This window comes from Acidaminococcus sp. (assembly GCA_022482815.1).
Lineage (GTDB): Bacteria > Bacillota > Negativicutes > Acidaminococcales > Acidaminococcaceae > Acidaminococcus.
Genome location: JAKVOM010000001.1, coordinates 1,268,774 through 1,326,444 on the forward strand (window position 1 = coordinate 1,268,774; position 57,671 = coordinate 1,326,444).

Annotated in this window: 46 protein-coding genes and 3 other annotated features (2 of these 49 running past the window's edge); of the genes, 32 read left to right on the forward strand and 14 right to left on the reverse strand. The window is 47.4% G+C overall.

The annotated features are described in order from the left end of the window. Positions 1-891, forward strand: the 3' portion of a protein-coding gene (locus LKE33_05595) for an IS3 family transposase (protein ID MCH3950391.1). 30 nt of this gene lie to the left of the window's left edge; only the last 891 of its 921 coding nucleotides appear in the window; the start codon falls outside the window, past its left edge; it ends in the stop codon at positions 889-891. A 151-nt stretch (positions 892-1,042) separates the two neighbouring features. Here the strand turns inward: LKE33_05595 and LKE33_05600 are convergent, their stop codons facing one another. Further along, positions 1,043-1,396 (reverse strand): hypothetical protein, encoded by a 354-nt coding sequence (locus LKE33_05600; GenBank protein ID MCH3950392.1) that lies wholly within the window; start codon positions 1,394-1,396, stop codon positions 1,043-1,045. 241 nt (positions 1,397-1,637) lie between these two features. Here LKE33_05600 and LKE33_05605 point away from each other — a divergent pair, with 241 nt between their 5' ends. From LKE33_05605 to LKE33_05635, 7 genes are all read left to right on the forward strand, one after another. Continuing rightward, the gene (locus tag LKE33_05605) at positions 1,638-2,555 is read left to right on the forward strand and encodes a MoxR family ATPase (protein MCH3950393.1); all 918 of its coding nucleotides are present in this window, start codon (positions 1,638-1,640) and stop codon (positions 2,553-2,555) included. A 5-nt stretch (positions 2,556-2,560) separates the two neighbouring features. Beyond that, complete coding sequence (locus LKE33_05610) at positions 2,561-4,291, forward strand: hypothetical protein (GenBank protein ID MCH3950394.1); 1,731 nt, start codon at positions 2,561-2,563, stop codon at positions 4,289-4,291. A gap of 21 nt (positions 4,292-4,312) precedes the next feature. Next, complete coding sequence (thpR, locus tag LKE33_05615; GenBank protein MCH3950395.1) at positions 4,313-4,807, forward strand: RNA 2',3'-cyclic phosphodiesterase; 495 nt, start codon at positions 4,313-4,315, stop codon at positions 4,805-4,807. Between the two features lie 158 nt (positions 4,808-4,965). Then, positions 4,966-5,661 carry an FAD-dependent oxidoreductase gene (locus tag LKE33_05620; GenBank protein ID MCH3950396.1) on the forward strand — a complete coding sequence of 232 codons (696 nt, stop codon included), beginning with the start codon at positions 4,966-4,968 and terminating at the stop codon, positions 5,659-5,661. A 105-nt stretch (positions 5,662-5,766) separates the two neighbouring features. Next, positions 5,767-5,970: a binding site (T-box leader), on the forward strand. Positions 5,971-6,013: 43 nt separating this feature from the next. Further along, positions 6,014-8,668 carry a valine--tRNA ligase gene (locus LKE33_05625; GenBank protein ID MCH3950397.1) on the forward strand — a complete coding sequence of 885 codons (2,655 nt, stop codon included), beginning with the start codon at positions 6,014-6,016 and terminating at the stop codon, positions 8,666-8,668. Positions 8,669-8,687: 19 nt separating this feature from the next. Next, complete coding sequence (locus LKE33_05630) at positions 8,688-9,983, forward strand: bifunctional folylpolyglutamate synthase/dihydrofolate synthase (GenBank protein ID MCH3950398.1); 1,296 nt, start codon at positions 8,688-8,690, stop codon at positions 9,981-9,983. Then, the gene (locus LKE33_05635; protein ID MCH3950399.1) at positions 9,980-11,236 is read left to right on the forward strand and encodes an O-antigen ligase family protein; all 1,257 of its coding nucleotides are present in this window, start codon (positions 9,980-9,982) and stop codon (positions 11,234-11,236) included. Before LKE33_05630 ends, LKE33_05635 begins: the two co-directional genes overlap by 4 nt. Before the next feature lie 445 nt (positions 11,237-11,681). Here the strand turns inward: LKE33_05635 and citF are convergent, their stop codons facing one another. Genes citF through citD form a run of 3 tightly spaced genes read right to left on the reverse strand, consistent with a single transcriptional unit; the run spans position 11,682 to position 14,458 of the window. Next, the gene (citF, locus tag LKE33_05640; protein ID MCH3950400.1) at positions 11,682-13,247 is read right to left on the reverse strand and encodes a citrate lyase subunit alpha; all 1,566 of its coding nucleotides are present in this window, start codon (positions 13,245-13,247) and stop codon (positions 11,682-11,684) included. 1 nt (position 13,248) lies between these two features. Beyond that, a complete protein-coding gene (locus tag LKE33_05645) occupies positions 13,249-14,157 on the reverse strand; it encodes an aldolase/citrate lyase family protein (GenBank protein MCH3950401.1) in 909 nt (302 codons plus the stop codon). A 1-nt stretch (position 14,158) separates the two neighbouring features. Further along, complete coding sequence (gene citD / locus LKE33_05650; GenBank protein ID MCH3950402.1) at positions 14,159-14,458, reverse strand: citrate lyase acyl carrier protein; 300 nt, start codon at positions 14,456-14,458, stop codon at positions 14,159-14,161. A gap of 245 nt (positions 14,459-14,703) precedes the next feature. Here citD and LKE33_05655 point away from each other — a divergent pair, with 245 nt between their 5' ends. From LKE33_05655 to LKE33_05665, 3 genes are all read left to right on the forward strand, one after another. Then, positions 14,704-15,636, forward strand: coding sequence for a LysR family transcriptional regulator (locus LKE33_05655; GenBank protein MCH3950403.1), 933 nt, complete (start codon positions 14,704-14,706; stop codon positions 15,634-15,636). Further along, positions 15,623-17,008 (forward strand): triphosphoribosyl-dephospho-CoA synthase CitG, encoded by a 1,386-nt coding sequence (citG, locus tag LKE33_05660; protein MCH3950404.1) that lies wholly within the window; start codon positions 15,623-15,625, stop codon positions 17,006-17,008. Before LKE33_05655 ends, citG begins: the two co-directional genes overlap by 14 nt. 450 nt (positions 17,009-17,458) lie before the next feature. After that, positions 17,459-17,695 carry a hypothetical protein gene (locus tag LKE33_05665; GenBank protein MCH3950405.1) on the forward strand — a complete coding sequence of 79 codons (237 nt, stop codon included), beginning with the start codon at positions 17,459-17,461 and terminating at the stop codon, positions 17,693-17,695. Positions 17,696-17,857: 162 nt separating this feature from the next. Here LKE33_05665 and LKE33_05670 read toward each other — a convergent pair whose 3' ends face one another. Next, positions 17,858-19,159 (reverse strand): O-acetylhomoserine aminocarboxypropyltransferase/cysteine synthase, encoded by a 1,302-nt coding sequence (locus LKE33_05670; protein MCH3950406.1) that lies wholly within the window; start codon positions 19,157-19,159, stop codon positions 17,858-17,860. Between the two features lie 71 nt (positions 19,160-19,230). Continuing rightward, positions 19,231-19,475 (reverse strand) — a binding site (T-box leader). A gap of 530 nt (positions 19,476-20,005) precedes the next feature. Further along, positions 20,006-20,246, forward strand: a binding site (T-box leader). Between the two features lie 40 nt (positions 20,247-20,286). Here LKE33_05670 and metA point away from each other — a divergent pair. Next, a complete protein-coding gene (metA, locus tag LKE33_05675; protein ID MCH3950407.1) occupies positions 20,287-21,210 on the forward strand; it encodes a homoserine O-succinyltransferase in 924 nt (307 codons plus the stop codon). 221 nt (positions 21,211-21,431) lie between these two features. Here metA and LKE33_05680 read toward each other — a convergent pair whose 3' ends face one another. The 5 genes from LKE33_05680 to LKE33_05700 form a co-directional block, all read right to left on the reverse strand. Beyond that, positions 21,432-22,763 carry a citrate:proton symporter gene (locus LKE33_05680; protein ID MCH3950408.1) on the reverse strand — a complete coding sequence of 444 codons (1,332 nt, stop codon included), beginning with the start codon at positions 22,761-22,763 and terminating at the stop codon, positions 21,432-21,434. A gap of 512 nt (positions 22,764-23,275) precedes the next feature. Further along, entirely contained in the window at positions 23,276-24,340 is a 1,065-nt protein-coding gene (locus tag LKE33_05685; protein ID MCH3950409.1) for a spermidine/putrescine ABC transporter substrate-binding protein, read from the reverse strand. A 7-nt stretch (positions 24,341-24,347) separates the two neighbouring features. Further along, entirely contained in the window at positions 24,348-25,145 is a 798-nt protein-coding gene (locus LKE33_05690) for an ABC transporter permease (GenBank protein MCH3950410.1), read from the reverse strand. Then, positions 25,126-25,986, reverse strand: coding sequence for an ABC transporter permease (locus LKE33_05695; protein MCH3950411.1), 861 nt, complete (start codon positions 25,984-25,986; stop codon positions 25,126-25,128). Before LKE33_05695 ends, LKE33_05690 begins: the two co-directional genes overlap by 20 nt. Next, the gene (locus LKE33_05700) at positions 25,983-26,981 is read right to left on the reverse strand and encodes an ABC transporter ATP-binding protein (protein MCH3950412.1); all 999 of its coding nucleotides are present in this window, start codon (positions 26,979-26,981) and stop codon (positions 25,983-25,985) included. The genes LKE33_05695 and LKE33_05700 overlap by 4 nt, the downstream gene beginning before the upstream one ends. A gap of 350 nt (positions 26,982-27,331) precedes the next feature. Between LKE33_05700 and LKE33_05705 the strand changes: the two genes are divergently transcribed. Both LKE33_05705 and LKE33_05710 read left to right on the forward strand, forming a co-directional pair. Then, positions 27,332-28,558, forward strand: a complete 1,227-nt coding sequence (locus LKE33_05705) for an HD domain-containing protein (GenBank protein MCH3950413.1) — start codon at positions 27,332-27,334, stop codon at positions 28,556-28,558. A gap of 124 nt (positions 28,559-28,682) precedes the next feature. Next, the gene (locus tag LKE33_05710) at positions 28,683-29,921 is read left to right on the forward strand and encodes a Glu/Leu/Phe/Val dehydrogenase (GenBank protein ID MCH3950414.1); all 1,239 of its coding nucleotides are present in this window, start codon (positions 28,683-28,685) and stop codon (positions 29,919-29,921) included. Positions 29,922-30,513: 592 nt separating this feature from the next. Here LKE33_05710 and LKE33_05715 read toward each other — a convergent pair. Both LKE33_05715 and LKE33_05720 read right to left on the reverse strand, forming a co-directional pair. Then, entirely contained in the window at positions 30,514-32,142 is a 1,629-nt protein-coding gene (locus LKE33_05715) for an IS1182 family transposase (GenBank protein ID MCH3950415.1), read from the reverse strand. Positions 32,143-32,378: 236 nt separating this feature from the next. Then, entirely contained in the window at positions 32,379-33,266 is an 888-nt protein-coding gene (locus LKE33_05720; protein MCH3950416.1) for a DMT family transporter, read from the reverse strand. A 155-nt stretch (positions 33,267-33,421) separates the two neighbouring features. On the opposite strand from LKE33_05720, the gene LKE33_05725 reads away from it, so the two are divergent. From LKE33_05725 to pepD (LKE33_05740), 4 genes are all read left to right on the forward strand, one after another. Next, positions 33,422-34,153: a TetR/AcrR family transcriptional regulator gene (locus LKE33_05725; GenBank protein MCH3950417.1), complete on the forward strand. Its 732-nt coding sequence runs from the start codon at positions 33,422-33,424 to the stop codon at positions 34,151-34,153. Positions 34,154-34,180: 27 nt separating this feature from the next. Then, positions 34,181-35,599, forward strand: coding sequence for a YfcC family protein (locus tag LKE33_05730; protein ID MCH3950418.1), 1,419 nt, complete (start codon positions 34,181-34,183; stop codon positions 35,597-35,599). A 16-nt stretch (positions 35,600-35,615) separates the two neighbouring features. Further along, positions 35,616-37,082: a beta-Ala-His dipeptidase gene (gene pepD / locus LKE33_05735; GenBank protein ID MCH3950419.1), complete on the forward strand. Its 1,467-nt coding sequence runs from the start codon at positions 35,616-35,618 to the stop codon at positions 37,080-37,082. Positions 37,083-37,361: 279 nt separating this feature from the next. Then, the gene (gene pepD, locus LKE33_05740) at positions 37,362-38,837 is read left to right on the forward strand and encodes a beta-Ala-His dipeptidase (protein MCH3950420.1); all 1,476 of its coding nucleotides are present in this window, start codon (positions 37,362-37,364) and stop codon (positions 38,835-38,837) included. A gap of 407 nt (positions 38,838-39,244) precedes the next feature. Here the strand turns inward: pepD (LKE33_05740) and LKE33_05745 are convergent, their stop codons facing one another. Further along, positions 39,245-40,195, reverse strand: a complete 951-nt coding sequence (locus LKE33_05745) for a LysR family transcriptional regulator (GenBank protein MCH3950421.1) — start codon at positions 40,193-40,195, stop codon at positions 39,245-39,247. A gap of 160 nt (positions 40,196-40,355) precedes the next feature. On the opposite strand from LKE33_05745, the gene LKE33_05750 reads away from it, so the two are divergent. The 11 genes from LKE33_05750 to yfcE all read left to right on the forward strand — a co-directional run bounded on the left by LKE33_05750 (position 40,356) and on the right by yfcE (position 52,149). Continuing rightward, positions 40,356-42,305, forward strand: a complete 1,950-nt coding sequence (locus LKE33_05750) for an aconitate hydratase (protein ID MCH3950422.1) — start codon at positions 40,356-40,358, stop codon at positions 42,303-42,305. Positions 42,306-42,334: 29 nt separating this feature from the next. Continuing rightward, a complete protein-coding gene (locus tag LKE33_05755; protein ID MCH3950423.1) occupies positions 42,335-43,375 on the forward strand; it encodes a lactonase family protein in 1,041 nt (346 codons plus the stop codon). Positions 43,376-43,387: 12 nt separating this feature from the next. After that, complete coding sequence (locus tag LKE33_05760) at positions 43,388-44,650, forward strand: C4-dicarboxylate ABC transporter (GenBank protein MCH3950424.1); 1,263 nt, start codon at positions 43,388-43,390, stop codon at positions 44,648-44,650. Positions 44,651-44,921: 271 nt separating this feature from the next. Further along, complete coding sequence (locus tag LKE33_05765) at positions 44,922-45,794, forward strand: hypothetical protein (protein ID MCH3950425.1); 873 nt, start codon at positions 44,922-44,924, stop codon at positions 45,792-45,794. 119 nt (positions 45,795-45,913) lie between these two features. Then, on the forward strand, positions 45,914-46,846 hold the full coding sequence (locus tag LKE33_05770; protein ID MCH3950426.1) for a hypothetical protein: 933 nt from the start codon (positions 45,914-45,916) through the stop codon (positions 46,844-46,846). 372 nt (positions 46,847-47,218) lie between these two features. Continuing rightward, positions 47,219-47,761: a nitroreductase family protein gene (locus tag LKE33_05775; GenBank protein MCH3950427.1), complete on the forward strand. Its 543-nt coding sequence runs from the start codon at positions 47,219-47,221 to the stop codon at positions 47,759-47,761. A 3-nt stretch (positions 47,762-47,764) separates the two neighbouring features. After that, on the forward strand, positions 47,765-48,790 hold the full coding sequence (locus LKE33_05780) for an aminotransferase class I/II-fold pyridoxal phosphate-dependent enzyme (protein ID MCH3950428.1): 1,026 nt from the start codon (positions 47,765-47,767) through the stop codon (positions 48,788-48,790). 15 nt (positions 48,791-48,805) lie between these two features. Further along, a complete protein-coding gene (locus LKE33_05785) occupies positions 48,806-49,432 on the forward strand; it encodes a CatB-related O-acetyltransferase (protein ID MCH3950429.1) in 627 nt (208 codons plus the stop codon). 121 nt (positions 49,433-49,553) lie between these two features. After that, positions 49,554-50,390, forward strand: a complete 837-nt coding sequence (locus tag LKE33_05790) for a protein-ADP-ribose hydrolase (GenBank protein ID MCH3950430.1) — start codon at positions 49,554-49,556, stop codon at positions 50,388-50,390. A gap of 342 nt (positions 50,391-50,732) precedes the next feature. Further along, positions 50,733-51,551 (forward strand): 4Fe-4S binding protein, encoded by an 819-nt coding sequence (locus LKE33_05795; protein MCH3950431.1) that lies wholly within the window; start codon positions 50,733-50,735, stop codon positions 51,549-51,551. Positions 51,552-51,603: 52 nt separating this feature from the next. Beyond that, the gene (yfcE, locus tag LKE33_05800) at positions 51,604-52,149 is read left to right on the forward strand and encodes a phosphodiesterase (protein MCH3950432.1); all 546 of its coding nucleotides are present in this window, start codon (positions 51,604-51,606) and stop codon (positions 52,147-52,149) included. 80 nt (positions 52,150-52,229) lie between these two features. Here yfcE and LKE33_05805 read toward each other — a convergent pair whose 3' ends face one another. Then, positions 52,230-53,294 (reverse strand): hypothetical protein, encoded by a 1,065-nt coding sequence (locus LKE33_05805; GenBank protein MCH3950433.1) that lies wholly within the window; start codon positions 53,292-53,294, stop codon positions 52,230-52,232. A 305-nt stretch (positions 53,295-53,599) separates the two neighbouring features. On the opposite strand from LKE33_05805, the gene LKE33_05810 reads away from it, so the two are divergent. The 3 genes from LKE33_05810 to LKE33_05820 all read left to right on the forward strand — a co-directional run. Next, the gene (locus LKE33_05810) at positions 53,600-54,952 is read left to right on the forward strand and encodes an MATE family efflux transporter (GenBank protein MCH3950434.1); all 1,353 of its coding nucleotides are present in this window, start codon (positions 53,600-53,602) and stop codon (positions 54,950-54,952) included. A 421-nt stretch (positions 54,953-55,373) separates the two neighbouring features. Next, positions 55,374-56,735 (forward strand): amidohydrolase family protein, encoded by a 1,362-nt coding sequence (locus LKE33_05815; protein MCH3950435.1) that lies wholly within the window; start codon positions 55,374-55,376, stop codon positions 56,733-56,735. A 94-nt stretch (positions 56,736-56,829) separates the two neighbouring features. After that, positions 56,830-57,671, forward strand: the 5' portion of a protein-coding gene (locus LKE33_05820) for a hypothetical protein (protein ID MCH3950436.1). It continues 574 nt past the right edge of the window; only the first 842 of its 1,416 coding nucleotides appear in the window; it begins with the start codon at positions 56,830-56,832; the stop codon falls past the right edge of the window.

The following is a 57,671-nucleotide window of genomic DNA, read 5'->3' on the forward strand; positions in this document are numbered from 1 at the left end:
ATTCAAGAGGTTTGCGAGGAAAATGGGGCTTCCGTGCAAAAGTGTTGTGCTATCCTGCACGTTTCCCCCTCTGCCTACTATAGCTGGCGCAAGACGCCCCTTAGCCTGAATGAGCTCATAAACAAGGGGATCTGCTGCCATATTCTCAGGCTTCATATTAAATATCCTGAAGCGGGATACCGCATGATGGCTGATAAATTAAGGGAAGAATGCAACATCGATATCTCTGATAAACGGTGTTACCGTCTTTTTCGTAAGCTGCATATTCATTCCCAGATTAAATGGAGACCAAAAGGCTGCACCCATAGCCGTGTAGGCAAGAACAGTCCACGCAAAGCAGAGAACGTACTGAACAGGAAATTCCAGGCAGACATGCCTGACCAGAAGTGGGTGACAGATGTAACCGAATTCCGGCTTAACATTCCCGGCCCTGTCAGTGGAACTTATATTGTTGAACATCTCTATTTAAGCGCGATTTTAGATTTATATGACCATAGAATTGTGTCCTATGCGATTAGTGACCGTAATGATACACCTCTTGTTATGGAGACTTTCAGGAAAGCCTTCAAACAGAATCCCAATGCACATCCATTGGTCCATACAGACCAGGGTTTTCAATATACAAGCAATGAATATCTGGAAATGGCAGAACAGCACAACTTGACAAGAAGTATGTCCAGAACCGGCAGATGCCTTGATAATGCCCCCATGGAAGGGTTCTGGGGTATGATAAAGAGGGAAAGAATCTATATGCATACATACTACAGTGTCGAAGAACTGGAGTGGGACATCCGGGATTACATTCAATATTACAATACGAAGAGAACGCAACGTAAACTGATGAGGATGTCCCCGATGGCGTACCACGATTTCTATGCCAATGCTGCTTAAGAATATGTAAGGAATGATACATTTTTAAGCAGAATTTTGAAACGTTTTAGTCTCCGCTTGACGGGGAGCACACCAGACGGCGGGCTGCGGAAAGCGTGAAACAGGGGATGTGAAATAATGCGCATGCATTATTTCACATCCCCTGTTTTAATTAAAATGCGTCCTTGTGAATCAGCAGGAATGAACCGGCTGTGCAGGCCGGGCAGAAGCAGTAGGTGGCACCCTGGGCTTTTAGTTCACGGGCCTTTTTAGCAAACTGAGCGGCTGTATCTTTGCCCAGTGCTTTTTCACCGGCAGGAGACTCAAAGAACGGGATGACATGATCCAACGTAGAGACGTCTTCTTCCAGCTCTTTTATGAGAGCTGCCGTTTTTTCTTTTTGAGCCGGCGTGCCCACGCTTTCCAGCCATGCCTTGCAGGCTGCCTTCAGTTCAGCGCAGCAGGTCGGTGCTTCCATTGTTTCCTTGACCTTGCTTTTCATCATTTCGAATGTCACTTCAGCCATATTGTGCACCTCCAGTTATGATAAAACATTGTTCGTGCTATGGGAAAACAGAGGACTTTCTGTTTTCTCTATTATTATATCTCACAAATGCAGTTTCGAAAAAGAGGGTACCTGTCGTCATCGGCGGTATTTTTTTTACTCTGTATCTAAAGTTTCAGCGTAGCCAGATGGAAGCTTTTTCCCTTCCGCTGTGTTATACTATAAAGGCAATGTAAGTACTTTGGTAGGGGATGGGTCACTTATGTCACTTGATTTTTTGCGTAAAGAAGGGGTCAATGAAGACCTCATCAAAGGTGTAGAAGACTATCAGAAGAAATATCCGATTGCTGAAGAGAGCAAGCAAAGGATTCCGGTTCCGCATTTTCCTTTTTTCGGTAAAGAAGTCTGGGAAGATGCCTTGTCGGCACTTTTATGCGGACAGAACCTGCTTTTGGTAGGACCCAAGGCGACCGGCAAGAATGTACTCGCCGAGAATCTGGCCCAGACCTTCGGACGGCCTATGTGGAACGTCTCTTTCCATATCAATATGGATGCGGCCGCGATGCTGGGAACGGATACCTTTAAGAACGGCCAGGTAGAATTTCGCCCGGGGCCTGTTTATCGCTGCGCTCAGGAAGGCGGATTCGGTGTCTTTGATGAAATCAATATGGCTCGTAACGAAGCCATGGCTGTACTGCACTCTCTGCTGGATTACCGCCGTACAATCGATATCCCCGGTTATGAAATGCTGAAGGTGAACCCTGCCTGCCGTTTTATAGCGACCATGAACTACGGGTATGCAGGGACACGGGAAATGAACGAAGCACTGATGTCACGCTTTGCTGTCATCAAGATGGATCCGATCAAGGAAGAACCGCTGACCCGTCTGATCCGTACCGAATTTCCAAGTATGAAGAAAGAGGCGGAGCAAGCCTTTGTTCAGATATTCCTGGATCTCGAAAAGAAGTGCAAAGAAGCGGAAATCTCCGATAAAGCACTGGATTTGCGCGGCCTCATCGATTCCCTGCATCTGATGCAGTCAGGCTTGGAAGCACATCGTGCCCTGGCAATGGGGATTACCAACAAATCTTTTGATGAATACGAACCGGCTTTGATTACCGATGTAATCAATCTGCATATTCCGGGAGAGTTCGAGCGCAAGGATATTTTTGAGGACTGATTGGTATGGCGAAACGGAAATACGATTACAAAAGAAGACGGGCCCTGAACATCGTCTGGGATGTGTCAGGAGATTACCGCTGTGACCCGGATTTCCTGTCTTTTACGCCGGAACACCACGAACCGAATCTGTATCTGAATGCGATTATCGGCCTGACGTATAAATATTACGACATGAAGCTGCTCAAACAGCTTTTTGACGAATTGGCTACTTCTTCTATGGCAGACTTGTTTTCTGATTTGCTGTGGCTTGGCATGGAAGGCGTGGTTTATCAGAAGGAGTTGCCGCATCGCCCTGTCCTGGCTTATCTGAGAAGGCAGCAGGCACTGAATTATTTTAACGGACCGCTGTCTATCCGTCATGGTGTGGCGCAGGAAATGCAGGCTGCCCGGTGGCATGAAGTATTGGGCGAAAAACCGAAACTTTTCGACCCGTGGGCGAAAGGGCTATATCAGGGACTGACGTTCGATCCCAATTGGACTACACAACAGATCTGTGATCATTTTCGGGCACTTACCAAGAAATATTTTGTCTCCCGGTTCCTCGTACGCGAAAGTCTGGAAAAGGTCATTATCGGCAAAAATCTGGGTAAGTTTCTTTCCTTCCTCGTACCACAGTTTAAAAAACTGAACGAGTCGGATTTGAATTTCCAGGTCCGTAAACGGGATGCGGACGACGTTATCGCCGGTAAAGAAGCTCACGATGGTTTGATGGCACTTTTGACGGGAGAAACTGCCGTCAAGAATTATCAATACATTGTGACCTGTTTCGGATCTTCTATTTATAGTTCTTCGCAAATGCTGGACATCGAACGAACGTACTGTACAGGTCCTCATGAAGGATGTCATCTGCATTTTACCCGTGGTCGTCTCGGCAGCAAGGGAGCAACGGGAGAAGCTTCCCGCTGGCTGGTCAATGCCGCAAAGCAGCGGGCGCGCAACCTGAATTATTACAAGGAAAACAGCGAAGCCTACCGCAAAAGTATTGCCCGGCTCGTGGCTCAGCTCCGCACGGCGCTGCAGCAGACCTATATGAAACTGCCCGTGCCGGCAAAGACAGGAGAATTGGTTCCTTCCTTGATTTGGCGGGGGCTTTACCTGGACGATGAACGCGTTTTCTACGGGAAAGAGATGCAGTATACGCCGGACTTTACTGTAGATATCATGCTGGATGGATCCGCTTCCCGCGGTGAATACCAGCGCGTCATTGCAGCCCAGGCGTACGTAATTGCCGAAGCACTGCGTCAGTGCGGTATTCCTTACCAAATATATTCATTTTGTACCATTCGCGGTTATACGGTCATGACGGTTTATCAGACATACCGGGAAAAGAAAAAGAGTCTCAGTGTGTTTAATTACTGTACGACCGGATGGAACCGTGACGGCCTTGCACTCCGCGGAGCACGGCAGCTCATGGGTGATCTTTCCTCTTCAAAGAAAATCTTGATGATGCTGACGGATGCCTCTCCTAACGATGACCGCCCGCTCCGTGACAGCGGAAACATTCTTCGTACGCACGAATACAAGGATGCACGTGCGATTGCCGATACAGCGGCGGAAGCAGCCTCTTTGCGGCGCGATGGTGTCCGCATCATCGGTCTTATCAATGACGAAATTTCCGGCGGCCTTGCCGAAGCAGAAAAAATCTTTGGCAAAGACCTGGTCCGGGTGAAGAAAATTGATAAAATGGCGGAAGGCGTCGGAAAAGCGCTCTGCCATCAAATTTCCACGTTCTGATAAGTTGGAAGGAGAATGGTCATGCGCCTGTTTGTGGCAATACGTTTTAATCCGAGGATGCTCGGGGCGCTCAGTCTGCTGATGGACACGCTGAAACGCAGCGGCGTGCGGGGACGGTACACGTCGCTGAATCAGCTGCACCTGACGCTTGCCTTCATCGGGGAGACTGATAAGGATGCAGAGGCGCTTCAGGTCCTGCAAAGCGTGCCGGTACCTCAAATGACGCTGGAACTTGATAAAATTGGTCATTTCGGGCAGCTGATTTATGTGGGACTCAAAGAAACACCGGAACTGATGGATTATGTCAAATCCCTGCGGGGAGCACTCAAAAAAGCGGATATTCCCTATGACGCCAAGCCCTTCAGACCGCATATCACACTTGTGCGGAAGGGAAGCCATATTCACCAGGCGGTCAAGGTTCCCATGGCAGCCATGGATGTTGCCGCCGTATCCCTGATGAAATCGGAATTCACCGAAAGAGGGGTAAAGTATACGGAACTCGGGAGAAGTAAATAGGAGAAAGAATAGGAAACGGCCAGTGCCAGAATCGGCGCTGGCCGAAACTTTTTTGCGAAAGAAGGAACGCTAAGTCGGGACTTCAGTATACATGCGCTTTTATGATATAATGAGGGCAGGATTTTTAACAGTAATGTAATCATTCAAGGAGGTGTCTTATGAAATTTTTTGACGCTCGTTTAGTACGTATTGTGCAGGAAACCAGAGATATTTATAGTTACATCCTGGAAATTCCTGAAGGATACACCTGGAAAGCCGGGCAGCATGCTGCTTTTCAGGTCAAGGGCTTTGCCCTTGATCCGAAAGACCGTGACACACGGATTTTTACGATTGCCTCGGCTATGGAAGATGGATACCTGATGTTTTCCACACGTATTGGTGAAAAGCATACAAGTCTGAAAGAGGTACTGCTGCATCAAATCAAACCGGGCGCTGTGATTGGCGTTGCGTCTCCGCTGGGATCTCTTGCCCTTGAACCGGATAAGTATAAAGGCATCCTTGCTGTGGCCGGCGGAATCGGAGTGACACCGGTTCGGGCCTTGCTAAGGGACTTCCTGGAACACCCTGCTGCGGGTTACGGTATTACTGTGGTTTATTCGGATAGTCACCAGGAATATGCCTATGCGGACTTTTGGGCAAAAGCACAAAAGAAGTTCCCCGGCCTGAATATGATTTTTGTGGCAGGGCGTGATCAGATGTCTGCCGCTGTCGACGAGTACGCACAGGCCCATGGCAGCGAATCTGAGTATCTCATTGCCGGTTCGCCTGCTATGAATAAGTCCTATACGGAACGTCTGGAGGCGCTTGGCATCAATAAGGATGCAGTCAAGACCGACGTCTTCATGGGATATTAAAAAATTGGCGGCCTCCGGGTGAAATTTCTCTGATTCATGTCCGGCACTTAAGGCTCTATCAATTGACTTTCCCTTGTTCAATTGATAAAATATCTCTGTATATTGTAAAAGGCGATGAACGGAAGCAGTACAGTCCGCCGCGTTGCAGAGAGGATGCGCATTGGTGCAAGCATTCACGCAGGCAGCTGGAAGTCGTCCGGGAGCCGGCAGGGTGAATCCATGAGCCTTGCCCGTCCAGGCTCGTTACGCTGATGAAGGTGCCCAGGCAGCTGGGAAAATAGGTGGTACCGCGAACAACTCGTCCTATCAATGGGACGAGTTTATTTTTTTAAGGAGGTTTTGTTGGGACATTATGGCAGAAGAAAATAATATTCCCAAGGTTTATAACCCTGCGGAAGTCGAAAAGAAATGGTATGCATATTGGATTAAAAAAGGCTATTTCCATCAACCTGTAGATAAGAGCCGGAAACCATTCAGTGTGGTTATCCCGCCTCCTAATATTACGGGTAAGCTTCATATGGGCCATGCCCTTGATAATACCCTGCAGGATATTCTTGTCCGCTGGCATCGTATGATGGGAGATAACACTTGCTGGCTTCCCGGTTATGACCATGCCGGTCTGGCTACGCAAATCAAGGTAGAAGAAGAACTGAAGAAAAAGGAAGGCCTGACTCGTTATGATCTGGGCCGTGAAAAATTCCTGGAACGTGTCTGGGCCTGGAAGGAAGAATATGGCGACAGAATTGTCACGCAGCTGAAATCCCTCGGTATTTCCTGTGACTGGGACCGTCAGCGTTTCACCATGGACGAAGGACTGTCCCGTGCGGTGCGTGAAGCTTTTGTCAGCCTTTATGAAAAGGGCCTTATCTATAAGGGCACACGTATTATCAACTGGTGTGTCAACTGCCGTACGGCTCTGTCCGATGTAGAAGTTGAACACCAGGATGATCCGGGCCATTTGTGGTATGTGAAGTACCCGATTGAAGGCGAAGATGGTAAATACCTGACGATTGCAACGTCCCGTCCTGAAACCATCCCCGGTGATACGGCGGTAGCTGTTAACCCGAATGATGACCGGTATAAAGATCTCGTTGGCAAACAGATCCGCCTGCCGATTATGGACCGCCTGATTCCTATTGTCGCCGATGACTATGTAGACGTTGAATTTGGTACCGGTGCCGTTAAGATTACGCCGGCGCACGATCCTAACGACTACGAAGTCGGTCAGCGTCAGAAACTGCCTTCTATCACGGTTATCGGACTTGATGGTAAGATGACCAAGGATTCCGGCAAGTATGAAGGCGAAGACCGCTATGAATGCCGTGAGCATATCGTCAAGGATCTGGATGATCTGGGCTTGCTCGTAAAGATTGAAGATGCTCCGCACTCCGTCGGCCATTGCCAGCGCTGCCATCATGTGGTTGAACCTCTTATTTCCACGCAGTGGTTTGTGAAGATGAAACCGCTTGCCAAAGCGGCCATTGAATGTGTGGAAGACGGCCGTGTTCAGTTTGTGCCGCCCCGCTTCACGAAGACCTATATCAATTGGCTGGAAAATATCCACGACTGGTGCATTTCCCGTCAGATTTGGTGGGGTCACCGGATTCCTGTCTGGTATTGCGATGACTGCGGTGCCCAGGTGGCTTCCCGCACGGATCTTACGACTTGCCCGAAGTGCGGCAGCACGCATATCCATCAGGATGAGGATGCCCTGGATACCTGGTTCAGCTCCGGCCTGTGGCCATTTTCCACGTTTGGCTGGCCGGACAAGACGGAGGAACTGGCACAGTTCTATCCGACGAGCGTCCTTGTTACCGGTTATGACATCATTTTCTTCTGGGTTGCCCGCATGATTACGATGGGTATGGAATTCATGAAGGACATTCCGTTCCATCATGTCTTCATCCATGGCCTGGTCCGCGATGATCAGGGACGCAAGATGAGTAAATCCCTGGGCAACGGCATCGACCCTCTGGAAGTCGTCAATAAATATGGCGCCGATACGCTGCGCTTTATGCTGATTACGGGCAATACGCCGGGCAATGATATGCGCTTCTATTGGAACCGCATTGAATCGACCCGTAACTTTGCCAACAAGATCTGGAACGCCTCCCGTTTTGCACTCATGAACCTGGACGGCTATGATCCGAATGCTAAAAAGGCTCCGTATACGCTGGCTGATAAATGGATTCTGTCCCGCCTGCAGCATACAATCGCCGACGTGACGAACTTCCTAGGCAATTTTGAACTGGGTGAAGCCGGCCGTCTGATTTATGACTTCATCTGGGGTGAAGTCTGTGACTGGTATATTGAAATCATCAAACCGCGCCTGTATGGCAAAGTCAGCCCCGAAAGCCGTGCTACAGCGCAGGAAGTCCTGTGCCGTGTACTGACGGACGCCATGAAGCTGCTGCATCCATACATGCCGTTCATTACGGAAGAAATCTGGCAGCATCTGCCTCATGAAGGCGAAAGCATTATGATTGCCCCCTGGCCGAAAGCCGATGAATCTCTGATGGATGACGAAGCTGAAAAAGGCATGACGGCCATGATGGATGTCATCAAAGCTATTCGTAACATGAGAGCTGAAGTCAATGCGGCTCCCGGTAAGAAAGCACCGGCCATTGTTCTCGTGGAAGATGATCTGCGGGATACTTTTGCCAGCAATGAAGACTATATTAAATTGCTGGGTACCGTGGATAAGCTGACGCTGGGCGCTATGGATGACGCAGTTCCTGAAAATGCCATGACGGCTGTAGTGACGGGTGCCAAGGTGTATCTGCCGCTGAAAGGCCTCATTGATGTGGATAAGGAACTGGCCCGCCTGCAAAAAGAACTGGACGGGGCAGAAAAGGAACTGAAGCGCGTGGAAGGCAAGCTGAATAACCAGGGCTTCCTGTCCAAAGCTCCGGCAGCTGTCGTTGAAAAAGAAAAGACCAAGAAGACGGAAGTGGAAAGCCGTCTGCAAGGCCTTAAGGAACGGATGGAAACCCTTCGCAAACTCTGATTGAAAGGAGAATGGCACCATGGCAATGGATTATGCAGAGGCTCTCAGCTACGTACAAGGCCTCGGCAAATTTGGAATCAATCTGGGCATGGAACGTATCCAGGGGCTGGCCGAAAGACTGGGACATCCGGAACGTCAAATCAAGACGATTCACATTACCGGGACCAACGGTAAGGGCAGTGTTGCCTCTTATCTGAGTCATATACTGACAGCAGCCGGAAAGAAAACCGGCTGTTACACCTCTCCGCATTTTGTGCGCTACAATGAACGGATGACGATAGACGGCGAAGAAATTTCTGATGCCGATTTTGCTGCCGTTACTGAAACAGTTAAGCAGGCTGTCGAAGCGTTCATGGCTGACGGCGGTGAGCAGCCAACGCAGTTTGAAGTGCTGACAGCCATGGGGTTCCTGTATTTTGCCAGGAAACGCGTAGACTATGCTGTCATAGAAGTCGGCATGGGCGGACTTTGGGATTCTACGAATATCATTATTCCGGAAGTTTCCGTAATCACCAATGTGACTTTGGAGCATACAGCGCGTCTGGGCAAGACCATAGCGGCTATTGCCGAACAAAAAGCGGGCATCATCAAGGAGGGCGTTCCCGTTGTCACTTCCTGCGAAGGAGACGCATTGAAAGTGGTGGCTGAAACGGCTGCTGCCAAGCACTGCCCCTGCTTCGAATGGGGGAGGGACTTCTCCTATACCGCGCTTAAGGGGTCAATGGATACGCAGGTCTTCCGTTATACAGCGGATGGAAAGGACATGGATGTGACCATTCATCTTGCCGGGGACCATCAGCTGATCAATGGGGCCGTGGCCGTCAAAGCTGCGGAAGTCCTTGCTGCAAAAAATCCGGCTATTACGCAAAAGGCAATTTTGCGCGGGATGGCAGAAACAACGTGGCCTGGCAGGCTGGAATTGATTCATCATCATCCGGATGTGATTCTCGACGGGGCACATAACCCGTCGGGAGTAACCGTGCTGAGAAAGGCACTGGATGAATATTATCCTCATGCACACCGGATCTTTGTCTTTGGTATGATGGGGGATAAAGATGTCAGCAAGGTAGCTGATATTCTCTTCCGTGAGGAGGATACGATTTACACAGTGCAGGCTGATGACACGGCACGGGCGGAAAAGCCGGAAAAGCTGGCGGCCCGTCTGCACAAAAAGGCCGTTCCTGTGGATGATCTGGCAGCGGCTTTTAAGAAAGCACTGTCGGAAGCAGGTCCGGATGACGTCGTGCTCGTCTGTGGTTCACTGTACTTGATTGGGAATTTCAAGGGAATGGGCCTTGATCAGGTGATGGTATGACCAATAAGCGAATTTTTCCCGAATCGTGGAATTTAAACCAGGTTCTTTACGGGCTGCTGGCGTTATATATGTTTGCGCTGCCGCTCTATCTTAAGGCTGCACAGGGCATATTCATTGTCATGCTCGTATTGAATGTAATTAACGTCATCAGGACGCGTCAGTTCTGGCCGGATGCTCATATTTCCAAGAAAATCAGCCGCCCGCTGTGGGGACTGTTTATTCTGAGCGGTCTCAGCATCATCTGGTCTCCTGACCCTGCCTTGTGCGGATATAACTGGCTGTATGTAGTGGGTCAGGAAGTAGGGATGTTCTACTTTATGCTGCGCTACGGCAGCACGGGGCGCCGTTCCTTGTTTCTCGTCAAAGTCTTCATGGTGGCAGCTGGGATTGTGGCAATTTACGGCATCTGGCAGTATTTTTACGGAGTGACCGTGCAGGATATTGAATGGATTGATCACTACGCATTCCCCACGATGACGCGTCGTGCCATTTCTACGCTGGAGAATCCGAATATCCTGGCAAGCTTCCTTGTCCTCACGGTTGCTTACAGTGAAGGGCTGTTCGGGCCGTTAAAGGGAGGCAAACGGAGAACTTCCCTTGTGATTATCTTCGTTGCGTCTGTAACGTGCCTCATGCTGACATTTTCCCGTGGTAACTGGATTGCTCTCTTTTTTGTCCTGTTTGTCTTTGCCGGAGCCTTTTATCATAAGGCAATCCTGCCGTTTGTAGGCGGCGGCCTGGGTGTGCTGTACCTTGGCTGGGACCAATTGGCAAACCGGATTATGTCTATCTTCTCTATTGAAGATACTTCGGCAGAACTGAGAGTGATGTATCTTGAAAGCGCTACATCGATGATTGAGGAGCATCCCTTCGGCGTCGGCTGGTATGGGTATCAATTTGAATTCCCTGACTACAACTGGGGCTACGTTGATCCTGAAGTAATTATGTATCACAGTCACAATATCCTGACTAACGTGGCTGCCGAACTGGGTATTGTGGGGCTTATCCTGTTTGTCTATGTGATGTATCAGCTTATCAAGACGGCACGGCAGATTCGCCATCGCAAAGTTGATCCCTGGATTCGCGGCATGGCCTGCGGGTATATGGCTTCCATTGTCGGAATCTTCGTGGCCGGAATGACGGACTATACGCTCTTTAATCTTCAGCTTGGTATTCTTTTCTGGATCTTTAATGCTATGCTGATAGCACTCGAAAGTATTACCAAGGATAACGAACCTATAGAAGAACCGTAAATAATCATCAAGGGACTGTGAAATAATGCGTGTGCATGATTTCACAGTCCCTTTTTCACGCTTTCCGCCTCCAGCCGTCCGCTGACCGCAGTTCGTCTGTGGAAGCAAAATTGCCTTTCATTAAAACCAAACCGTCAGGTTGGGTATTCCTTTGGGAACTCCTTCCACGCAGTCGGAAGGATGAGCCACGAAGTGGCGGAAGATAGGTATCAATCCAATGCTACATGCCATAAGCAAAAGGCTAAATGCGTTTTTTATTCCCTCGCTATCGGCAGCTATCTGCAAGCTGCTAACGGCTATCTGCCCTTTAAAAATGGATTTTATTTTTTTAGAAGCTCTTATTGTGTGGGTTGCTAGCCGCATTGCGGATAGATACTCGGTGAGTCCAACTAAAAAATCTCCGTCCCCCTTCAGGGGAACGGAGATTTTTTATACGAGGATGAGATTAGATTTCAACATCCTTCTTTACTTGTCTTACGACATCCATGATGGAACCGTCACGAGCTTCAATGATACCGACAACACGGTCTTCGAATTGAACCGGATCCGGCTTGCCGACAATCTTGTAAGCCTGGTCACGAAGTTCTTCAATCGTGCAGATTGGCAGATCGCAGCCCTTGGCAGCTTCGATGATGTCCTGACGTTTCGGGTTGATAGCGATACCATAATCGGTAACGACTACGTCAACCGTTTCGCCCGGAGTCGTAACAGTGGTGCAGTCTGTGCAGATAGCAGGGCTGCGGCCTTGCAGCAGCGGAGCAATAACGATAGTGCACTTTGCACCGGCAGCCGTATCAGGATGGCCGCCCTGAGCACCGGTGATGACGCCGTCGGAACCTACAACTACGTTAACGTTGAAGTGGGTATCAACTTCGAGAGCACCGAGGATTACGAAGTCCAGCTTGTTGACATATGCGCCCTTGTTGAACGGATCAGCATACTGGGAAGTCGTGATTTCGTAATGGTTCGGGTTGGTCTTGATATCTTCGATAGAATAGGTATCGAAGTCCTGGGTATCGGCAATCTTGTTGATCAGGCCTTCATGCTGCAGTTCGCAGATGGTCTGGGCAATACCACCCATAGCCACGCCGATATGAACATTGTCGTTTCTCAGATGTTCAGCCAGATACTTGGTGGAAGCGATAGAAGCACCGCCTACACCGGTCTGATAGATGAAACCGTCTTTGTACCAGGGCATATGAACCATGAAGTCTGCAGCATACTTAGCCATCAGGAGCTTTCTCTGGTCAGTAGTCGGCTTAGCAGCACCGGTAGCAATCTTGCTCGGATCACCGATGGCGTCAACCTTTACTACATAGTCAACGTTGGTCATATCAATGGAAGCCGGTACGTTCGGGAACGGAACCAGCGTATCCGTTACGATAACAACTTTGTCAGCATACTGAGCATCAATGGCTGCGTAACCGAGAACGCCGCAGTCACTGCCGGTAGCACTGCCCACAGCACGAGCGTTGCCCATGTCATCGGAGCAAGGAGCACCAATGAAGGCAATGTCAATATGGGTCTCGCCGGTTTCAACGGCGCGAACACGAGCACCATGACCACGCATGATAGCAAGGCCCTTCAGTTTGCCGTTGGAAATAGCCTGACCAATCGGTCCACGTACGCCGGAAGCCTGGATATTGGTAATCGTGCCGTCTTCAATCATCGGAACAATCGGAGCCTGAGCTTTACCGAGGGAGGAAGCGCAGATGGTGATATCTTTGATACCCATCTTGTGAACAGCTTCCATAACCATGTTGACGACGTAGTCCCCTTCACGGAAATGATGGTGGAAGGAAAGGGTCATGCCATCATGGATACCGCATTTCTTCAGAACATCTTCAATGGAATCTACCACTTTGCTGTAATGGGGATCCATGACAGGAGCTACCGTGTGGGTAGCAGCCTTGTATTCAACGAGGTGTTTGGCAAAGCTGCCGCGGAAGACGTCTTTGCCGGTTGCCTTCAGGATCTCTTCAGGAATCTCTCTACCTACTGCATTCTTCATCTTATAAATCCCCCTTATAAACACCGGCTGCCTTAGCCAGGGCGATCGTTCTCTTAGCACCGTCATAGAAAGCGATATCCAGCATCTTACCATTGATGGTGAATACACCGATACCCATTGCTTTCTTGGTGTCGATTTCGCGAACTACGGCTTCAGCCCAACGGATTTGTTTTTCGGTCGGAGTGAACACTTCGTGGCAGATAGGAATCTGACGCGGGTTGATGATGGATTTACCATCAAAGCCCATGGTTCTGATCATTTCGACGTCCTTGCGGAAGCCTTCCATGTCGTCCAGATCGGTGTAAACGGTATCGAAGCACATCTTGCCGGTAGCACGAGCTGCGATAACCATTTGCTGACGGGCACCCATCAGTTCAACGCCGCTCTTGGAGATGGAGGTCTGCAGGTCTCTGGTGTAGTCGCCGCCGGAGAGAGCAACGCCAAACAGACGATCGGAAGCCTTGCAGATATCATAAACGTTCAGGATACCTTTCGTAGATTCGATAGCAGCCATAATCAAGGTAGAACCAACTTCACGATGGAATTCTTTTTCAGCTGCCGTAATGGCATCTTCAACAATCTTGACATCCTGGGCAGATTCGCACTTGGAAATACGAATGGTATCAGCACCGCCTGCTACGCAGACACGGATATCTTCCTTCCAGTGCGGAGTTTCCAGACCATTGATACGGACAACGCGTTCGCATCCATGATAATCAATTTCCTTCAGGGCATGGAACAGGGAATAACGGGCAGCATCCTTCTGGTTTTCAGCTACGGCATCTTCCAGATCCAGCATGATGGAATCGGGTTTATAAACATACGGATCTTTGATCAGGCTCGGTTTTTGTGCGTTCAGGAACATCATGGATCTTCTTAAACGCTTGAAGTTAGGATTCGTGTTTGCCATATTATAAGACCTCCCAAGGATTCGGAGTATCCGGGTCCTCATTGATAGAACGGAATACAGCGCCTTCTACACGTGCTTTCAGTGTGCAGTCAAGTGCACCCTTGTCAACAACGGAAACCTTGGCGTTCTTAACGTCGAGTTTCTTCAGGGTATCCAGGACAACAGCCTTGATTTGTCTGCCATACTGATGAATCACACTGCTTTCGATGGAGAGTTCAATGCCGTTCGTACCGGGTTCAACCGTAATCTGGGCATCAGAAGACTCAACAGTGCCAGCCATGGCTGCCTTCTTTAATTCCATGAAAATTCCTCCTTCGTTAAAACAAGAACTGTTTAGATTCTTACATACTGATAGTAACACAGGAAAAAATGGAAAACTAATATAAATAATGGTATAATCAGCATAAGACTATTCTTATTTAAACACGAAAACCCGCACAGCATGCGGGGTTTGACGGATATCATTGTTTTCATAAATATTGTGTAATTTAAACAACTCTTGAAACTGCGAAAATTTGCCATGAAAATGGAGGAGGGGAGTCAAGGATGAACCTAAAGCATGCACAGTACATCATGGAAATTATTAAAGAGGGGAGCATCACTAATGCGTCTAAGGCGATGCACGTCTCTCAGCCGGCTTTGAGCCAGACCATCAAAGCGGTGGAAAAATATCTGGGAGCTCCTATTTTTCTGCGGAACACGAAACCAATCGTACTGACAGAAGCAGGCAAGAAGTATATAACCGCTGTCAAAAAGATTATTACCATTAGTACGAATTTACTTCATGAAGTAGCCGATATCCAGTATGAAGGTTACGGTACGCTGCGTCTCGGGATTCCTATTCAGCGCGCCATGCAGATGCTGCCTGAGGTTATGCCGATTTTTCGGCAGCGTTACCCCCATATCAAATTAGAAATCCAGGAAGCCGGCAGTAATATTACGGAAAAAGCAGTTCTTAACGGAGCCGTGGATATTGCTGTTCTTACGACTACACCCAGTAATGATGAGCTGACTTATGACCTTGTAGAAACGGAAGATGTGGTGCTCGTTGCCAACAAGCTGACGATGCTGGCTCAGCGCATCGAACCGGGGACTCCGATTCATGTGACGGAAGCTAAAAATGAATCCTTCATTTCGATTACAGAGGGGCATAACGTGCGCCGCGTCCAGGATACGTTGTTTGACGTGTATGAGATGAAACCGAGCATCATTCTGGAAACATCCAGCATCGAAGTCGGAAAACGGCTGGTTGATAGTATGGAGGCTGTTTTTATCTGTCCGGATGTATATCTGGATGAATATTTCATGTCTCGGAATCACTGCGCCATTTATCCTCTTCTGGGCATCGCCAATAAGCGTTACTGCTACGTCTGCAGCCGCAAGGATGCTTACCTCAGCCCCTATGCACGGGCTTTTGTTGAATTGATTAAATCGCATGGCAAAAACGAGAGGGTATCGAAAGATCATGAAGAAAATTAATCCCGTTCCGCCCGAGCTGCGGGTCGAAGTGCCGGATATGCTGCGGGCCCGTGACGGCCGCGTGATGGCGCAGAAAAAATTGATTGAAAAATATCATAAACCACTGCTGTTTTTTACGATGAATATTCCCGGTCCGCAAAAAGTCTCCCTGCTCGTTCGCCGCGGTTTTCTGGAAGGTGTGCGGCGGCTCGAATTGGCACTGGGAGAGGCCGGCATCAATATTGTTTATGAGAAGGTCATCAACTATAAGACCGGGTACGAAAAATATTATGTTCTTGATGGGGATCCGAAGGAAATCAAACGGATTTCTTCGGGCTTGGAAAATCAGGACCGGTTAGGGCGCCTTTTTGATATGGATGTTCTGGATGTAGACGGCAGAAAATTGTCCCGTACGGAGCTGGGACTGCCGGGGAGAACCTGTTTTGTTTGCTCACAGCCGGCTCAGGCGTGTGCCCGCAGCAGGAAGCATACGGTTCCGGTCCTTGTAAGAAATGTGCACCGGATCCTGGAGAATTTCATTCTTGATTCGGCGCAGATTTTTATGCGTGACGCCCTTGAAGGGGAGGTCGCTGCTACGCCAAAACCGGGGCTTGTGGACATGGATAACTCGGGAGCTCATAAAGATATGGACTGCCATACCTTTGCCCTTAGTACGGATGCTATTTTACCTTATCTGTGTCAGATGGCGGAAAAAGGCTGGCGCTGGGAAGGTTCGGGAGAAGAACTTTTTACGGCACTGCGTCCTACGGGAGCTGCCGCTGAAAAAGCGATGTTTCGGGCAACGAATAACGTGAATACGCATAAGGGCATCATTTTTTCGATGGGGCTTGTAGCCTCGTTTACGCTCTGGCACCTGGCCAGGGAAGGTTTCGTGGACAGCAAAGCAATCCTTGAAGACATCGGGAAAAGTGTTTCACCCGTTCTGGCTCAGGATTTTGCCAAGATAGACCCATATCATCCGCATACCCATGGAGAAATTCTCTATGTGAAGGAAGGCTGTCGCGGCATTCGCGGGGAAGCCATGGACGGTTTTCCTGCCGTTGAGGCTATCGGTCTGCCGGCGCTGCGCCAATATATGGCAGAGCACAGACCGGCAAATGAGGCATATATACAGACTTTACTGCTCCTCATGAGCAAGGTAGAGGATACTAATATTCTGAGCCGCAGCAATCGCGAGACGCTGCGTTACGCACAGCAGGCCGCTGCTGAAATCCTTAAGAAAGGCGGAGCTTTTACTGCGGAAGGAATTAAAGCAGTCTGGGAGCTTAACGATGATTTCGTGAAACGCAACATCAGTCCCGGAGGCTGTGCGGATTTGTTGATTCTATCCATTTTTCTGGCAAAGATGGAGTACTTGTTTGCAAGCAAATAGGAAAGATCCCGAAATGATAGTTTACCGCTTCATTTCGGGATTTTTTGTATATTTTTCGACAATAACGATGTGAAAGTTTGACTTGCTGCAAAAAGTTCCAAAGTATCGCAGACATATTGCTCGCCGGTTCAAAAATAATAATAAGAAAAAAATTAAGTCTTTTTCCGAATGGTATTTATAAATTTAATAATACTTATTTATACTGTGAATTAATGATACTTATTCATAGTAAGAACGTAGGAAACGTAGACACAGAGCCGTTTTCTGGAAAATAATAGATTTATATGTAAAAAAATTGTTTGCTTTACAATCTTGAAATTTTTCTAAAAAAGACTACAATATGCTACGGAGTTCCGTAGGAATACATCGGCTTATTCGTCGATGATGGTAAGAAATATCTTACCGCAGCGGAATATTATATTTTCTATTTTGTGAGGGAAGGGATTTTCCATGACGGAAAGAGATTACAAAAATGCAGCTGACAAGATTGCTGTCAATGCCCGTTATGATCAGGCAGTAAGAAAAGATGTAGATTACAAAGGACTTCGTGTTTTTGAAGGGGAAGGCCATAAGGGCGATGTGCTCGGCTATCCTCTGTTCATCCTGGCAGGAGCCGGTAAAGTAAGACGTGCCGACATTCATGAAACCTATGATATTATGGGAATGCTTACTCAGGAAGCAAAGTAAATAATTAGAAAAAAGACCGTGAAACGGTGATTGGTCACTGTTTCACGGTCTTTTTTTGTGCAGGTCGCTGGCTGTTTTCATTAAACCTAGCCGTCAGGCTTGGCATTCCTCAAACAAGGATATCTCTATATTCACCGGACATGGTAAAATATTCAGCATTTATTATTTGGCGGCTTTTTCAAGAGCCTGTTCGATGTCGGCAATCAAATCATCAACATTTTCAAGGCCTACAGAGATACGAATCGTACCACTTGTAATACCAGCAGCTTTCAATGCTTCCGGTGAAAGCTGCTGGTGTGTTGTCGATGCCGGATGAACGAGGAGCGACTTGGAATCACCGACATTAGCAAGATCCGTAAAGATTTCAGCAGCATCGATAAATTTACGGGCTGCCTCATATCCTGCTTTCAATTCAAAGGAGAAAATGGAGCCCGTTCCTTTCGGGAAATATTTCTGAGCTAATTTGTAGTAGGGAGAGCTTGGCAAAGATGGATAATTGACTTTCGCAACAGCCGGATGATTTTCTAAGAAGGCCGCAATTTTTTGTGCATTCGATACATGACGTTCAATGCGGAGAGACAGTGATTCCAAGCCCTGGATAAGGAGCCATGCATTGAATGGGCTCAAAGAAGCACCGAGGTCACGGAGATACTTGGCACGAACACGAGTCACAAATCCGGCACCGGGAATATCCTTGCCAAAACTTAATCCACCATAGGCTTCATCTGGTGCGACGATTTCAGGGAAACGTCCTGAACCTTCCCAGTCGAAATCACCTTTTTCAACAATTAAACCACCTAAGGTGGTACCGTGACCGCCAATGAATTTCGTTGCCGAGTGAAGAACGACGTCAGCGCCGTGTTCAAGCGGACGGAACAAGTACGGTGTAGCAAAGGTATTGTCGACTAGAACAGGGATGCCGGCTTTATGCGCAATGTCTGCAATAGCTTCAAAATCAGGAATATTTACAGCCGGATTTCCCAAGCTTTCTAAGTAGAATGCTTTCGTTTTGTCTGTAATTAATGATGCAAAAGACTGCGAATCATCGGGATTAGCAAACTTGACATGAATGCCGAGATGCTTGAATGTGTCGGTAAACATTTCAACAGTACCGCCGTACAAGGTAGGAGCTGCTACGATTTCATCGCCGGCACCGGCTAAGTTAATGAGAGAAAGGGAAATCGCAGCGGCACCGGTTGCTGTTGCCAGTGCAGCAGTCCCACCTTCCAAAGCGGCAATTCGTTTTTCCAGAACGTCCCAAGTCGGGTTAGCTAAACGAGAATAAATGAAGCCTGGTTTACGAAGTGCGAATTGATCTTCCCCGTCTTGTGTGTTTTTAAAGACATAGGAAGTCGTCTGATAAATTGGTACATCCCGCGCACCCGTCGCAGGATCTGGTACCTGGCCGGCATGTTGTTGTAAGGTTTCAAATTTGTAATTCTTTTTTGTGATGTCGATACTCATGATTCATTCCTCCGTTAATGATAATATGCAACTTAAATACGGTGTTGTAATAAAAAAGCTTCCGCCCCTTAACAAGGGACGGAAGCACCGTGATACCACCCAATTTCACTTAGGTCTCACGACCTAAGCCTCTTCAGGTACGCAGGCTGAAAGCCTTGAATACCATAGCACTGTAACGGGTGCGCCCGGACGGTCTAACTATTCGACCAATCTGCTCGGAGTCCATCTTCCACAAATTCTTGTGCGTTCTCTTTCACCATTTCGAGAACTCTCTGTGCCACTCCTCTTTGTGTACTCTTCTCTTCATTGCAACACTATTAAGTTGATGATGTGAGTCTAGCATGGAAATAATGTCCTGTCAACACAAAAGTTAACTTTTTTTAAAAAAATATTGAGAGTCTTAATAAAATGCGTTGCATCAGATGTATGATTAATGTACATATGTTTAAAATGTTACAACTAAAGAAAATGAACATCGTATAAAATTGCCTGACGCAGGATTGTGTATTTTTAGCTGCTTATTGAAAGTAAGTCATATCATAGGAGAGAGAACGGCATTAGCGTGATTCACGTTTTTAATCGATGCGTTCTTTTTTATTTTTGTAAAATCAAAGAAAATGCCCTGGCAATTTTTCCATCACGGACGAGCGGCGGAATACGAACAGTGGCCGTAAAATAATACTGCACATTATTTCACAGCGGCTGTTATACTCTTTCTTTTTTGTTCCCATCCAGCATTATTTTGTAATAGATTTTACACGATGTCCTTTTCCTCTCTTGTTCCTTCTTTTTTTTCTTGACGGCTGCTCCGAAGTATGCTAGAATTCATCCAATTTCATTTCATAGGAAAACGCGATGAAGGGAAGAGTACTTTTGGCGCCTAGCCACAGAGAGCTCCCAAAATGGTGAAAGGGAGTGCAGACAAAGAAAGGAAGATGGTCCCGGAGCGGATTGGCTGAAAATTGCAGTAAGCCGTACGGATGTGCCCGTTATCGCACTGGGGAATCCGGCTGATGCCGCGTTCCCGAGAGACCTTGCCCAGCGGCAAGGTAAAGCTGGGTGGTACCACGATGCTTTCGTCCCTGCAGGGACGGAAGCTTTTTTTTTGCATGAAAGGAGTTTTTACTATGCCTATTAAAATCGACGGGGGACTGTCCGCTGTGAACCGTCTCCGTGAAGAAGGAATTGTCACCATTGGAAAAGACCGCGCCATGACGCAGGATATCCGTCCTTTAAAGATTCTTATATTGAACCTTATGCCTCTTAAAAAACCGACGGAACTGCAGCTGCTGCGCCTTTTGGGAAATTCTCCCATTCAGATTGAGATTGATTTCTGCCGTCCTGTGTCCCGCGTCAGTACCCACACGGATAATTCCTATTTGAATCGGGTTTACCTTGAATGGAACGACATCAAAGACCGTTATTACGATGGCTTCATCGTCACCGGAGCTCCTGTGGAAAAGATTGACTTTGAGGATGTCGAATACTGGCCTGAACTTGTCCAGTACTTCGAATGGGCCAGGAGCCATGTCTTTTCCGTCCTCCACTATTGTTGGGGTGCCCAAGCCGGGTTGTACTATTACTATAAGGTTCCCAAGATCATGCTTCCGAAAAAGCTCTGCGGCATCTATTCCTATGGCCTGACAACAAGCTTCCATCCGCTCCTGCGTGGGTTTGACGACCGCTATTTTATTCCCCAATCGCGCTATACTCGTGTAGATGACCATAAGATTGACGCCGATTCACGCCTTGAGGTTTTGAGCCGCAGCGCCGAAAATGGTATCAACATTTGCTGCACGAGCGACATGCGCCACATCTTTGTCATGGGTCATTTCGAATACGACCGGAATACCCTGCAGGAGGAATTCGTCCGGGACAAGAACAAGGGTCTTGATCCGGAGCAGCCGAAATTCTACTATCCCGACAACGACAGCACTGAACAGCCCTGCTTCAAATGGTGCAGCTATGCCCACTTGTTTTACACCAATTGGGTTAATATGGTTTACCAGGAAACGCCCTACGACCTGCTGCAGCTGACCCGGAAAGAATAAGTATTCTTTTATGGCCCTTACGATGGATGGAGAAAAATTGTATATGGAGGAAAGCCCTGAAGGAAGCAGCTTCTGGCGTCTGGCCTGCGGCAGTGCGGAGTACGGCCTTGCGGCCAGAGTAAAATAATAAACAAAAAGATATTTTTAGGTATGACTAACAGGCTACAAAAAAGCTCCACCCGAATGGATGGAGCTTTTTGTATTTCGGATTTTTGGATTCCTTAGAGGTGGAACAGGCCGAGGATAGCACCGCAAGCCAGGGAGATCCAGGACAGTACCCAGAGTCTCGGAGCGCAGAACTTCAGCAGTTCCTTGATTTCGATACCGGCAAGGCCGCAGGCCAGGAAGGTCGTAGCAGCATGCGGGGTAACCAGTACGCCGTAGTTCTTACCAATGAGCATTGCCATAGCCATGTCATGAGGATCAACACCGAACTGTTGACCAACGCCGATAGCCAGAGGCAGCAGACCGAAGAAGTAGGAGTCGGTACCGAGCATCATGCCGATAGGTACTGCGAAGATACCGAAGATGTCCTGCAGGTGACCGCCAAGGGAGGTAGGAATAATAGCAATGAGCATTTGAGCCATAGCTTTCATCATACCGGTCTTGGACAGAACGCCCAGGAATACGCCGGATGCGAGCAGAATCATCGGCATGGTCAGAGCCGTTGCAGCGTGCATCTTAATAGCACGTGCCTGGTCGGAAGCAGAATGGAAGTTAGCAATCAAAGCAATTGCCAGACCAAACATGAAAGCGGCATACATCGGAATCTTGGTGAAGCAGAGGAGACCGATAACGAAGAGGGTCAGGATGCCGTTGAACCAAATCATCTTCGGACGATACATGAAGTTCTTGTCGTCGTCATTCAGGGTATCATCGTTGGAGTTGGAGTTTTCTTCAGACAGTTCGGCAGCTTTGCCCGTCGGAACGAGGCCGGCACCACGGCGTTTTTCCATCATGCCCATATAAGCGGCAAAACCTATAAGAATAACAAGGCCAACACCCTGCAGAGGAATCAGTTCCTTCCAGAGATCGTTAACATCGACATTCAGGACAACGCCGGTACGAGCAACAGGACCGCCCCAAGGCAGGAGGTTCATGATGGACATAGCGGCACCGATGATGCAGACGAGCACAACCGGGCGCATATGCAGTTTCTTATAGATTGGGAGCATAGCCGGAATCGTGATCAGCAGCGTGGAAGCCAGAGCACCATCAAGGTGGGAAATTACGGCGATGCAAGCCGTTGCTACCGTAACCATAACGATGTTGGAACCAGCCTTCTTAACCAGCCAGTTTACCATCGGGTCGAACAAGCCCATATCACCCATCATAGAGAAGTAAACAATGGAGAAAATGAACAGTACGGCCGTGGACCAAGTCTTGCCTACACCAGCTTTGACAAATTCAAAGATCTGGGCCGGAGTAAAACCGCAAATGAGAGCAGCTACAACCGGGACAATGACGAACAGAGGCACAGGGTTCGATTTGGAGCGAATCAGTGCCGCGACGATAATGATTACCATCGCAAAACCAACAATACCTAACAGCATTTTTCTACCCCCTTGTGTAGAGTGTCCGGGAATGGGGCGTTCCCTGCAACAGAAAAGATAATGAAATTACACAGCCATGATACCAGGTACGAGTAATCAGATGGCGCCCCAAACTTTTCTTTAGTACAAATAGTATCATATGAAATATTTGAAAACTAATATAAATATTGATATAGAAATCATAAGATAATGATTATAGAAGCCCTCAAATACGCATGGCATCAAGGTTTTTTGAATCTATTCAATTGTTACAATTTTACTTGTTTTGAGAAAAATTAAAAATGGAACATCTGGATTGTGATATCAGAATCGTATCTCAAGACCTTTAAGGAGTTACGACAAAAAAATAAAAAGACGCTTATGGCTTTTTGCCCAGCCTGCATTCAAAACGTCGTTTTGATAAATTCAAGTCAAAATTGCTTTAGCAATTTTGTTTCCACAGGCGGGCGGCGGAAAGCGTGAAAAAGGGCTGTGAAATAATGTGCACGCATTATTTCACAGCCCCTTTTTCATTATTTTATCGTCTTTAATTCCGTCCAGAACTTATCGTAAATCGTAATCGCATCGCCAATATCTGTCAGCCATTCGCCTTTGTTGATTTCATCAACGGCTGTCTTCAGCATCGGGTCATCCAGATATTCTTTGCTATGGAATTCGGCTGCCTTGGTGTTCGGATCATTGTAGCCGATATATTCATAGTTCTTGGCACTAACCTGAGGATCATAGAGGTAGTTGATAAATTCTTCTGCCAGTTCCTTATGCTTGGCGCCTTTCGGAATTGCCAGGGTATCTGCCCAGACGGTGGTACCTTCCTTCGGAATGACGAAAGCAATATCCGGATTATCCTTATGGGCAAAATAGGCGTCTCCTGACCACATGGTACCGATCCAGGCCTCTTCCGCAATGAATTTTTGCTTGATGCTGTCCGTATCGTAGGCAAGGACGTTAGGTGCTAAGGCTTTCAGGTCGTCAAAGGCTTCCCGAATTTGTCCTTCATCCTTGGAATTATTGGAATGACCATGCTTTTTCAGGGCCATGCCAAAAACTTCACGCGTATCATTCAGCAGGATGACACGGCCTTTGTATTCAGGGTTCCAAAGGTCATTCCAGGAAGTAGGCGCCGTCTTGATGTATTTGGGGTTATAAGCAATTCCCGTAATGCCCCATGTGTAAACTACGGAATATTCCCCTTTAGGATCATAGGCCGGAGTTTTCAGATTCTCCATGATACTTTCCGTATTAGGCAGTTTACTCTTGTCCAGTTTTTCCAAAAGGTCCAGCTTCGTCATGGTGGAAACCATATAATCAGAAGGTTGGATTACGTCATATTGAGCACCGCCGGCCTGAATTTTTGCCAGCAGTTCTTCGTTGTTGGCAAAAACATCGTAATTGACTTTGCAGTTATATTTTTTTTCAAAGTCTTTCAGTACTTCCGGGTTGAAGTTATCAGCCCAGCTGAAGATATTGAGCACTTTCTGTTCTTCTTTTTTGCTTTCTTTCTGACCACCGCCGCACCCGGCAGCAAACAGAATAAGAAGGGAGAGAGACGCGGTGACAAGCAAACGCCATTTTTTCATCTAAACATCAATCCTTTCCTTGAGAATGATATCCTTTCATTTGCAGAAGCTGCGAAATGACAATGAGAGAAACGGTAACACACATCATGCATGTCGACAGAGCATTAATCTGAGGAGAGATACCACGTTTTACCATCGCATAGATGTAAAGCGGCAGCGTCGTGGAATCAGGCCCTGCCACGAAGAAGCTGATGACAAAATCATCAATGGAAAGTGTAAATGCCATCAAAGCACCGGCGATGACACCGGGCAGAATCATCGGAAACGTGATATACCGGAAGGACTGCCAGGGAGTGGCATATAAGTCACTGGCAGCTTCTTCGAGATCATCCCGGCTGCCTTCGAGGCGCGCACCTACGGTGATAATGACAAAAGATAAGCAAAATGTGATATGGGCTATGACGAGAGTCGGTTTGCCCAAAGGAATGCCTGTCTGCGAGAACAAAATCAGAAGTGAAAGCCCCATGACGATTTCGGGAATCAGAATGGGCAGATAGAGCAGACTGTTCAGGAAGAGTTTACAGCGATACTGATAGCGATGCAGAGCAAGGGCTGCAAACGTCCCCATGACTGTTGAGACAACGGTCGTAATCGAGGCAATGATAAGGCTGTTGGTCAAAGCTTCCAGCACGCGGTCATTGCTCAGGAGGGACGTATACCATTTTAAAGTAAAGCCCGTCCAGACGGCATTGATGCGGGAAGAGTTGAATGAGTAGAGTGACAGGATCAGAAGAGGCAGGTAGAGAAAAGCGATTACGCAGAGCGTATACGCTGTCAATGTACCGCTACGCCATGTGTTTTTCATTGACCTGACCTCCTTTCTGCGCCTGAAGTGCCTTGTAATAAAGCAGAATCATGATAAGGGCCAGGAAGGCCAGAATAATTGACAAGGCACTGCCGAAAGGCCAGTCACGGGCGGATAGGAATTGATTCTGGATGATATTACCGATGAGGGCACTTTTGGCACCGCCCATGATATCCGGAACAACGAACATTCCGAGTGAAGAAATAAATACCAGGATGGAACCGGCAGCAACCCCCGGCATCGTAAGCGGCAGAGTTATCTTGCGGAAAGAAACGAGCGGTGTCGCACCAAGGTCGCTGGAGGCTTCAAGCAGGCGTTTATCCATCTGTTCCAGAGAAACATAGATAGGGAGGATCATAAAGGGAAGCAGGGCATACACCATCCCGAGAAGCACGGCTGCGTCGTTGTACAGCAGTGTCAGTGGTTTTTGAATGAGCCCCAGATGGAGCAGCAGTGTGTTGACTACCCCCTGGGAACGCAGAATAATCACCCAGGCGAAAGAACGAATCAAAAAGTTGATCCAGAAGGGAATCATAACTACGATGATTCCAAACTGCTGCCATTTCTTTGGCAAAATCATGGCAATCGTGTACGCAACCGGGTATCCCAGTGCAAAAGTTACAGCTGTTGTAATGATAGCAGTGACGATTGTTGTAACAAAAATACGAAGGTACAGTGGTTCAAAGAAACGAATGTAGTTGTGAAGTGTCCAATTGAAAACGACTTGCCCGTAAGCGGTGCGGGAGGCGAAGGAAACGACCACGACAATAATGAGCGGCAGTGCAAAGAAGAGCGTCAGCCAGCCCATTGCTGGTACAACCAGCCATTTTCCCCGTTTCATTTTATCACCTTCACAGCATCTTTTTCATTCCAGCTGATGCCGACACGGTCGTCCGCTTTCCACCGTTTTCTGTCATCATAAAATTGATAAGCTGTGACCATCTGGTTTGTATTGTCCAAACGAATATAGACCTTGGTGATTGTGCCGGTAAAGAGAATTTCCACTACCGTCCCGTAATAGAAAGGAGCTGTTTCAGCCGCAGCCTCTTCTTCCGTGACATTGATATATTGCGGACGGATGGCAAGTACATGGTCCGGGTCATTTTCAATCGCAAAGAAATTATTTTCGCCGATGAAATTGGCAGCGAACTGACTCTTCGGGTTCTGATAAATCTTCGCAGGAGGATCATCCTGCTCAATGCGGCCGCCATTGACAATGATGACCCGGTCACTCATTGTCAGAGCTTCTTCCTGGTCATGAGTGACGTAGATGAACGTAATTCCGAGGCCTCGCTGCAGATTTTTAAGCTCCAGCTGCATCTTTTTTCTTAATTTATAATCCAGGGCCCCCAGCGGTTCATCAAGCAGCAGGACTTTCGGATTGTTGACGACAGCTCTGGCGATGGCTACCCGCTGCTGCTGACCGCCGCTCATTTGCTGCGGCTTACGGTAACGGAGCTCTTCCAGCTGTGTCAGGTAAAGTACCTGGTTGATGCGCTTGTCTTGTTCCTCTTTGGGAACTTTTTTCATCATCAGACCAAAGCGGATATTCTCTTCTACATTCATGTGTGGAAAGAGAGCATAATGCTGAAAAACCATGTTGACATTCCGTTTGTAAGGAGCCAGTTTCGTTACGTCTTCATTATCCAGGAAAATTTGCCCGGATGTCGGCGTTTCCAGGCCTGCAATCATGCGCAGAATCGTTGTCTTTCCGCACCCGGACGGGCCGAGCAGCGTGACAAATTCCCCATCCCCGATGGTCAGGTTCAAAGTGGGAATAATCAAATTATGATCAAATTCTTTTGTAATACCCACTAACCGGATCATTTCTTTCATCTTTGGTATCTCACAACCTTTCTGGATTGGTTTAATCAATCAATAAAAACAATAAATCAGCTTATTATATCATGTTTCGATTGTCAACAAAACAATTTTGTGAAGAATCAAGTTTCAATTCCGAGCACCAATCTCTGGCCCCGTATTCGCAGGACAAATTCGATAAAAAGGCAAGGACGTCCCAATGGAAAAATTGGGAAAAGAGGGTCGATTAGTCGATTAATTTTAAACCAATAAAAAAGGTTTTTGAAAGCAATCACGAATAAGTAATATATATATGTAGAAAATTTTCAAAAACAGCAGCGAAAAAGCTTTTTGCCGAATCGAAATGGTTCAGAAAGGATTGCGGAATGAGTGAGTTACAGGAACTGGCACTTCCTAAGGATTTAATTCAGTTTATCTTTGAAGCCGCTCATATCCAGCGCTGGAATGATCATATCCGGCCGCAGGGATTTACGGAACTGGATAAACAGGCACACAAAATGATGATCATGTACGTGCTGGCCCGTTATGAGGAACAAGATCATGGTGCTGTCCTGAATTGGCAGGTGCTGGTAGAAGGCGCCATCTTTGAATTCCTTCATCGTGTCGTGCTGACTGATATCAAACCACCCCTGTTTCATGAGCTGATGCGGGAAAGAGGCACACAGCTGAATGCCTGGGTGTATAAGGAACTGGTGAGGAGGGTACCTTCTCTTAAGGATAGTTCGTTCATGGAAAAATTCCGTGCTTATTTTGATGAGGATCGGTACCGTTTGGAAAAACAAATTATTCGTGCTGCTCATTATCTGGCTACAGAATGGGAATTTCGCATTGTTTATCGGATGAATGGGGGTATCTTCGGTGTTGAGGAAATCAAGAGCGCCATCGCCGATGAAATCGAAGAACATTACAATCTGGCCGGCGTGCAAAAAATTGCCATGAACGGCAAAACCAGAAAATTTGTGGATTTGATAGGGAAACTTCGTTTTCAGAAACGCTGGTCCCAGTCACCCCGCGTGCCGGAAACTTCCGTCATGGGGCACGTACTGGTTGTCGCTGTGATGGGATATTTCTGTGCATCGGCACGGGGTGCCTGCCGGCAGCGAATCGTCAACGATTTCCTGGGCGGACTCTGGCATGACCTTCCGGAAGTACTGACGCGTGATATTATTTCTCCAATCAAACGCTCTATTGAAGGTCTCGATGATTTAATCAAGGAAATCGAGGAACGGCAGATGAAAGAAATACTGCTGCCGCTTCTGCCTGACAACTGGCAGAGCGATATCCTGAACTTTACCATGCATGAGTTCAGGAACCGCATCCGTATTGACGGGAAAATTCATCTGCTCGACGGGGACATTCCGGAGCAGTACAACTTGGATGAGTATGATCCGATTGATGGTGAAATGTTAAAGGGCTGCGATCATCTGGCTGCTTTTATGGAGGCCTGGATCAGTATTCAATGCGGGATTACGTCTTCCCATTTAACGAACGCTGTAGAGACTTTGCCTCAAAAATATAAGGGAAAAGTAATTGGCGGAATCCCGTTTGGAGCCATTTACGAACAATTCAGACAACAGAAGGAAGCTAGATAATTCGGGCTTCTTTCGCGTGTAAAAGCAAATTGTATACAAAATACAAAAAAATAAACTGTTAATTATGAATCATGTTATAATAGGTTCGTAAGGGTTCAAGAAACTTTTTTAGGAGGCGCTACAAATGAGTTTATTTGAAATGGCAAAAATCCCTATGGAGAAAGCTTCTAAACTGATCAACCTTGATCCGAATGCAGAAGCCGTTATTTCTCAACCGGAACGTACGGTTGAAGTCAGCATCCCTGTAAAGATGGATGATGGCCATGTACAGGTATTCACCGGCTATCGTTCTCAGAACAGCACCATCCTTGGTCCTGCTAAGGGCGGCGTTCGTTATCATCAGAATGTTACCATGGATGAAGTTAAGACCCTGGGCTTCTGGATGACCACGAAATGCGCAATTGCTGGTCTGCCTTATGGCGGCGGCAAGGGCGGCGTTATCGTTGATCCCCGCAAGGTTTCCAAGACTGAACTCGAAAAGATCACCCGCGGCTACATCGACAGAATTGCTCCGCTGATTGGTGAAAAGAAAGATATCCCGGCTCCTGATATGAACACCAACGCTCAGATCATGGCTTGGATGTGCGATGAATTCTCCAAGATCAACTGCCAGTTTGCTCCTGGTTTCATCACCGGTAAAGCAGTAAGCATGGGCGGCTCCCTGGGCCGTACTTCCGCTACCGGCCGTGGCGTTATCACCGCTACCCTGGAACTGCTGAAACGCGAAGGTGTTAAACCGGAAGATGCAACGCTTGCTATTCAGGGCTTCGGCAACGTAGGTTCCTGGACTGCTAAGTGCGCAGCTGATAAAGGACTGAAGATTGTTGCTCTGTCCGATATCTCCGGCGGTATCTATGACGAAAACGGCCTGGATCCGTACAAGGTAGAAGCTTATGCTAAACAACATGATGGCCTGATTGCCGGCTATCCTGGTGCAAAAGCTATCCCGGGCGAAGAAGTTCTGCTGCAAAAAGTTACCGTTCTGATTCCGGCTGCTATGGAACTCCAGCTGACCGCTAAGAATGCTGAAAAAGTTCAAGCTAAGATGATTGTTGAAGCTGCTAACGGCCCGACGGATGCAGAAGCAGATGATATCTTCGAAAAGAGAGGTATCCCTGTGGTTCCTGACGTACTGGCTAACGGCGGCGGCGTAACCGTATCCTACTTCGAATGGGTACAGAACCTGTACAGATACTTCTGGAGCGAAGAAGAAGTTGTTGAAAGACAGGAAAAGATGATGGTTAAGGCCTTCGGTAACGTTTATGACGCTGCTAAGAAGTACAATACCACCATGCGTGTAGGCGCATACATCGTAGCCCTGAATGCTCTCGTTGAACCGATGAAGCTGAGAGGCATTATCTAATTGAACCCTGTTACGGTCGTGTTGTAGAAAACACGGCGAGGAGGCATCGCCTTTGGGCGATGCCTCCTTGTTTATTATCACTTTTTCTTTAAAAAATTGAGAATCCCTCAATCTTGCTGTCTGCAAGGCTGAGGGATTCTTTCTTTTTTGAGTTTAGTCTGTTTGTTAAATTTGCAGATGCAATAAAGGGCAGGCACGGCTTAATATCCCGTTATGCAGTAGGCAGGTATGTTTTCATCAATTTAAAACCTGAGAGTTGCTGGTTCTCTCTGAGGAAGCTGGGTTTAGCACCATTGGTATTTGACATATAGCTGCGCCTTCGGCAAAAGGGAAAACACTGGTTGGTACAATTGTATGAGAAACATCTGAGCAGTTTTTTCGCAGCGGCCTCTCAACTATCAGGCTGCAGACTGCGGGCGTCATAATGCGAAAAAAGGGGCTGTCGCAAGTGACCGATTTTTAATCCCTGAAATAACTTGCTAAAGGCCCCAAATTGCCTTACTTTTTAGTTGAATATGTTTTGAGATGAAAAAAGGGCGCACGAAATTAAGCAACCCTAAGTTGCTTTTTTCGAGCGCTCTTTTTGTATCTTTTAGGCCTCTTTTTTCAGCGGATACAAGTGCAAATCCTCTTTGCCGTCTTGAACTTTGTGATGGACCTTCAGGACATTCCGTGCCATGGCACATATTCCCACTGTTACCAGGGCATTTCCTTTGCCTCGGGTTTCTAATCTTCTGACGTTTAATGAATCCTTGAGATCCGCAAAGGCTCCTTCTGCCTGTATACTGCGGTTCATCCTCAGTTCCTTACCATATTCGGAAGTAATGTTCTTCAGGGATTCTGCCCTCAGTGCAGCAAAATTCTTCGAGACCACTAATTTCTTGTTTCTTTTCTCCATGGGTGTCCTGCAATTGTTCCCATGGATGCACTGTTCCTTGTAGGGACAACCGCTGCAGTCCTTACATTCGTAATATGTTTTCTCTGACACATATCCTGACCGGTTCTTTACCTGGGTTACTTTGCTGACTTTCAGCAGTCTCCTGCCTTTACAGATATACATGTCTTGATCAGGCAAATATGTCATGTTTTCTGCTTTGCCGATGTCGTTCTTATACTTTTTCCTCTTGCTTCTTTCATAATTGTTAGGCTTGATATATGAAGTATACTGATTCTTCTTCAGCCAGACCAAGTTCTCTTCGCTTTCATAGCCTGCATCGGCTACAATGTTTGCAAATTTCTGACCGAAGTGGGCTTCAAATCCTTCAAGAAAAGGAATGAGTGTCCGCATGTCTGTTGGATGTGCACTTACATCTGCAAACAAGGTAAAACCGGAATTGTTTGCATATTGGACATTGTATCCCGGCTTTAAGGCGCCATTAAGCATGGCGTCTTCTTTCATCCTCATAAAGGTAGCATCCGGGTCTGTTTTGGCAAAGCTGTTCCGTTCCCCACAGATATGAAGCTGCTTCGTATACACCTTAAGCCGTTTGAGATAGTTAGCTAAAATCTCATAGTACTTCTGTAGGATGGTCTTTCTTTTCCCACATCCGTGAACAAACTCGATTCCCTCAGCCCGCTTTATGACAAGCAGTTTTTTTAGGAGCTTCTTTAAATGACGGATGTGGAAAGTGTTTCCGTAACAGACCTTGATTCCGAAACGTTCCTCGATTTCGGGAACCAGTTGCTCCAGTTTCTCTATGAGTTTGTTCTGGCTGCCTAAGACTCTGTTTTTCCAAACAAATTTGTATTTGTTTGCCACAGATTCAATTTTTGTCCCATCGATGAACAGGCTATCCAGCGTGATGAACCCGCGAGCCAGCAGCCATTTATCCATCTGAATCATGAGCTCCTTGATACATGGTTTTAGATGGAGGGAACAAAATCTTGCAATGGTTGCATTATCCGGAGCTTTTTTCCCATCTAAGAGGAACATGAAATGAGTGTCTCTTTTACAGGATTGCTCTATCTTACGCGAACCACGAATTCCTTCCATACATGCATAAATGACGATTTCCAGCAGCTGAATTGGTGACGTTAATTTATTCTCGACATGAGAATACGTGTCATACAATGCCTTTACATCCATCCCTTCTACCATGGCACGCACCAAGCGAACAGGATCGTCATTAGGGATTTGTACTTCAAAATTTAGAGGAAGAAAAAGTTGATAAGAACTGCCAATTTTTGTATAATCCTTTTGTGTAGGTTTCTTTTTTGGCATATTTAAATTCTACACCAAGGCGCGGTCTCATTCAATGAGGCCGCGCCTTGCTTTTACCTTGTTTTTGATACAAAAGGGGCCGTCGCAAAATGCGACAGCCCCTCGTTGAGAGTTTCCAAAGTCATGAGAGGCAGGCTCATGACTTTGACGGAAATAATTTAATTTGTAAAGAAAATTGGAGATGAGATATTTTTTCCGATTTCGTGCATATTGCGGTGGAGTAGGGTGCAGCGTATTTAAAAAGATCTTTCAGAAATCGGTTGGTGAATCTTTTTAATGCCGTGCAGGGAATCAATTTTTAATTCCAGAATCATTCCTGCGAAAATAATGATAAGTCCCAGCATGACAATAGGTGCCGGATACTGTCCCAGGAGAAGTACTACCCAGAACGGCCCCAGAATAAGTTCCAACAGAGCGAGGAGGGAAGCTCTTTGTGCCGGGATTTTCTGTACCCCAAGATTATATAATCCATAACCAGCGGCTACTTGTACAACACCCATTACAACCATAAGAATAGTTTCCTGCATTGACATGGTGAAAGCCCCGGAGATTTTCTGAGGGAAGAGCAGGAATACAACAAGTGCCGTAAAAAGATTGGCAAGGCTTGTCATTCCCAGCACGTTGGTCGTGGTAACTTTTTTGGAAGAAAGTGTCATACCCGCAAAAAAGATTCCTTCGGACGCGGCAATAAGATTTCCCAGAGAATTGGAGTCTCCCTGGCCTCCCGAAAGCATGAAGCAGAGTACGCCCAAAGCGATGACTGCGACCGGAAGTGCCTGTTTTTTGGAAAAGGAATGCTGATACAGGCAGGTCCCGAGGAAAATCCATATGGAAGCTGTGTACTGCATTCCTACACCGATTGCCGGCGAGGTCAGAGACAAGGCCAGGATAACGCTGAGGCAAAGCCCACAATAAGAAAGCAGATAGATGGGCAGCCATTTATTTTTGTTGATTTCCCGAATTTTTAAGAATGGAAGCAGCACCAGCCCGGCAATGAGGGAGCGGAGCCCACAGATAAGAAGCGGATCCAGCGTCAGATATTTGACGATTGGAGAATTGAGACTCCAGCAAAAAGCACCTGCCAGAACGAGTGCATTCCCTGAAAAGTGTAACTTTTGTTTCAATTTTCTCATCCCTTTTTTAAAAATTGAGTTTTTTGAAAATTCTTGTTGAAATTCAATCAAGATTAAAATATAATCATGATTGAAAAATTGCTTATCTGTATTATAGACAGTCTCGAGAAAAATGTCAATCATGATTGAAAAAAATAGGAGGGCCCATGAAAGGAGAAGAAAAACTGATTTCCCATAAAGGAGAGGATATGACAATCCGGCAGAAAAGAACGCTCATATATTTTGTAGAAGCGACTAAACAGATTCTGCAGCGGGATGGTTTCCACGGACTTACTATTCGTACGATTGCTGAACAAGCCGGTTACAATTCAGCAACCCTTTACCATTATTTTGCAGACCTGGATGAGTTGATTCTTTTTGCTTCTGTCGGATTTTTAAGGGATTATGTGATGCTGCTTCACAAACAAATCACGCCGCAGATGACTGCAATGGAAAAGTACCATACAATTTATCGCTGCTTCAATGAGATCGCTTTTCAGTATCCGGAAATCTTTTACAATATGTTTTTTGGACCTCGTTCCGGTAATCTGGAAATGGTGATTAAAATATACTATCAAGTTTTATATCCTGAAGAACTTGAAGGTATTCCGGATGCATCGACGAGGCGGATGCTTTTAAGAGGTACGTTGTTCGACCGCGACATGATCATTATGGATGAGTTAGTTAATGAGGGCACTTTGCAAAAGGATAGGGTACCGCTCCTTTTGGATGCCATCATTTCGCTGCATGAGCGTTATATCCATCAAGCTTGCCTGCTGAAGGGTACGCTTGACATCAAAGCTCATGAGCAGCGCTTTGAAAAAACGTTTGATTTTATTCTGGATTTGGCCGTACATGTGAGGAGTGAGGATTCCTCGTTTTCAGGCCATCACAAGTAGAACAGGTTTTATGAAAGGAGTTTCGAAATGAGTGAACATGATCAGGAAAAATCCAAGGGGCTGTCACTGCATGCCCTGAACCCGATGGTCCTTTTGGCCATTATCATGCTGCTCGCGTTTGTTGCTTCGTATATTGTTCCGGCTGGCGAATACGCCCGCGTAATGGATCCTGTAATCAATAAGAAAGTAGTGGATCCGGCTTCGTTTCATTATGTAGAGCAGCACCCAGTCGGCATCTTCTATCTCCTCCAGTCTCTGACCCTGGGTCTTCAGAATGCTACAGAAATTATTTCTTTCTTGTTTATTATCGGCGGTATGTTCGCCATTATGGATGCAACGGGAGCGACCGGTGCCGGCCTTTCCAATATTGTAAAGAAGATGAGGGGCCGCGAGCTGTTGATGATTCCGGTTTGCATGGTTCTTTTTGGATGCGGCTCCTGCTTTGCAGGCAACTTTGAAGAGTTCCTTGCTTTTATGCCTCTCGTGATCGGGGTCTGTGTAGCTATGGGGTTTGACTCCCTGACGGCTATCGGGGTAGTCTTCTGTGCGGCTGCTTCCGGGTATGCCGGTGCCGTAACCAACCCCTTTACGGTCGGTGTGGCTCAGGGGATTGCAGGACTTCCGATGTTCTCCGGACTTGGCCTGCGGCTCGTATTGTTTGCCACTCTGATTACCGTATCTATCCTTTATGTGATGTGGTATGCTCGTAAAATCAAAGCAAATCCGGAAGCAAGTACCGTCCATGAAGAAGATATGAAATATAACCAGCAGCTGGATATTGAAGAAATTCCGGTCATGACGACTCGCCACAAACTGGTATTGTTGATGTTTTTATTAACCATCATTGCCGTTATTGTAGGTGTTTTGAAATTCGACTTTTATATTAATGAAATGGCAGGACTTTTCCTTGCATGCGGGCTGATCAGCGGCGTTATCGGCGGGTTGAAACCCGGGGAAATTGCCGATGCTTTTCTGAAGGGCTGCGGCAACCTTCTCTTCGCTAATATTGTCATTGGTATGTGCAACGGTGCTACGCTTATCATGCAGCAGGCACACATCATGGATACGATTATTCATGCCCTCGCAGGGCTGCTGAACGGACTTCCGCCTGTGCTGAGTGCCTGCGGTATGTTCGTAGTTCAGGATATTTTCAACGTACTCGTTCCTTCCGGCAGTGGTCAGGCTGCCATTACCATGCCGCTGATGGCACCGCTCGCTGACCTCATTGGACTTACGCGTCAGACTGCAGTGCTCGCCTTCCAGATGGGCGATGCTTTTACCAACGTGCTGGCACCGACCAGTGGTGAAGTTGTGGCTGCCTGCGCCATGGCCCGTATTTCCTTCGGTAAATGGTTCAGATGGCTCCTCCCGCTTTTTGCGCTGTGGTGGGTTGTCGCTTTCATCTTCATGACCATTGCGGTTCAGATTCACTATGGTCCTTTCTAAGGAGTGAGTGTCAACTATGGAAACTTTAGAAACGTTAGCTCAGCACCCTGTATTTCGCCATTTTTTTGAAATTTGCAGGATACCTCATAATTCTCATGAAGAAAAGCAGCTTAGTGATTCCCTTTTTGCCTGGGGCAAAAAAAGAAATTTTTCGGTCTGGCAGGATGCAAGAAATAATTTGCTGCTCCGCCGTGAAGCTTCCCAAGACGCTGCGGATAAACCCGGCCTGATCCTGCAGGCGCATCTGGATATGGTCTGCCAGAAGGCACCCGGCATCGAACATGACTTCACATCAGATCCGCTGACACTTGAAGTCAAAGGAGATTTGCTTTCCACGGGCGGCAGAACCACATTGGGTGCCGACGATGGCATCGGTGTTGCACTCGGCCTTGCTCTTCTGGAGGAAGATTTGCCGTCCCATCCCGAAATCGAAGTACTTTTAACCACAGATGAAGAAGATACTTTCAGCGGGGCGGATGGGGTGGATTTTTCTAAAATTCATGGCAGACAATTGCTGAATTTGGATAATGCCCAGGAATCACATGCCATTACAGGCAGTGCCGGAGGTTTTGCTGTGGAGTGGCAAAGACCCAACACAATGGTACCTGTGACTGAAGAAACGTCCTGGATTTCTTTACAAGTCAAAGGGATGATTGGCGGTCATTCCGGTGAAGATATTCATCGCGGCAGAGGAAGTGCTATTGCTCTTTTGACCCGTCTTTTGGCAGCAGCGGAAGAAACGGCCCCGGTACGGATTGCTTCTTTGAACGGGGGTTCCTTCCGGCTGGCACTTGCCCGCGATGCCAAAGCGGTCATTGGCGTTTCCAGGGAGGCTGCACCAAGGGTCATGGCGGCTCTTGAAAAAGCAAAACAAAACCTGCTTCGCGAGTACCTTCATACAAATCCGGAACTTGCTGTCGCACTGGAATCACGCAGCGAGGAAGTATCTCAGGCACTCACTGAGGCAGATTCAAAGTCTCTCATCCAGTTCCTCGTGCTGGCTCCGCAGGGAATCCAGGAGATGGAAGGATTGGAAACATTTTCAGTCAGGACATCGGCCAATTTGGGTGAACTTTCCCTTGAACCGGATCATACGGCAAAGGCGGTCTGGGAAATCCGTTCTACCTTTGATTCCGGAAGCCGGTCTGTCTATCAAAAAATTCAGGCTCTTGCTGCTCTGGTCGGCGGAACCTGCCATACCTTTGGCGCTTATCCGGGATTCCCTCACCGGACCGATTCCCCGCTCCGGGAGCGTGTGCTTCAGACGTACTCAGAGGTTACCGGTGAGAAGATGACTGCTGCTCCTGTCCACTGCGGCTTGGAGTGTGGCTGTTTCATTGCCCATTGCCCGGAACTTGACTGCCTTTCCATCGGACCCAATGAGTGGAACCTGCATTCACCGGAGGAAAGTCTGAGTATTTCTTCGACACTGCGTATGTATGAAGTCCTGAAAACATTGATTTCTGCGATGGCGAAGAAATAAAGCAGGAGATGTAAAAAAATATAAAGAGGCGCTTATGGCCTATGGCATTTAGCCTCGTCTGCAGCAGTATGGCAAGGCTTTTGATTCAAATAAAAAATAAAACCTGAAATTTAGCAGATAGCCTAAATTTCAGGTTTTATTTTTATAAGTTCGTAGGAAAATGCCCTGGTTGTTATCAAGACAGATAATTTTTGGTCACACGTGTCATCTGCTTTTCTGTCCATTTTTTTAGTAATGTAGTACAATAAAGAAAAATATACTTGGAGGGGGGACTTACCAATGACAGAACAGATGACACTGGAAGCGCTGGAAAAAGAACCGGTGTTTCATTATTTTCTGGCGCTGTGCCGCATTCCGCATCCCACGTTTCAGGAAAAACTTTTGAGTGACACCATTTTCACCTGGGCACGGAATCAGGGTTTTACCTGCCGGCAGGATGCTTACCATAATCTGTATATCCGCAAACCGGCTTCGACGGGACGTGAAAAAGAGCCGGCCGTTATGCTGCAGGCCCATCTCGACATGGTTTCTCAAAAAGCACCTCATGTTGTCCATGATTTCGCCAAAGATCCAATACCGGTGAAGCTTGAAGATGATCTTCTGACAACGGGGGGCCGGACGACGCTGGGAGCTGATGATGGGATTGGAGTAGCGCTTGCTATGGCCCTGCTCGCGGCAGACGATTTTTCTCATCCGGAATTGGAAGTTCTCTTTACTACGGCTGAAGAAGACGATTTCAGCGGCGCCTTGAATGCCGACGTATCGTGGTTCCATGCACCCTATGTGATTGATCTCGATAACGCGTCGGAACACCATGCGACTACGGGCAGTGCCGGCGGCTGCTGCGTTCGCTATGAACGGCCTGTGACTTATAAAAGGACGACGGCTTCCTTTGCGTTCGTACGCTGCCATGTAGGCGGCATGCGGGGCGGTCATTCCGGAGAAGATATCCATCGGGGACGCGGCAGTGCTATTGAACTGTTGACTCGTATGATGGCAGAAGCAGAAAAAATAGTGACGCTTTATCTAGCAGATTTAAAAGGCGGCAGTTTCCGTATTGCCATTTCACGGGATGCCTCGGCAGTCCTCGCTTTCCCTGCAGATGCCCTGCAGAAGGTCATGGCGCTTTGGAAAAAGATGGGTGAGGCCTTCAAGGTAGAGTACGGTGCCGTAAATCCTGACCTTTTCATTCAGACAGAAGTATTGCCTGATGAGCGCTTTGAAGTTCTTACCGCGGAAGATACGCGGGCTGTTTTGTGTTATTTGCTGCTGGCACCCCAGGGGATTGTTGAGATGAATGGTATGGTACCAGGTGTTGTCCAAAGCTCTGCCAACCTTGGCGAGGCAAGATTGGAAAGAGAAAAATCCCGGTTTGTGGCAGTTTCGGAACCGCGTTCTTCGTTTGCTTCGCGGCGTGATGCTATCGTTGATAAAATGCGGCTTCTGAGTCAGCTTTTTGGTGGAACCATCGATGTTTCCTGTGTGTATCCGGGCTGGCCGGACAATCCGGATTCCCAGCTGAAGAAAATGGCAGTTTCCTGCTATCGTAAGCTATACGGGGAAGAACTTGCAGCTACACCGGTTCATGTCGGTTTGGAATGTGGATTTTTCCTGGAAAAACGCCCTGAACTTGATTGTATTTCCATCGGTCCGGACGCGGGCAACCTCCATTCTCCGCAGGAATTTGTCAGTATTTCTTCTACGCGAAGAGTGTTCGCATTCCTTAAAGAACTAATCGGAAAAGCGGTTGAATAAAGTAGAAAAAGGGGCTGTGAAAAATAAAAAAGCGCTTTTGGCTTTTGGCCTATAGCATATAGCCTCGTCTGCAGCAGTATGGTAAGGCTTTCGATTCATGTAAAATATGATATAAAACCTGAAGTTTAGCAGATAATCTAAATTTTTTTATTTAGCCTTGCCTTCGGCAGAGTGGTCCATCACCCACCGCTTTCCGGAAGGCCCGATGTCATCGGGCCTTCCGGCGGTCCCCCTCTCTTCAAGGTCGCGTGGCGACGTCGAAGAGGGTCTCCTTGGTCATTTTTCTTCCACGGGCGGGAGGCGGACGGCGGGCTGCGGAAAGCGTGAAAAAGGGACTGCGAAATGATGCACACGCATTATTTCACAGCCCTTTTTATTGCCCGTATAATTGTGTCAGCCATTTCCCACTAGCCGTTCATCACCTTTTTAGGCTGCTTTTCCAACAATCTATGGATTTCTTTGGATACAATGCTCGCTACACTTTCCAGTTCCTTCTTTTTATAACGGGCCGTCAGATAAGCGATACCGATGCGGCGTCTGGCCAGCGGTGAAGTAATCGGGTAGAAACGGACGTGATTCCGTTTTTCATCAATGGAGGGGAGGAGCGTGCTTGGAAGAAAACCTACGCCGTAATTGTGATTAATCAGCGTGTAAACTGTATCGAGGTTGTCTGATTCGTATACGGAGCGAGGCTGAAAATGAAAGCTGCTGCAAATGGCTTCTGCAAAATCATGAAATTTAAGACCTTTCCGCAGCAGTACAAAGGGTAGATGACGGAATGCATATAAGTCAATTTTATCTCCATCCCAGGCGGATTTAGCAATATTCACTGCTTCTTTATTTTTCTCGGAAAAGGCAAAATATGCATATTCTTCATAAATGGGCAGAAAACTGATTTCCTGGTGGTATATGGGTTCAGGAAAAATGCCTATATCCAATTTGTGTAAGACAATCTGGCTTTCCAGAAGTTCCGATCTTCCTTCGGTAATTTGAATGTGGGATTCGGGCATTTTGCTGCGGAGAACATCAATCATCGGTGCAAGCACGTACTTCCCGTAAAACTGAGAGGCTCCGATCGTCAACAGGTTGTGTTTTCCCCAGCGGTACTTTTCCATCTCCTTTTCCAAATTATGTATACTGCCCAAAATATCTTGAGCGCGTTCTACGAAAACTTTTCCCGCCGGTGTAAGTTCTACTTTTTGGGTATTTCGATAAAAAAGGGTGCATCCCAGACGATGTTCGAGCCGACGGATGTATTGGCTGAGCGCAGGCTGGCTTACCATGACAAGCTTTGCCGCCTGTGAAAAGCTGTGGGTCTGGGCGACGGCGATTACATACTGCAGTTCACGGCTGTCCATCTCTGCATCCCTCATTATAATATCACATTATAAAACTATTATAATTAAATATTATACGAAATGCAAGAGGTGTGATACCATAATTTCAGAAAATTCAGAGGCAATGAGCCAACCTGGAATAAGAATTGTCTGAAGCTGTATTTGGAAAGGGGAACTTGAAATGAAAGAGAATATCACTCAAAAATTGATCCGCATGCATCTCGCTAAGCCGGCCGAACTGGTGCCGGGAAACGAAATTGCATTGACAGTGGATCATACGCTGACCCACGATATCAATGCTGTTATGGCTTATCTGGCTTTTGAGGCGCTGGAAGTGCCTCGTGTCAAGACGAAACTTTCCGTGAGCTATGTAGATCATAACTTGCTGCAAGTTGATAACAAGACCCCGGACGATCATATTTATCTGCAGACCCAGGCTAAAAAACAAGGCATCGTGCTTTCTAAGGCTGGTAATGGTATCTGCCACGCTCTGCATTGTGCACGGTTTGCCAAGCCTGGCTATTTGCTTTTAGGCGGCGACAGCCATACCCCGAGCTGCGGTGCTGTTGGGATGCTTTCCATCGGTGTCGGCGGTATGGATATCGCAACGGCGCTCGCCGGGCTGCCTTATGTACTGCGCATGCCGAAAGTTGTTAAGGTTGAACTGAAGAATCATCTCCGTCCCGGTGTGGCCGCAAAGGATATTGTTCTTGAAATGCTGCGCCGCGTATCTGTGAAAGGCGGTACGGGCAAGGTGTTTGAATATGTGGGAGAAGGGGCCGCATCCCTCTCTGTGCCGGAACGCATGACCATTACGAATATGGGTGCCGAAATGAATGCGACAACGTCCATTTTCCCTGCTGATGAAACGGTTCGCGCCTATCTGGCTGCTCAGGGAAGAGAAGAAGATTATAAGGAAATTCTGCCGGACCCCGGCTGTACGTATGATGAAGAAATGACTATTGACCTCAGTACGCTGGAACCTCTGGTTGCGTTGCCGGATCTGCCGGATAACGTCGTCACGGTGTGGGAAGCTCCGAAGAAAAGAGTGCAGCAGGTTTATATCGGAAGCTGCACGAACGGCTCCTATTCTGATTTTAAGAAAGCAGCGCTGGTACTGAAAGGACACCATGTAGCCGAGGATGTCAGTCTTGTCTGCGGCGTCAGCTCCCGTCAGATTTACCTGCAGCTGATGAAGGACGGTGTCATTGCCGACTTGATGACGGCCGGTGCCCGTTTCCTGGAACTGGCCTGCGGCCCTTGCTGCGGCATTGGCTGTGCTCCCTGCACGAAGGGAATTTCTGTTCGTACTTCCAACCGTAACTTTAAGGGACGCAGCAGTACGCCGGATGCCAAACTGTTCCTCGTGAGCCCTGAAACAGCGGCTGCTACAGCGATTACCGGTGTCCTGACGACGGCGGAAGAAGTGATGGATGATGTTTCCGTGCTGGCAGATGTCAAGGAACCGGAAACCTATCCGGTTGATGACAGCCTGTTCCTGAAGCCGGCTCCCGCAGACAATGATGTACAAATTATTCGTGGACCGAATATCAAGCCGCTGCCGGTCGCAGATCCTCCGGAAAACGAACTGAGTGCCCAGGTCAGCCTGAAAGCACGTGACAATGTGTCGACCGATGATATCACGCCGGCCAGTGCCAAGTTTTCCTCCATGCGTTCCAATATGCCGGCTATGGCCGAATATGCATTTTGCCGCTATGACCCGGAATTTTCCAAGCGTGCCAAGAGCATGGGAAAGAGCTTTATCGTCGGTGGGGCTAACTATGGCCAGGGCTCTTCCCGTGAACATGCAGCGATTACTCCGATGTATCTCGGCGTGAAGATGATTATTACCAAGAGCTTTGCCCGTATCCATAAAGCCAACTTAATCAATCATGGTATCATTCCGGCCGTTTTTGCGGATCCGTCTGATTATGACAAGATTGACCAGAGTGATGTACTGACGATTCACGGTCTGCGTGATCACATGCCGGAAAAAGAATTGACTGTGGAAGATGAAACCAAACATTTCAGTTTTAAGATTCGTCTTGAATTGAGCGATTTGGAAGTACAAATTCTGCTCGCGGGCGGTAAGTTGAGATATACCAAAAAACTGTTAGCTGAGAATAAGTAATTGATGTCTGGGGAAAGGATGGATATTTTATGTACGCATATGTAGGATGCAGAACCACTGAAAAACGCCATGCCAGAGGCAAAGGCATTTCTTTCTACAAGATTGATGAAAATGGGAATTGGACACTTCAAAATATCACGAAGATCCTGGACAATCCGTCTTATTTATCTTTTGATCGGAATAAAAATTTTCTGTACACCGTTCACGGTGACTTTCATGAAGTAAGTGCTTTTAAGGTCCATGCAGACGGTAATCTGGAATTTCTCAATACGGTAGATTCTCAAGGACGGAATCCTGTCTATATTACTCCTTCGCTGAATAATAAGTTCCTGTTCTGTGCTTCCCTGCAGGGCGGCGCCGTAGCAAGCCTTCCGATTCGTGCGGACGGCAGTCTCGGAGAAGCTGTGTATGTAGAACATCTGGAAGGATTGACGGAAACGGGTGTATCCCACGCTCATCAGTGCCTGCTGGACCATACGGGCAAGTTCCTGCTCGTTCCGACTCAGGCCCGCAAGATTGGATATGAACGAGTCTGGGTACTGCGCGTGGATCAGGAAACGGGCAAAATGACTCGTGCCGACATCCAGGATGCCCGTACCTATGATGAACCCAGACACATCGCATTATCACCGGATAATAAGAGAGCTTACCTCGTGAATGAAAAGGGAAACAGCGTTCGTTTCTTCAACTTTGATGATACGACGGGCAAACTGACGCCGCTTCAGGTAACCCCGTCTCTGCCGGAAGATTACGTCGGCCAGGGACAGGCCAGCGCTATCCTGGTTCATCCTAACGGCCGCTTTGTGTATGAATCCAACCGAATCCATGAAAGCATTGCTGTATACCGTGTTGAGGAGCCGTCCGGTTTTCTGCGGATTGAACAATTTATTTCCTGTGAAGGCAAGACACCGCGCTTCATTACTTTCAGTCCCGACAATAAGGAACTTGTGGTAGCTAACGAGGATTCCGATACGATTAAATTCTTTGCCATTGATGAAAAGACGGGGAAACTGACCTTTACCGGCAAGACCGTCGCTACGGAAAGCCCGACAAGCCTGGTATTCAAATAAGGAGGAACAGTCATGGATTTAGGTGTACTGTCATTGATCCTCCTGCTGGCGGCTATTGTACTCGGTTTCTTCCGGAAAACAAACGTCGGTCTTGTGGCACTGCTTTTTGCACTGGTGCTGGGCCGCATTGCCGGTATGAATGATGCGTCTATTTTGAAAGGATTCAATCCGAATCTTTTTATTAAACTGATGGGTGTTACCTTCTTGTTTAGTGTACTTAATGTTAACGGGACCATTGATCTGCTGGCCAGAAAAATTGTGGCACTGGCAGGGAAAAATAACGTGCTGATCCCGATCTTGATTTATTTGATGGGGCTGGGACTCACGATGTGCGGCCCTGGTTCCATCCCCGTACTTGCCATTATGCCGGCCTTTGCCATTCCGATTGCGAGAGCTCATGGTTATAATCCGCTGATGCTTTCTATCATTGGCTGCTGCGGATGTTTTTCCGGCCGCATGACGACAATTACGCCGGAAGGTATCCTGACCTACGAACTGCTGGGCAAGGCCGGAATTGATACAGCCACAGCCGTGCGTCCTGTATTTACCAACCTCTTTATTTCCGGACTTCTTCTTGCTATCTTGTGCTTTGTATATTACAAGGGATGGCGCGTGGAAAAACGGGAGGAAATCAAAGAAGAAGAACACTTAAAGACATTTACCGCGCAGCAGTGGCTGTCCCTTTTAGGACTTTTAGCCATGGCCGTCCTTGTCATTGCCTTTAAGTTCAATATTGGCCTTGTTGCTTTTGCCATTGCTGCCGTGCTGCTGCTCTGCCATTGCGCCAACGAAGGTAAAAGTTTTAAAGGCGTACCCTGGGGCGTTTTAATCATGGTTTCCGGTGTCAGCACACTGATGAATATCGTTATCAAGACGGGCGGCATCAAACTGCTTACGGCAGCCCTTTCCACGATGATGACTCCCTTTACGGGAGCCGCCGTCATGGGCGCTACTGCCGGAATCATGAGTTTGTTCTCTTCCGGGCTGGGTGTTGTGTTCCCAACGCTGCTTCCTACTGTGGCGAGTGTAGCCGAAGCCGTCGGCGATATCAATCCGATTGTCCTCGGTTCCATGGTCGTTATCGGCGGCACGATTACGGGACTTTCTCCGGTCTCTACGACGGGCGGTATGATTATGGCCATTTTGATGGCTGAAGATCAGGAAAATCAGGAACTGGAACGTCATCTGTTCCTGTCTCTGGTTGCCTGGGGATTTGCCGCACTGGTGCTGGTTATTCTCCTTGCACTGAGCGGTGTTTACACCCTGGCATTGTAAAGTAAAAAATAGCAAAACCTTCTTTCTATAAAATGGGCCGTGCAAAAATGATTTCATTATTGCACGGCCCATTTGACGCAGGACGCCGGTCGTTTGCCTTGGATTGCCCTGGGAAGATAGTAGTAATCTGCCGAAGGCTGTCGAATATGCTTCTTCAAGCTTGCGGTATTTGTCACTACATACTTGACCACAAGCCACTTTTTCCATTCTCCTTCCTCTAAATCGTGCTACAATAGGGATGCTATCATTTTCCGATGGAGGAGACTTTTTTATGAAAGTTAAGCGTATTATTTCAGCGTTCTCCGCGGCAGCGATGCTGTTGGTAAATTCTATTGCTTTGGCGGCAGCGGATCAGAATAAGACAGATGTGGTCAATGCCTTGGTAAAACTGCGCATGGCACCGGAAGTACAAATGTCAGGAGAAGGACGTTTTCATTCCAATCTCTTTAGCAGTCATATTGATTTCAAAAGTGAGCAAATCAACAAACCGGATTTTGCCTGCGCCATCACCACGACAGTGACTGGGACCGATAACCAGGGAAAGGCGATTAAAAGTCAAAAGATACAAGATTATATAGCAAAACCTGTTTCTCAGTTTTATCATTACAGACAAGTTAACGGTCAGCCCTGGACAAAGGATAAGATGGGGATGCTGAAAAATGACTCAGAAGCTAAGGTTCGTAAGGACTTTGAAAAACAGGTTATTGAAGTGATGCCGGTGGCGGAAGATGAACATCAGAAGACGCTGGCAGCTGTTATTGCCGCAATGGGCTTCGTAAAGTCGGAACAGCAGGAGGACACGGATAAGCCGCGACAAGTCAGTGAGACGACATATATCATTACGATTGATAAAAAGACGGGGCTGCCGCAAAAAATGCTATGGGATTCCTCTCCTCTTATGCAGACAGCCATGAAGCAGAAACTTTTGGGAAATATAAATTATGGAGAATCCATTGAAAAACAGGCTTTTGAAATGGAGACATTCGTGCATTCCATTTCGCTGCTTTGTACAATCAATTTCACTTACGACAGAGACACTGTAATTACCGTTCCTGAGGCAGCTAAGGAAGCCGAAACGACTGAAAAGAGTCCAACTTTTATCAATCCTTTTACGATGCAGGGATCGATTATGCAAAGCCTTTGATAGTCCTTTCGCGGGTGGAAAAAGAACGCTTTTTGGGAGAATATTTCTCAAATTCTTCACTTGACAATTGCCTTAATTTGAATGAAGATGAAGGGTATCAGAAGTAAGGAGGGGTACTCATGAAATTATCCCGTAGATTTTTTGGAGGGCTGCTCACTGCTCTGTGTCTTTTTGCAGCACCGGTGATGGCGGCACCTCAGTCCGATACAGTAAACAAGCTGACGGCGGCAGCTGATGCTTTTCATAAGGTAAAGGCGTATCAATTTGATGGAAAGGCCAGCCTGAGCAGCATTCTCTTCAATGGCATTTTTTCTTTTAAAGGAGAAGCTGTAAAGCAGCCGGCAAGCAAAGTGAAAATGACGGGTTCTTTAGCTATGGCGAGCGTGGTTGGTGCAGCGACTAAAGAAATTCCTGTGGAAATCTATGTACTCCAAAATGGTAAGGAAAATACCGTCTATGTCAAAAAGGGCAATGAAGCCTGGGGCAAATATACAACGGCTGCTGAGCCTTCCAAACCTGCAAAGGCAGACAAAGATAAGCCGGCCAAATCGGATAAAGATATCTTGAAAGAAGCAGTGCAGTCAGCCCATGTAATTTCTAAAGATGGCCCGGAAGAAGTCATTCTTTTCCATTTAGACCCGAGCATTATCGATTCTTACAATCCGACGGCAAAAGTTGATGATGGAAAGCTTACAACTGACGAAGAAAAATTACTGAATGGTGCTTTATACGAAACGGATTACATGCTGACCGTCAATAAAAAAACACAGCTTCCGACCCGCTATGAGATGGATTGTTCTTCTCTCGTCCAGAAAGTCGGTGAGATTGCATTGAATCACACGGCTAAAGAAACGAAAATGACAGATTCACAGAAACAATTCGCCAATCAGTTGATTCAAACGCTCAAAATGAAAATCGACCTCAATATGACCTATAAGAAGGGGAAAGATATTGTGCTTCCGGACGAAGCAAAAAATGCTAAAGAAATTGAAGACCCGACGAAGGGAAGTTTGACAGAGGGTGTCAACGAAGCATTGACCCCGGCAGCTTAAGGAATCAAAAGGGACTGTGAAACAATAAAAAGCGCTTTCAGCTTTTGGCCTATAGTATATAGTCTCATCTGCACTAGTGTGTTAAAGCTTTTGATTCAAATGAAATATGATATAAAACCTGAAATTTAGCAGTTAACCTAAATTTCAGGTTTTATTTTTATAAGTTCAAAGAAAAATGCCTTGGTCATTTTTCTTCCACTGGCGGGATGCGGACTGCGGAAAGCGTCAATCTGGCCCAATATGTTGAAACTTGAACGATTTTCTTGCCTTAATTGAACGAATATGCTTGAACCGTTTCAGTATTTTGCGTCTATGCGCCGCTATCTGTTATAATTTTTATAAACTAAGCAACCCCGGAAAGGAGGAATTATTATGAATGCTGTAATTCAAGCGATGCTGGATCGTCGGAGTGTCCGCAAGTACAAAAATGATCCTGTGCCCAGGGAAATGCTCGATACAATCATCAGGGCCGGCTTGTACGCGGCAAGCGGCATGGGGCGTCAACAGACATTGATTGTGGCGATAACGGATCCCGGAATGATTAAAAAATTGTCCGAAGTCAATTGCAGGATTGGCGGTTGGGATGAGAAATTCGACCCCTTCTACGGAGCGCCTGCTGTGCTCATTGTTCTTGCTAAAAAAGGCCTCCCGACAGCGGTTGAAGACGGCAGTCTTGTTCTGGCTAATCTGTTGCTCGCTGCTTCTTCCCTGGGGCTTGGCAGCTGCTGGATTCATCGTGCCCGTGAAGAATTTGAAATGCCGGAATGGCAGGATTTTCTCCGCAAACATGGTGTGACGGATGAATACATCGGTATCGGCCACTGCATTGTCGGGTATGCGGCCGAAAAGCCGAAAGCAGCTCCTCGCAAAGATGGCCGTGTCATCTATGTAGAAAAAAAGCGTAAGGAGAGCTGAGAAATGAAGTTGTTTTTTGAAAATGATTATAACTGCGGGTGTGCACCGGAAATCCTGAAACGCCTGGAAAAAGAAAACTGGCAGCCCCGGGTTGGATATGGCTGCGATGACATTACACAAGCCGCGGCAGCAAAAATTCTGGCGGCGACAGGCACGCCTGATGGGGATGTTTACTTTGCCGAAGGTGGTACACAGACCAATGCGACCGTCATTGCAGCTTATCTCCATACGTATGATGGTGTTGTGGCTGCAGAGACCGGTCACATTGCCTGCCACGAAGCCGGCGCCGTAGAAGCTTCCGGTCATAAGGTACTGACCATCCCCGGACAGGTCGATAAAATCAGTGCAGATGCACTGAAAGACTATCTGGAAACTTTCTATGCCGGCGAAAGCTACACTCACATGGTACAGCCCGGGATGGTATACATATCCCATCCAACGGAGTACGGCAGTCTTTACACTAAAAAAGAACTGGAAGCTATTCATACTGTCTGTACCGCTTACCACCTGCCTCTCTTTGTTGACGGTGCACGGCTTGGCTATGCACTCGCCTGCAAGGAAAATGATATTGCCCTGCAGGACCTGGGAAGACTCTGTGATGTCTTCTACGTCGGCGGAACCAAAGTGGGTGCCCTGTTCGGGGAAGCCATCGTTTTCCCGAAAGGCATGCCGGCTTTTTTCCCGACGCATGCTAAACAGCGTGGCGCTATGCTGGCTAAAGGATTTGTCACAGCTGAACAGTTCGACGAACTCTTTACGAATCACCTTTATGTCAGATTGGGACAGCATGGCATCGATATGGCCATGAAACTGAAAAAAGGCCTGGCTGACAAAGGATATCAATTTCACATTGATTCCCCAACGAATCAGCAGTTTATTATCGTGACGGATGAACAGGTAAAAGCGCTGCACGAAAAGATTTACTTCGAAAATTGGGAGAAGAAGGATGCCAATCATACAGTCATCCGCTTTGTGACGAGCTGGTCCACCCGGGAAGAAGATGTCGACGCTTTGCTGAAGCTGATGTAAGGAAGTGCCTCAGGCGTGAAAGAAAATGTATATCCCTGCTCGTGGGATAAAGAAACTGTGTACCTGAAAAACGTGGTCAAGGATCCAAACATCATTGTTGGCGATTACACCATGTACAATGACTTTGTAAAGGATCCGCGGGATTTTGAAAAGAACAATGTGCTGTATCATTATCCGCAGCTGAACCAGGAAAAGTTAATTATGGGGAAGTTTTGTTCCATTGCCTGCGGCGCGAAATTTATGTTTACGGCAGCCAATCATGCTCTGGGTTCATTGGCAGCGTATCCTTTCCCCATCTTTGATGAAGAGTGGGGACTTGATCCCAAAGATATCCGCGATTCCTGGGATAACAAGGGAGATATCGTGCTGGGTAACGATGTCTGGATTGGCTATGAAGCTGTCATCATGCAGGGCGTTACCATCGGTGATGGAGCCATTATCGGGTGTCGGGCTGTCGTGACGAAAGATGTGCCGCCTTATGCCATTGTGGGCGGCGTGCCTGCCAGATTGATCCGTATGCGCTTTGACGAGAAAACAATTGCTCGTCTCGAAGCTCTTAAATGGTGGGATTGGCCCAAAGAAAAAATCAGGGTACACATCAAGGATCTGCAGACTGGTAATCTTGATCAGCTCGAAAAGTGAACGCGTTTTGGCGGAATATGGTCTTGTTGCGTAAAATCTTCGTAAATATTTATTTTCCCGCTCTGTAAAGAGTTGTACCACACAGCATCGTGGTATATGATAAATAAGATAGGTGGAGTCTGTGGGGGAAACGGGAAAGAAATCAACACCGGAAGTCAATCCACCCGAAAGGAAGAAAAACATGACCCAGAATGAACGTCTTGACGCGTTGATTGCATATTTGCTGAAAGAAGATCCTGACTATGATGCCCTTCGTGTACCGGGGACAGTGGCGGAGAAGAAAGAGTTTTTGCGCAGTCTCATGAATGTTCGTAACCCGTCACCGGTTACAGAAGAATTTCTTAAAGTGCAGGATGCGTATCTCAAGGAAGAAATGAAGAGCCGCGGGATTGTAGAGCTTTCTGCTTTGCAGCCGGCTGCTGCCGGAATTTATATCAGAAAAGGTGATATCACGCAGCTGGCCGCAGATGCAGTCGTAGACGCCGCAGATAAGGAACTGCTTGGCTGTTTCACGCCGTGTCATGACTGCGTCGACAATGCCGTTCATTCGGCTGCCGGCGTGCAGCTGCGCCTGGAATGTGCCCTTATTGCGGGACAGAAGGGCGGGGAAGTTTCCGTGGCACAGCCGGAGATTACCCATGGCTGGAACCTACCGTGTAAATATGTTATCCACGTGGTGGGACCGGTCGTGTATGGCTTTGCTTCTGAAAAAGAACGGGAAATGCTGGCTCTCAGTTATCGTTCTTCGCTGGATCTGGCGCTTAAAAACGATTTGCACAGCATTGCGTTTCCCTGCATTTCAGTGGGGCAGAATGGATTTGCGCCCGAAGAGGCGGCTCCCATCGCCGTACGTACAGTCAGGGACTGGCAGGGGGAACATCCTGATACAATGAAAGTCGTCTTTGACGTCTACAATGCCTCCGATGAAGAGCTGTACAAAGAGCTGCTGACAAAATAAAAGGGCGCTTCTGGCTTTTAGCATATGGCATTTAGCCTAGCCCGCAGCAGAGTGTTAAAGCTTTTGATTCAAATAAGATATAATATAAAACCTGAAATTTAGCACTTAACCTAAATTTCAGGCTTTATTTTTATAATTTCGTAGCAAAATGCCTTGGCCATTTTGCTTCCACGGGTGACACGCGGCCAGCGACCGGCGACCTGCGTAACAGGGGCTGTGAAATAATGCATGTGCACTATTTCACAGCCCCTGTTCTTTCACACTTTCCATATTTCTCTTTTCAAGGTACAATAAATAAGATGAAAAGTTGTTCTCGCATCGGCGAAGGGAGGCCAATCAATTATGATCAAAGAAGTCAAAACCGTAGTTTTCAGTCCGACCGGCAGTACGGCCGCGCTTGTCAAAAAAGTAGGAGAAAAAATAGCCAAAGTACTGGGCGTACCCGTCAGCAGCGATAATTTCACGCTGCCGGAAGGACAGAAGGCCGTACGGTCCTATGATGCAGACACTCTCGTTGTTTTCGGAACTCCAACATATGCCGGCCGTGTGCCGAACAAGGCGCTGCCTTTTGTGCAGACCCTTTTTACCGGTCATGATACGCCGGCTGTGGCGCTTGTGACTTTCGGAAATCGCAGTTATGACAGTGCTTTGACCGAACTGGCACAGGAACTTACGGCTCATGGTTTTCATGCAGTTTCTGCCGGTGCTTTCGCCCGGAAACATGCTTTTGCCAATATCGGTACGGAACATCCAACCGAAGCAGATGATGCACTTCTGGAGCAGCTTGTTGCTGAGACGGCTGCACTGCTGCAGAAGGGAAAAGTTCCCGATGTAGTGATTAGAGACGGTGCTCCCGTTGCTCCTTATTATATCCCAAAAGGTGAGGATGGTCAGCCTGCCAAGTTCCTCAAGGCAAAACCCAAGACTGACCTTACAAAATGTGACCACTGCGGTAAATGTGCGGAAGTTTGTCCCATGGGTTCCATCAATAAAGAAAATACGGACGAAGTCCCGGGAATCTGTATCAAGTGCCAGGCCTGCATTGTGTACTGTCCGAAGCAGGCAAAGTACTTCGATGATCCGCGTTTCTTGTCACATAAGGCAATGCTGGAAAAGAATTTCCAGCGGACTGCCGCCTCTGAAATCTTTGTAGGAAAATAAAAATCGTCTTTAGCATACTGCTTTTGCGATTGCCGGAAAGGAAAATGAAAGTATGAAATTGCTTATAGCTTCGGATATCCACGGCTCGGCTATGTACTGCCGACAGCTTGCAGAGGCGATTACCCGTGAAAAAGCAGATAAGCTGCTGCTTTTGGGAGATATTCTGTATCATGGGGCACGGAATGAATTGCCGGCTGAGTATGCACCTAAAGTGTGCACCTCTCTTCTGAATGGCCTTAGCGTCCCTGTATACGCGGTCAGAGGGAATTGTGATTCCGAAGTGGATCAGATGGTACTCCATTTTTCCATTATGGCAGAATATGGCCTGATTTTCTGGGGCGGACGTACCCTTTTTATAACCCACGGCCATCATTACAATCTTGCTGCACTGCCGCCGCTCGCACCTGGAGATATCCTGCTTCACGGACATACTCATGTGCCCGCTTGGAAAGCTTTCGGTACGGACAATTATTACCTGAACCCCGGATCTGTCACCATGCCCAAGGAAAATTCGGAGCGCGGGTATATGGTACTGGAAGGAAGCTGCGTACAGTGGAAGAAACTGGACGGAACGATTTATCATGAACTAACTTTATAAAGCACTGATGCCAATGTGAAAAGCCCTCCGCTGTGGGAACGGAGGGCTTTTCTCAAAGGAAAGGAGTGAAGAAAAAGCACTCACAGAGTGTGAGTCAGTTTGCAGTAATAGATGAAATTCTGAGCCTCTTTTGCGGCTGCTTTGCTCAGTTTCAAGGCAAGCACCAGCGTTTGCCGGTCCGGCAGCAGCACCATTGCCCCGACTTTGACCTTGGAGCTTCCGGGAATCTGTCCTGTAAGCGGCAGAATTGGTTCTTTGCGGATAAAGAGCCCTTTCTTGCAGGCGTCTTCATTGCTGCCGCCGAGACTTAATTTGCAGATACAGCTTCGCCATACACCGGAATGACGGGTTTGTTCCAAAGCCAGGAACTCATGGCTGCCGATAGAAGTGATGCCGCTGAAACGAACCCGTGTTTCGCAGGCTTCGGCTTCTCTTGCAGGAAAAGCAGAAAGTGCAGCCATGTGAGTTTCCGGAACAAAACGCAGCAGAAAATAGGCGCTGTTTCTGGCTCCTTTTTTCCGGTGCTGCTTCAGCAATACGACGAGCTGCCCTTCTTCGTCAATCGTGATGCCGCGGCATTTGGTGTTTGTCAATCCTTCCTGCACGGCAATGTCGGGCGTGAATGAAAAGAGGACGTGGCCTTGTTTATCCAGTTTTGTGAAAAAAATGTCCTTTGGGTTGCAGATCCAGAGATTGCCCTCTGCATCTACGACGGCTTTTTCGCTCGCTGCATCAAGCAGCGTCTGCGCTGAAGGGACTGTCGGAATAGACGTGGAAATCTGCGGCGTGCGGCTGAACGGATCATCCATGAGACGCATTTTACCGTCAGCAATGCGCAGAACGCTGATGTGAGGTATAAAGGCAGGATGCGGCAGGGCCGGCAGGCCTTCGCTTTCCTTCGTGAGGCAGTAGAAATCCAGACTGTCATCGGGATTGATTCCTCGGAAGGTCAGACTGCAGTTTGTCATCATACGGCGCCTGCCGGATATTTCCAGTCTTTCCTGATCGATTAAATAGCCCCGGATATCGCCCGCCGAAGGCTGTCCCAGTGTTTTCGAAGCGTGCATCAGGGCCCCGGGGAGCCCCAAAAGGGCAGCACCTGCTTCATGGCCGCAGATAAATGCTCTTCGTAACGTTCTATACATCTCTTACCTCCAAATAACTTGTAAGCGATTCTTTCTTGTTGGTTCCATCTTAGCGTCCGAATGTAAGAGAAAAGAAGAATTTGGATAAAAGTTTGGTAAAAAATGACCGGAGTTGTTTTTCTCGAAAAATAGATTTGCTTTCACCCTGGTCCTCTTCTATTGACACAACTTTTTTTATCCGCTATAGTAGAGGAGGTCATCGGAGGTAAGCTGTTCAAAAAGAAACGGTACGCCGGATAAGATGGCAGACTGAGATGTCTGCTCTTATCCGGCGTTTTTTTACGAGAAGGGAGTCTTATTTGTTTATGAATTCCAGAAACAACTTTACGGAAGGAAGCATTCTTGCCCCATTGCTGCGTTTTGCCGTTCCGGTGTTGTTTGCACTTTTTCTCCAGGCCATGTACGGCGCGGTTGATTTGCTCGTTGTGGGGCAGTTTGCGTCCAGTGCGGATGTATCGGCTGTTGCTACCGGTTCTCAGATTATGCAGACGGTGACGAACCTGATTAGTTCCCTGGCTACGGGAACCACTGTACTTCTGGGACAAAAAATCGGGGAAAAGAAAGCCAAGGAAGGCGGGCATATCACAGGAGCTTCCATTTGGCTGTTCTTTATCATCGGCATGATATTTACAGTACTTCTGACTGTGTTGGCAGGTCCTCTGGCACGGATTATGAACGCACCTCGGGAAGCTTTTGAACTTACTAAAGCCTATATCCGGATTTGTGGTGCCGGTTCCATTGTCATTATTGCCTATAATCTTATTGGCGGTATTTTCCGTGGCATCGGGGATTCCACGACGCCCTTTATTACCGTGGCAATCGCTTGTGTCTGCAATATCTTCGGCGATTTACTCTTGGTGGCAGTCGTACCGCTGGGAGCGGCGGGAGCGGCTATTGCAACCGTGTTCGCCCAACTCATCAGCGTTGTTATTTCTTTCCGCCTGATTCGCAGAAAGCAGCTGCCCTTTGAAATGCATCGAGTGGATATTCGCTGCAGCAGGAGCATGGTATACCGCATTCTCTCATTGGGAATCCCGCTCGCCTTCCAGGATTTTCTGGTAGGGATGTCATTCCTGATTATTCTGGCTATTGTCAATAGTCTCGGCCTTACGGCTTCAGCCGGTGTCGGCGTTGCGGAAAAAGTCTGCGGCTTTATCATGCTCGTTCCCGCTGCCTTCATGCAGTCCATGTCAGCGTTTACCGCTCAGAATAAGGGAGCGGGGCGTATGGACAGGGCCTTTCGGGGCCTCATTGGCGCCATTGCTGTCTCTTTGGCGTGCGGGTGCGTGATGGGCTGGTTTTCCTTCTTTCACGGAACTGCGCTGGCCGGCATCTTTTCGCGCGCACCTGAAGTGGTGGCCGCGGCTGCTGATTATTTGAAAGCCTATTCCTTTGATTGTATTTTAACAAGCTTTCTCTTTTGCTTTGTCGGATTTTATAACGGTATCGGCATGACGAAACTTGTTATGATCCAGGGAATTGTCGGGGCGATTGGCGTCCGGGTGCCTGTTTCTTATTTCATGAGTCTGCAAAGACCGGTTTCACTTTTTCATATCGGACTGGCAACTCCGTGTTCCAGTTTTGTACAGATTCTCTTTTGTATATTCTGTCTTTTCCTGTTAAAAAAGCATGGTAAGCTGCAAAAACGAGCGAGTTGAATAAACGGGACCATAAAAAATAAAAAAAGTACCTTTGGCTTTTTGTATAAGGCATTTGGCTTGGCACGCAGCGAAGAAGTATTCCAAACTAAGGGGGGGCTGACAGTGGGCGGCGGAATGCAAAAAAGGCTGTGAAACAATGAATGTTCGTTGTTTTACAGCCTTTTTTTGCGGTCTATGATTTTTCTGCCAGTGTCTTGTGTCGCCGATAATAATGGACATTTATCACTTTGGAGCAAACTATTTGCTCCATTGGCTGCAAAAAGCTTAAGCTATGAGGTTTTTGATTCTACAAAATATACAATATTATTATATTTTTGTTATATATTATTGAATCATGTTTCATACGGTGCTACAATAAAAAACAAAAATAAAATATATTCCACTAATTACTATAACTGATTTGAAAGAAAGTGATACAGTGAGCCTATTGATAAAAAATGGGATGCTTATTGATCCTGCGAACCATATTCACCGGAAACTGAATCTGCTGCTTGACGGCGGAAAAGTTGCGGCGCTTACGTCAAAAGAACCGGAAGCAGAGCAGGTCATTGACGCGGCGGGGCGTGTTGTGGCACCGGGATTTATTGATATCCATATGCACGAAGACTTTGTGGCTCCTGACGGACATCTGGAACACGACATGAATAAAGCGATTTTTAACTGTATGCTTCGCATGGGCGTGACAACGGTTCTGGGCGGGGAATGCGGAATCAACCGGTACAATCCGACGCAGTATCTGGATATTGTGGACCGCGACGGTGCTCCCGTAAACGTAGCACTTCTGGTGGGTCACGCCTGGCTTCGTCAGGCCGTGGGACATGCAGATAAATACAGTCATGTAACCGATGAAGAACTCCAGCAGATGTCGGCTCTTTGCGAAAAGGCACTTGCCGCCGGCTGCTTCGGCGTTTCTTATGGCATTCGCTACGTGCCGGGAATTGATGAACGGGAGCTCTTGGCGACAGCTAAGACTTGTGTGCCGGAACATAAACTCATTGCAGCCCACGTTCGCGATGATGCGGCGGCGATTTTCGATGCCGGACGCGAGTTTATCGGAGTTGCTGAAATGCTGGGACTGCCGGCTCAGTTTTCCCATATTGGGTCCATGGCGGCCTTTGGGCAGATGGAAGCCTTTTTACAGATGATTGAGACCTATCGAAAACGGGGCGTCGATGTACTGTGTGACTGCTATCCCTATTATGCGTTTTCGACTGCCATTGGTTCTACGACGTACGATCCAGGGTGGCTGGAGCGGTATCACTGCGGATACGATGTGATTCAGTACTGCGAGGGTAAGTACCGCGGCAAACGCAGCACGCGGGAGGCTTTTGAAGAAGAGCGCAAGAATTACCCGAATCATTTGACTGTCTGTTATGTGATGAAGGAGCAGGAAGTCGATATGGCGCTTGCCAGTCCGCTTGTGATGGTGGGCAGTGACGGCATTATGAATCAAGGCCAGGGACATCCTCGTGCTGCAGGTACCTTCCCGCGTGTTTTCCGTGAATTCGTCCGCAAAGGAAAAATTTCCCTGGAGGAAGCTATCCGTAAAATGACAGCGATGCCGGCAGAGCGGATGGGACTCCAAAATAAGGGAAATCTTCAGGAAGGCGCCGATGCGGATGTCGTCATTTTTAATCCGGAAACTATTGCCGATAAGGCTGCCTTTGGCGAGCCGACACTAGCTCCCTGCGGCATTGATTATGTGTTGATAGGCGGTGAAATTGCAGCCAGGGATTGTCAAGTTGTCAATGGAAATTTGGGGAAAGCTTTAAGAAAGTAAAAAATGATTCTGCCGTGTCTGGCGTGAATAAAAAATATAAATCACACGTGATAAGGCAGAACATTCGTTGATGAATTTTGGGAGGGGAATAATCATGAAGTACGGATTTATATCGGTGTTGCCACCGCTGCTGACTATTATTATTGCGTTGGTTTCAAAGAATGTATTTGTGGCACTGCTCATTGGTATCTTACTGGCCAGCCTGATTTTGACTCCGGGGCTTTTTGCCGGCCTTAACACGGCTTTCTACAGTGTAGTAGGCACTTTTTCAAGCAAAGGCAATACGATTGTTATTATATCTTTGCTGCTCATCGGGGCAATGCTCTATTTGATTGAGCGCTCCGGCGGTATTGAAGGTTTTGTGGATATTATGGTCCGCAAAAAGAGTGTCATCCATTCAAAGAAGGCTTCCGCTTTCTTTACGTGGCTCCTTGGGATTGTAATTTTTACCTCCGGCTCGCTGAGCTGCATGGTGACAGGCTCTATTGCCCGTCCTCTGAACGACAGTATGAAGTTGTCCCATGAAAAGGCTGCATTTCTTGTCCATACCACTTCTACCCCGTGGTGCGTACTGCTGCCGCTGTCCGGCTGGTTAGGCTCCATGACCGGCTATCTGACGAGCGGCGGTGTACCGGAAGACCAGGCCATCAGCGTGTTGATGCAGTCGATACCACTCAATTTTTACTGTATTATTGCCGTGGCTTTTGCATTGGTTTCCTGTTTCGTTCCCGTGGACTTCGGACCGATGAAGCAGGCGGAACTGCGTGCCGATACGACGGGTGAACTGGATGATCCGGCTTCTGTGGCAAATGATGATGGCATGGAAGCCGCAAAAATTGCCGAGAATGCAAAGCCTCGTATCATCAATATGATTGTTCCGATTGTGGTGATGATCATTACGATTCTGGCTGTACTCATAATCACCGGTAAGGGTAA

Coding starts and splice junctions, on each gene's coding strand:
- LKE33_05690 (MCH3950410.1), bottom strand. CDS start 25,145: ATGAAAAACACATGGCGTAGCGGTACATTGACAGCGTATACGCTCTGC.
- LKE33_05795 (MCH3950431.1), top strand. CDS start 50,733: ATGATCAAAGAAGTCAAAACCGTAGTTTTCAGTCCGACCGGCAGTACG.
- thpR (MCH3950395.1), top strand. CDS start 4,313: ATGCGCCTGTTTGTGGCAATACGTTTTAATCCGAGGATGCTCGGGGCG.
- LKE33_05730 (MCH3950418.1), top strand. CDS start 34,181: ATGAGTGAACATGATCAGGAAAAATCCAAGGGGCTGTCACTGCATGCC.
- LKE33_05810 (MCH3950434.1), top strand. CDS start 53,600: ATGAATTCCAGAAACAACTTTACGGAAGGAAGCATTCTTGCCCCATTG.
- LKE33_05725 (MCH3950417.1), top strand. CDS start 33,422: ATGAAAGGAGAAGAAAAACTGATTTCCCATAAAGGAGAGGATATGACA.
- LKE33_05700 (MCH3950412.1), bottom strand. CDS start 26,981: ATGAAAGAAATGATCCGGTTAGTGGGTATTACAAAAGAATTTGATCAT.
- pepD (MCH3950420.1), top strand. CDS start 37,362: ATGACAGAACAGATGACACTGGAAGCGCTGGAAAAAGAACCGGTGTTT.
- LKE33_05610 (MCH3950394.1), top strand. CDS start 2,561: ATGGCGAAACGGAAATACGATTACAAAAGAAGACGGGCCCTGAACATC.
- citD (MCH3950402.1), bottom strand. CDS start 14,458: ATGGAATTAAAGAAGGCAGCCATGGCTGGCACTGTTGAGTCTTCTGAT.
- LKE33_05605 (MCH3950393.1), top strand. CDS start 1,638: ATGTCACTTGATTTTTTGCGTAAAGAAGGGGTCAATGAAGACCTCATC.
- LKE33_05680 (MCH3950408.1), bottom strand. CDS start 22,763: ATGCTGTTAGGTATTGTTGGTTTTGCGATGGTAATCATTATCGTCGCG.
- yfcE (MCH3950432.1), top strand. CDS start 51,604: ATGAAATTGCTTATAGCTTCGGATATCCACGGCTCGGCTATGTACTGC.
- LKE33_05625 (MCH3950397.1), top strand. CDS start 6,014: ATGGCAGAAGAAAATAATATTCCCAAGGTTTATAACCCTGCGGAAGTC.
- pepD (MCH3950419.1), top strand. CDS start 35,616: ATGGAAACTTTAGAAACGTTAGCTCAGCACCCTGTATTTCGCCATTTT.
- LKE33_05655 (MCH3950403.1), top strand. CDS start 14,704: ATGAACCTAAAGCATGCACAGTACATCATGGAAATTATTAAAGAGGGG.
- LKE33_05755 (MCH3950423.1), top strand. CDS start 42,335: ATGTACGCATATGTAGGATGCAGAACCACTGAAAAACGCCATGCCAGA.
- LKE33_05705 (MCH3950413.1), top strand. CDS start 27,332: ATGAGTGAGTTACAGGAACTGGCACTTCCTAAGGATTTAATTCAGTTT.
- LKE33_05750 (MCH3950422.1), top strand. CDS start 40,356: ATGAAAGAGAATATCACTCAAAAATTGATCCGCATGCATCTCGCTAAG.
- LKE33_05805 (MCH3950433.1), bottom strand. CDS start 53,294: ATGTATAGAACGTTACGAAGAGCATTTATCTGCGGCCATGAAGCAGGT.
- LKE33_05620 (MCH3950396.1), top strand. CDS start 4,966: ATGAAATTTTTTGACGCTCGTTTAGTACGTATTGTGCAGGAAACCAGA.
- citF (MCH3950400.1), bottom strand. CDS start 13,247: ATGAAGAATGCAGTAGGTAGAGAGATTCCTGAAGAGATCCTGAAGGCA.
- LKE33_05670 (MCH3950406.1), bottom strand. CDS start 19,159: ATGAGTATCGACATCACAAAAAAGAATTACAAATTTGAAACCTTACAA.
- metA (MCH3950407.1), top strand. CDS start 20,287: ATGCCTATTAAAATCGACGGGGGACTGTCCGCTGTGAACCGTCTCCGT.
- LKE33_05775 (MCH3950427.1), top strand. CDS start 47,219: ATGAATGCTGTAATTCAAGCGATGCTGGATCGTCGGAGTGTCCGCAAG.
- LKE33_05635 (MCH3950399.1), top strand. CDS start 9,980: ATGACCAATAAGCGAATTTTTCCCGAATCGTGGAATTTAAACCAGGTT.
- LKE33_05745 (MCH3950421.1), bottom strand. CDS start 40,195: ATGGACAGCCGTGAACTGCAGTATGTAATCGCCGTCGCCCAGACCCAC.
- LKE33_05710 (MCH3950414.1), top strand. CDS start 28,683: ATGAGTTTATTTGAAATGGCAAAAATCCCTATGGAGAAAGCTTCTAAA.
- LKE33_05645 (MCH3950401.1), bottom strand. CDS start 14,157: ATGGCAAACACGAATCCTAACTTCAAGCGTTTAAGAAGATCCATGATG.
- LKE33_05695 (MCH3950411.1), bottom strand. CDS start 25,986: ATGAAACGGGGAAAATGGCTGGTTGTACCAGCAATGGGCTGGCTGACG.
- LKE33_05715 (MCH3950415.1), bottom strand. CDS start 32,142: ATGCCAAAAAAGAAACCTACACAAAAGGATTATACAAAAATTGGCAGT.
- citG (MCH3950404.1), top strand. CDS start 15,623: ATGAAGAAAATTAATCCCGTTCCGCCCGAGCTGCGGGTCGAAGTGCCG.
- LKE33_05765 (MCH3950425.1), top strand. CDS start 44,922: ATGAAAGTTAAGCGTATTATTTCAGCGTTCTCCGCGGCAGCGATGCTG.
- LKE33_05600 (MCH3950392.1), bottom strand. CDS start 1,396: ATGGCTGAAGTGACATTCGAAATGATGAAAAGCAAGGTCAAGGAAACA.
- LKE33_05630 (MCH3950398.1), top strand. CDS start 8,688: ATGGCAATGGATTATGCAGAGGCTCTCAGCTACGTACAAGGCCTCGGC.
- LKE33_05780 (MCH3950428.1), top strand. CDS start 47,765: ATGAAGTTGTTTTTTGAAAATGATTATAACTGCGGGTGTGCACCGGAA.
- LKE33_05770 (MCH3950426.1), top strand. CDS start 45,914: ATGAAATTATCCCGTAGATTTTTTGGAGGGCTGCTCACTGCTCTGTGT.
- LKE33_05665 (MCH3950405.1), top strand. CDS start 17,459: ATGACGGAAAGAGATTACAAAAATGCAGCTGACAAGATTGCTGTCAAT.
- LKE33_05685 (MCH3950409.1), bottom strand. CDS start 24,340: ATGAAAAAATGGCGTTTGCTTGTCACCGCGTCTCTCTCCCTTCTTATT.
- LKE33_05760 (MCH3950424.1), top strand. CDS start 43,388: ATGGATTTAGGTGTACTGTCATTGATCCTCCTGCTGGCGGCTATTGTA.